The sequence below is a fragment of the Hyunsoonleella ulvae genome (genome assembly GCF_016827605.1).
In the GTDB taxonomy this organism is placed as follows: Bacteria; Bacteroidota; Bacteroidia; order Flavobacteriales; family Flavobacteriaceae; genus Jejuia; species Jejuia ulvae.
Map to the genome: position 1 here is coordinate 57,672 of NZ_JAEPJQ010000009.1, position 41,688 is coordinate 99,359.

At 33.7% G+C, this 41,688-nt stretch carries 37 protein-coding genes; 31 read left to right on the forward strand and 6 right to left on the reverse strand.

What is annotated here, in order from left to right; genetic code table 11:
- Positions 1-44: 44 nt before the first annotated feature.
- The 7 genes from lpdA to JS605_RS16870 all read left to right on the forward strand — a co-directional run bounded on the left by lpdA (position 45) and on the right by JS605_RS16870 (position 7,402).
- Positions 45-1,445 carry a dihydrolipoyl dehydrogenase gene (lpdA, locus tag JS605_RS16840; RefSeq protein ID WP_203258897.1) on the forward strand — a complete coding sequence of 467 codons (1,401 nt, stop codon included), beginning with the start codon at positions 45-47 and terminating at the stop codon, positions 1,443-1,445.
- 127 nt (positions 1,446-1,572) lie between these two features.
- Positions 1,573-3,951 carry a TonB-dependent receptor gene (locus tag JS605_RS16845; RefSeq protein WP_203258898.1) on the forward strand — a complete coding sequence of 793 codons (2,379 nt, stop codon included), beginning with the start codon at positions 1,573-1,575 and terminating at the stop codon, positions 3,949-3,951.
- A 3-nt stretch (positions 3,952-3,954) separates the two neighbouring features.
- Entirely contained in the window at positions 3,955-4,800 is an 846-nt protein-coding gene (locus JS605_RS16850; protein WP_203258899.1) for a DUF4249 domain-containing protein, read from the forward strand.
- A 173-nt stretch (positions 4,801-4,973) separates the two neighbouring features.
- The gene (locus JS605_RS16855; protein WP_203258900.1) at positions 4,974-5,543 is read left to right on the forward strand and encodes an RNA polymerase sigma factor; all 570 of its coding nucleotides are present in this window, start codon (positions 4,974-4,976) and stop codon (positions 5,541-5,543) included.
- 5 nt (positions 5,544-5,548) lie between these two features.
- Positions 5,549-5,731: a hypothetical protein gene (locus JS605_RS16860; protein WP_203258901.1), complete on the forward strand. Its 183-nt coding sequence runs from the start codon at positions 5,549-5,551 to the stop codon at positions 5,729-5,731.
- 20 nt (positions 5,732-5,751) lie between these two features.
- Entirely contained in the window at positions 5,752-6,567 is an 816-nt protein-coding gene (locus JS605_RS16865; RefSeq protein WP_203258902.1) for a mechanosensitive ion channel family protein, read from the forward strand.
- Between the two features lie 133 nt (positions 6,568-6,700).
- Entirely contained in the window at positions 6,701-7,402 is a 702-nt protein-coding gene (locus tag JS605_RS16870) for a hypothetical protein (protein ID WP_203258903.1), read from the forward strand.
- Here the strand turns inward: JS605_RS16870 and JS605_RS16875 are convergent.
- Positions 7,399-8,115 (reverse strand): LytR/AlgR family response regulator transcription factor, encoded by a 717-nt coding sequence (locus JS605_RS16875; RefSeq protein WP_203258904.1) that lies wholly within the window; start codon positions 8,113-8,115, stop codon positions 7,399-7,401. The genes JS605_RS16870 and JS605_RS16875 overlap by 4 nt on opposite strands.
- Positions 8,115-9,122 carry a sensor histidine kinase gene (locus tag JS605_RS16880; protein WP_239000392.1) on the reverse strand — a complete coding sequence of 336 codons (1,008 nt, stop codon included), beginning with the start codon at positions 9,120-9,122 and terminating at the stop codon, positions 8,115-8,117. Before JS605_RS16880 ends, JS605_RS16875 begins: the two co-directional genes overlap by 1 nt.
- A 222-nt stretch (positions 9,123-9,344) precedes the next feature.
- Between JS605_RS16880 and JS605_RS16885 the strand changes: the two genes are divergently transcribed.
- From JS605_RS16885 to JS605_RS16895, 3 genes are all read left to right on the forward strand, one after another.
- Positions 9,345-10,676 carry a serine hydrolase domain-containing protein gene (locus JS605_RS16885; protein ID WP_203258906.1) on the forward strand — a complete coding sequence of 444 codons (1,332 nt, stop codon included), beginning with the start codon at positions 9,345-9,347 and terminating at the stop codon, positions 10,674-10,676.
- Positions 10,677-10,842: 166 nt separating this feature from the next.
- Positions 10,843-11,091: a MotA/TolQ/ExbB proton channel family protein gene (locus JS605_RS17595; RefSeq protein WP_239000393.1), complete on the forward strand. Its 249-nt coding sequence runs from the start codon at positions 10,843-10,845 to the stop codon at positions 11,089-11,091.
- A gap of 234 nt (positions 11,092-11,325) precedes the next feature.
- Positions 11,326-13,128 (forward strand): AAA family ATPase, encoded by a 1,803-nt coding sequence (locus JS605_RS16895; protein WP_203258908.1) that lies wholly within the window; start codon positions 11,326-11,328, stop codon positions 13,126-13,128.
- A gap of 620 nt (positions 13,129-13,748) precedes the next feature.
- Here JS605_RS16895 and JS605_RS16900 read toward each other — a convergent pair.
- From JS605_RS16900 to JS605_RS16910, 3 genes are all read right to left on the reverse strand, one after another.
- Positions 13,749-14,060 (reverse strand): GIY-YIG nuclease family protein, encoded by a 312-nt coding sequence (locus JS605_RS16900; RefSeq protein ID WP_203258909.1) that lies wholly within the window; start codon positions 14,058-14,060, stop codon positions 13,749-13,751.
- Positions 14,061-14,440: 380 nt separating this feature from the next.
- On the reverse strand, positions 14,441-15,793 hold the full coding sequence (locus tag JS605_RS16905; RefSeq protein WP_203258910.1) for a DEAD/DEAH box helicase: 1,353 nt from the start codon (positions 15,791-15,793) through the stop codon (positions 14,441-14,443).
- A gap of 42 nt (positions 15,794-15,835) precedes the next feature.
- A complete protein-coding gene (locus tag JS605_RS16910) occupies positions 15,836-16,726 on the reverse strand; it encodes an aldose 1-epimerase family protein (protein ID WP_203258911.1) in 891 nt (296 codons plus the stop codon).
- Between the two features lie 72 nt (positions 16,727-16,798).
- On the opposite strand from JS605_RS16910, the gene pabB reads away from it, so the two are divergent.
- The 3 genes from pabB to tilS are packed head-to-tail and all read left to right on the forward strand — an operon-like array spanning position 16,799 to position 20,072.
- On the forward strand, positions 16,799-18,091 hold the full coding sequence (gene pabB, locus JS605_RS16915; RefSeq protein WP_203258912.1) for an aminodeoxychorismate synthase component I: 1,293 nt from the start codon (positions 16,799-16,801) through the stop codon (positions 18,089-18,091).
- 22 nt (positions 18,092-18,113) lie between these two features.
- Positions 18,114-18,752, forward strand: coding sequence for a hypothetical protein (locus JS605_RS16920; protein WP_203258913.1), 639 nt, complete (start codon positions 18,114-18,116; stop codon positions 18,750-18,752).
- Between the two features lie 3 nt (positions 18,753-18,755).
- Positions 18,756-20,072: a tRNA lysidine(34) synthetase TilS gene (gene tilS, locus JS605_RS16925; protein WP_203258938.1), complete on the forward strand. Its 1,317-nt coding sequence runs from the start codon at positions 18,756-18,758 to the stop codon at positions 20,070-20,072.
- 45 nt (positions 20,073-20,117) lie between these two features.
- Here the strand turns inward: tilS and JS605_RS16930 are convergent, their stop codons facing one another.
- Complete coding sequence (locus JS605_RS16930) at positions 20,118-20,456, reverse strand: winged helix-turn-helix transcriptional regulator (protein WP_203258914.1); 339 nt, start codon at positions 20,454-20,456, stop codon at positions 20,118-20,120.
- Positions 20,457-20,556: 100 nt separating this feature from the next.
- Here JS605_RS16930 and JS605_RS16935 point away from each other — a divergent pair, with 100 nt between their 5' ends.
- The 18 genes from JS605_RS16935 (at position 20,557) to JS605_RS17020 (ending at position 40,994) form a co-directional block, all read left to right on the forward strand.
- Positions 20,557-21,231, forward strand: a complete 675-nt coding sequence (locus JS605_RS16935; protein ID WP_203258915.1) for an NAD(P)H-dependent oxidoreductase — start codon at positions 20,557-20,559, stop codon at positions 21,229-21,231.
- 103 nt (positions 21,232-21,334) lie between these two features.
- Positions 21,335-22,957 carry an adenine deaminase gene (ade, locus tag JS605_RS16940; protein WP_203258916.1) on the forward strand — a complete coding sequence of 541 codons (1,623 nt, stop codon included), beginning with the start codon at positions 21,335-21,337 and terminating at the stop codon, positions 22,955-22,957.
- A gap of 3 nt (positions 22,958-22,960) precedes the next feature.
- Positions 22,961-23,920, forward strand: coding sequence for a YheT family hydrolase (locus tag JS605_RS16945; protein ID WP_203258917.1), 960 nt, complete (start codon positions 22,961-22,963; stop codon positions 23,918-23,920).
- Between the two features lie 88 nt (positions 23,921-24,008).
- A complete protein-coding gene (locus JS605_RS16950; protein WP_203258918.1) occupies positions 24,009-24,470 on the forward strand; it encodes a (2Fe-2S)-binding protein in 462 nt (153 codons plus the stop codon).
- A gap of 19 nt (positions 24,471-24,489) precedes the next feature.
- On the forward strand, positions 24,490-26,697 hold the full coding sequence (locus JS605_RS16955) for a xanthine dehydrogenase family protein molybdopterin-binding subunit (protein WP_203258919.1): 2,208 nt from the start codon (positions 24,490-24,492) through the stop codon (positions 26,695-26,697).
- A gap of 9 nt (positions 26,698-26,706) precedes the next feature.
- The gene (locus tag JS605_RS16960) at positions 26,707-27,096 is read left to right on the forward strand and encodes a hypothetical protein (protein WP_203258920.1); all 390 of its coding nucleotides are present in this window, start codon (positions 26,707-26,709) and stop codon (positions 27,094-27,096) included.
- A gap of 32 nt (positions 27,097-27,128) precedes the next feature.
- A complete protein-coding gene (locus JS605_RS16965; protein ID WP_203258921.1) occupies positions 27,129-28,145 on the forward strand; it encodes an XdhC family protein in 1,017 nt (338 codons plus the stop codon).
- A gap of 3 nt (positions 28,146-28,148) precedes the next feature.
- The gene (locus JS605_RS16970) at positions 28,149-28,754 is read left to right on the forward strand and encodes a nucleotidyltransferase family protein (protein ID WP_203258922.1); all 606 of its coding nucleotides are present in this window, start codon (positions 28,149-28,151) and stop codon (positions 28,752-28,754) included.
- A 31-nt stretch (positions 28,755-28,785) separates the two neighbouring features.
- Positions 28,786-31,083: an FdhF/YdeP family oxidoreductase gene (locus JS605_RS16975; RefSeq protein ID WP_203258923.1), complete on the forward strand. Its 2,298-nt coding sequence runs from the start codon at positions 28,786-28,788 to the stop codon at positions 31,081-31,083.
- Between the two features lie 167 nt (positions 31,084-31,250).
- The gene (locus JS605_RS16980; protein WP_203258924.1) at positions 31,251-31,661 is read left to right on the forward strand and encodes a response regulator; all 411 of its coding nucleotides are present in this window, start codon (positions 31,251-31,253) and stop codon (positions 31,659-31,661) included.
- Complete coding sequence (locus JS605_RS16985) at positions 31,662-32,201, forward strand: heme NO-binding domain-containing protein (RefSeq protein WP_203258925.1); 540 nt, start codon at positions 31,662-31,664, stop codon at positions 32,199-32,201. It abuts the gene before it with no gap.
- On the forward strand, positions 32,201-34,177 hold the full coding sequence (locus JS605_RS16990) for a PAS domain-containing sensor histidine kinase (RefSeq protein ID WP_203258926.1): 1,977 nt from the start codon (positions 32,201-32,203) through the stop codon (positions 34,175-34,177). The genes JS605_RS16985 and JS605_RS16990 overlap by 1 nt, the downstream gene beginning before the upstream one ends.
- A gap of 3 nt (positions 34,178-34,180) precedes the next feature.
- A complete protein-coding gene (locus tag JS605_RS16995; RefSeq protein WP_203258927.1) occupies positions 34,181-35,314 on the forward strand; it encodes an FIST signal transduction protein in 1,134 nt (377 codons plus the stop codon).
- The gene (locus JS605_RS17000) at positions 35,314-36,363 is read left to right on the forward strand and encodes a sensor histidine kinase (RefSeq protein WP_203258928.1); all 1,050 of its coding nucleotides are present in this window, start codon (positions 35,314-35,316) and stop codon (positions 36,361-36,363) included. The genes JS605_RS16995 and JS605_RS17000 overlap by 1 nt, the downstream gene beginning before the upstream one ends.
- 3 nt (positions 36,364-36,366) lie before the next feature.
- Positions 36,367-36,684 carry an Hpt domain-containing protein gene (locus tag JS605_RS17005; protein ID WP_203258929.1) on the forward strand — a complete coding sequence of 106 codons (318 nt, stop codon included), beginning with the start codon at positions 36,367-36,369 and terminating at the stop codon, positions 36,682-36,684.
- Positions 36,685-36,694: 10 nt separating this feature from the next.
- Positions 36,695-37,405 carry a LytR/AlgR family response regulator transcription factor gene (locus JS605_RS17010; protein ID WP_203258930.1) on the forward strand — a complete coding sequence of 237 codons (711 nt, stop codon included), beginning with the start codon at positions 36,695-36,697 and terminating at the stop codon, positions 37,403-37,405.
- 170 nt (positions 37,406-37,575) lie between these two features.
- The gene (locus JS605_RS17015; RefSeq protein WP_203258931.1) at positions 37,576-37,875 is read left to right on the forward strand and encodes a GIY-YIG nuclease family protein; all 300 of its coding nucleotides are present in this window, start codon (positions 37,576-37,578) and stop codon (positions 37,873-37,875) included.
- Between the two features lie 545 nt (positions 37,876-38,420).
- Positions 38,421-40,994, forward strand: coding sequence for a DUF6923 family protein (locus JS605_RS17020; RefSeq protein WP_203258932.1), 2,574 nt, complete (start codon positions 38,421-38,423; stop codon positions 40,992-40,994).
- Positions 40,995-41,688: the final 694 nt, after the last annotated feature.

Consider the following 41,688-nt stretch of genomic DNA (forward strand, 5'->3'; position numbering starts at 1 on the left):
CGTATTTTTGATATCCGTTTTAAATTAATATTCAAAAAATTTTTATGAATTCATATGATGTAGCCGTAATAGGTTCAGGACCAGGAGGGTATGTGGCAGCGATTCGTTGCGCACAATTAGGCATGAAAACTGCAATTATCGAAAAATACAGTACACTTGGTGGTACTTGTTTAAATGTAGGTTGTATACCTAGTAAGGCGCTTTTAGATTCTTCGCACCACTACGAAGACGCTATTAAACATTTTGAGGAACACGGTATTGAAATTCCTGGAGACGTAAAAGTGAATTTAGAAAAGATGATTGCACGAAAGCAGTCTGTAGTAGATCAAACTACTGGAGGTATTGATTTCTTAATGAAGAAGAATGAGATTGATGTGTATCACGGTTTAGGGAGTTTTAAAGATGCTACCCATATTAAGATAGAGGGCGAGGAAACCACTGAGATTGAAGCTAAAAAAACAATTATAGCTACAGGGAGTAAGCCGTCTACATTACCATTTATTGAAATTGATAAGGAGCGTATCATTACATCAACAGAAGCTTTAAAACTTAAAGAAATTCCAAAACATCTTATTATCATTGGTGGAGGTGTAATAGGATTAGAATTAGGGCAAGTATATAAAAGACTTGGTGCTGAAGTTACTGTAGTTGAGTATATGGATAGAATAATTCCAACTATGGATGCAGGACTTTCTAAGGAATTGAATAAAGTATTCAAGAAGGCAAAATTCAAAATGCAAGTGTCTCACAAGGTAAAATCTGTGGAGCGCAAGGGCGATGAGGTTATTGTAAAAGCAGATAATAAAAAAGGAGAAGAAGTAGAATTTAAAGGCGATTACTGTTTGGTTTCTGTTGGACGTCGTCCATACACAAGTGGATTAAATGCTGAAGCTGCAGGTGTGAAGTTGGATGATAGAGGTAGAGTAGAGGTAGATGCCCATTTACAAACATCCGCATCTAATATTTACGCCATTGGCGATGTAGTTAAAGGCGCCATGTTAGCACATAAGGCAGAAGAAGAAGGTGTGTTTGTAGCTGAAACCATTGCAGGACAAAAACCACATATAGATTATAATTTAATTCCTGGAGTAGTATATACATGGCCAGAAGTAGCAGCTGTTGGAAAAACAGAGGAGGAACTTAAAGAAGCAGGTATTGCTTATAAATCAGGTTCTTTCCCAATGCGAGCCTTAGGTAGAAGTCGTGCTAGTATGGATTTAGATGGGTTTGTAAAGATTTTAGCAGATAAAACTACTGATGAAATTTTAGGGGTACACATGATAGGTGCCAGAGCTGCAGATATGATAGCAGAAGCAGTAGTAGCTATGGAATATCGTGCTAGTGCTGAAGACATATCTCGTATGTCTCATGCGCATCCAACGTTTACTGAAGCCATTAAAGAAGCAGCTTTAGCAGCTACTGAAGATAGGGCGTTGCATATATAAAGTTGTTTACAATTTTGATTTATAAAGACGAACTAAATTTAGTTCGTCTTTTTTTGTTTAATAATTTAACATTTTATTCAAACAAAATAAATGTTATTGTGTAATTTTGTGACTTATAAATTGTTTTATGGTGTACCCAAAACTATTGTGTTTTCAAATCGTACTGTTATTTTCAGTATTACTCTCAGCTCAAAATAAGCATACCGTTAGTGGTACAATTACAGATGTTTCAAATGGGGAAACGCTTTTTGGTGCTTCGGTATTTTTAGAAGGTACAACAATAGGGACAATAACAAATGAGTATGGATTTTATTCTATAACGGCAGAAGCAGGCGAATATAATCTCATAGTATCTTATGTGGGGTATGCCACTTCTAATAAGAAAATCAATTTAAACAACAATCAAAGTATAGATTTTGAAATAGCAGAAGCTTCAACAGAATTAGAAGAAGTGCTTATTGTGGCTGAGGAATCAGAGCGTCTTGATATTAAGTCGCCGCAGATGAGTGTTTCTAAACTAAAAGTAAGTACTATTAAGCAGATGCCAGTGGTTTTGGGAGAGGTAGACATTATAAAATCTATACAATTGTTACCAGGAGTTACAAGTGGTGCTGAAGGTTCTGCAGGATTTAATGTACGAGGAGGAGCTGCCGATCAAAATTTGGTGCTTTTAGATGAAGCAATCATATACAACACCTCACATTTATTTGGATTCTTCTCGGTGTTTAACGCAGATGCTATAAAAGATGTAAAACTTTATAAGGGAGGTATTCCGGCACGTTTTGGTGGCCGTGTGTCCTCTGTCTTGGATGTGCGTCAAAAAGATGGCAATAGTAAGAATTTTGAGCTTAATGGAGGTATTGGTTTAATATCTAGTAGGCTTTCAGCCGAAGGCCCTGTATTTAATGACAAAGGCTCTTTTTTAGTAGCGGGCAGAGGATCTTATGCACATTTGTTTCTGCAAGCCTCTGGAGAAGATAATTCAGCCTATTTTTATGATTTAAATTTAAAAACAAATTACAATATCGATAAAAAAAATAAGTTGTTTTTATCAGGTTATTTCGGGAGGGATGAATTCAATTTTGGAGCTAATTTTAATAGTGGTTATGGTAATGCTTCAGGTAATTTAAGGTGGAACCATATTTTTAGTGACAAAGTGTTTTCCAACTTATCATTTGTATATAGTGACTACGATTATATACTAGATTTTAAATCTTTTGAGTTTGATTGGATTTCAGAAATTACCAATTATAATATCAAGTACGATATAAGTTACTATCAAAGTAATGATTTGCAACTAGATTTTGGTTTTAGTGCCATTTACTATGATTTTAACCCAGGAGAAATTAACCCTACTTCAGAGACCTCATCAATTAACCCTCTGCTACTAGACCAAAAACGAGCCTTTGAAAATGGAATATACGCAAGTGCGGAATACAAGTTTTCAGATAAATTAACAGTTACTGCAGGTTTACGCTATAGTTATTTTATAAGGCAAGGTGGACAACCTTTAACAGAATATGAAAATGGATTGCCAATTGTTTACAACCAAGCTCTTGGTGTATACGAAGAAGGGAATGCAATAGGAGAAACGAATTTTGCAAGGAATGAGACTATAAAAACCTTTGGAAACTTAGAGCCTCGTTTAGCTTTAGCGTATCAATTAAACGAAACATCGTCGGTTAAAGCTGGGTACAGCCATACAGCACAATACATACATTTATTATCTAACACGTTATCCGTTACCCCGCTGGATGTTTGGACACCAAGTGGACGTTTTATAAAACCACAACTGTCAGATCAATATGCCATTGGGTATTTTAAGAACTTTAACGATAAAGAATACTCATTAGAGGTGGAGGCCTATTATAAAACCGTGGATAACAGAATCGATTATGTTGATGGCTCAGATTTAATTGGACAAAATACGATAGAGACTGAAATTTTAAATGGAGAATTAAGGGCTTATGGTCTAGAGTTTCTTGTAAGAAAAACAAAAGGGGATTTTAAAGGATGGTTGGCTTACACGATCTCAAAAGCAGAACAACGAACTCCTGGAGGTGCTGCCGGCGGACCTGGAATTAATAATGGTAATTGGTATTATGCTGCTCAAGATAGAACACATGATGTATCTATAACAGGGAGCTATAAATTAAATGATAAATGGAATTTTGGTGCCAATTTAATTTATCAAACAGGACGTCCAGTAACCTATCCAGATGGTCAATATACTTATGAAGGTTTAAATATTGCAAATTTTTCAGATAGAAACGCAAGTAGGCTAACCGATTACCATCGTATTGATGTTTCGGCTACTTACAAACCAAATAGAAAACCAGATAAAAGATGGAAAGGCGAGTGGGTGTTTGGTATTTATAACATCTATAATCGCAGAAATGCAGCTTCAATTTCCTTTGGACAAAATAGAGAAACTGGTGCTAATGAGGCTACTAGAACCGCTATTTTTGGTGTAGTGCCTTCAGTATCATATAATTTTAAATTTTAAATCATGAAGCATTCAATATTTAAAATAGTAGTCTTTATTCTAATTTGTACATTTTCTTGTACTGATGTTGTTGATGTTGATGTGCCAGAGGCACCACCTAGATTAGTTGTAGAAGCTTCGATAGATTGGGAAAAAAATACGCAGGGTAATGAGCAATTTATCAAAATAAGCACGTCTACCCCTTTTTTTGATAACCTTAGCAATACAGCTGTAACAAATGCTTCAGTTAGTGTTACAAATACTACTACTAATGAAGAGTTTCAATTTACACACCAAGGTAATGGTATTTACGGAACATCAACTTTTGTACCTGTACTGAATCAAACTTATACTTTGGAGATCAATCACGAAGGAGAGACTTATGTCGCAGAAGAAACCATGACACCGGTTGTGGACATTGATGAGATAAGTCAAGCAAGAATAGGAGGTTTTAACGATGAAGCCTTGGAAGTTGATATTTATTTTAATGACCCACCAGGAGAGGAGAATTTTTATTTATTCAGGTTTGAAGAAGAAGGAGATTTATTGCCCGAATTATTAGCTATTCCAGATGAGTTTACAGATGGTAATAGAATGAAAGTCTTTTTTGAAAAAGAAGAGGATGAAGATTTGGGCTTTGAAGAGTTTGAGCAAGGGGATGTTGCTCATATTAAATTTCATGGCATTTCTAAACAATACTTTAACTACATAGACTTGTTGATAGATCAATACGAAAATGCAGAAAACCCATTTGGAACCGTTCCAGCAAGGCTAAAAGGTAATGTTCTTAACCCTTCCAATCCAGATAATTACGCTTTCGGATATTTTAGATTAGTGCAAGTAGTAGAGGAAACTTATATATTTCAGTAAAATTTATAGTATTTATATAACAGGTTTTACTTAATTTTTTAGTATGGAAAACGTATGTTTTAATGAGGTTTTTTTTACATGAAATTTTTTTTTCTTTTTTTTGCGGGGCGAGTGACTTTTTAAAAATACAGGGGTCATAAGAATGTCAACTATTATTTAGCTATAAAGCTATTTTGAAAACCCTAGAAGAAATTAGTAATAAATCAGACGAAGATCTGGTAAAAGCAATTGTAGAAACCAATAATACATTGCTTTTCGAGATTCTTTATGATAGATATGCCTCGCTGGTATATAATAAATGTTATGGGTTTGCTAGAGATGAAGATGAAGCAAAAGATTTAACCCAAGATGTATTTTTAAAACTGTTTGTAAAATTGGCTAGTTTTAAAGGGAAGTCTAAATTTTCCACTTGGTTATATGCTTTCACTTATAATCATTGCGTTAATTATGTAACCCGAAATACAGCCAAAAAAATAGAAAAACAATCTGTTGATTATCAAGATATAGAAAATGTGTCTGATCATGAGATTGATGACAAAGAATTTCTTAGCATGCGAGTAGACAAGTTGAAAAAATGTATGGAATTGATATCGCCTGACGAGAAAATGATACTATTGCTAAAGTACCAAGACCATTTAACCATAAAGGAAATTGAGTCGGCATTAGGAATAGGAGAGAGTGCAGTTAAAATGAGAATTAAAAGAGCAAAGGATAAACTTGTACAGGTTTATACCGATAACTAATAACAATGGAAAATCCGTTTAAACAAATAAATCAGCCGCTTAGGGAGGTTCCGCCAGAGTTAAAGTCTAAGGTAATGACAGATATTGCCATAGCGAAGCTTATCATGGATTTAGCGGCATTATTTTCCTATAATTTTAGTCATGTTATAGAAACTGTTATTAGCAAAAGAGATAAAAACAACCAGTAACCAATTATAACCCTTTAACAATGAATTTTATAGTACAACTTAAAGAGTCTTTGCAAAACGTATGGCTAGGTATTGCAGGTTCTGCCCCCAAAATACTTGGGGTTTTGGCACTTATTATCATTATTTTGATAGTGATAAAAGTTTTTACGAATATTTTACGTAAGATCCTTAAAAAAGCCAATGTAGATAAACTTGGAGATAAACTTAATGAGATTGAACTATCTGAAGGAAAAACACTAAATATCAAGTTAGTAGATATCATTGTAAAAATAGTAAAATGGATATCTTACATCATCCTAGTTTCTATAGTTGCAGATATTCTAGAGCTTACCATGGTTTCAGAAGGCCTTAACAGCCTTATAGGTTATTTGCCAAAATTATTTACAGCTTTAGCCATTGTTATCCTTGGATTGTTATTTGCGAATTTTGTAAAAAAGTCGTTGCAGTCCCTATTTGATTCTATGGAACTATCTGGCGGTAAATTTTTAAGTCAGTTGGTGTTTATGTTGCTAATGGTATTAATAACCATAACAGCACTTAATCAAGCAGAAATCAACACAGAAATCATTACGAGTAACATAAAAATGATACTCGCAGCATTCTTACTAGCTTTTGCAATAGCGTTTGGTTTAGGAGCAAGAAATGTAATAGAAAAGTTGTTAAATACCTTCTATACAAGAAAATTATTTGAAATAGGTCAAGTTATAGAATTCAACGATATACGAGGAGAGGTGGAAACAATAAATAGTATATCAGTTACATTAAAAACAAAAACAGGTAAAATAATAGTACCAATTAAAGATATTGTAGAGAGTCAAGTAAGTATTCAGGATTAACTTTAAGTTAGGGTTAAAATTTGGTTGGTTACTTTTCTGAGTAACGAAAACGGCTCTCTACATGACATAATCCCTTTCCATTATTTTGGAAAGGGATTTTTTTGTGATAAATTTGGCTCTACACATTTATTTTATGAGATTCATCTACTTTAGTATAATAACATTTGGGCTGAGTATACCTGTAAAAGCCCAAGCTACGATTCCAGATAATTATAAATTGGTTTACACTCATGATTTTGAGCAACCTCAAGCTATTAATACTCTAGAAACGACTGATAATGACGTTTGGCGTATTTCAAAAGGGAATAATGGTAATTGTATGGAGCTTTTTGGTAAAAGCGAGTATAAACCAGAAGTGAGATCGCCTTTTAATATAGCCGTAATAAAGGAGGTTTTAGTTGGAGATTTTATTTTTGAAATAAAACTAAATCAAAACGGAAGAGAATACCCTCATAGAGATTTATGTTTAGTATTTGGTATTAACAATGCTTCAAATTTTTATTATACACATATAGCGTCTAAAGCTGATGCGCATGCTAATTCTATCTTTATAGTGAACGATGAGCCCAGAAAAAGTATAGCTTCTGAAAGAACTGATGGTACCAATTGGGGGGCAGAAGATTCTTGGCATACCGTTAGAATAGTTAGAAAAACGCAAGAAGGACTTATTGAAATTTATTTTGATGATATGACCAAACCCATAATGACTGCTACAGATACTCATTTTAAATCAGGGTATCTAGGTTTTGGCTCTTTCGATGACACGGGTAAATTTGATGATATCAAGATTTGGGCGCCAAATACTTTAGAACCAAAGACAGGAATATTTAACTAATACTTTTCTAAAACCTCTAAAACGTCCTTTTTATAGGTTCTACTAATTGTTAAAGCTTTGTCATTAATAATAATCTCCTCATTGGTAAAAGAAGTAATATGCTTTAAAGCAATAATGTAAGAACGATGTATTCTTAAAAAACGGTCATTAGGTAATTTAGCTTCAATAGCGCTTATGGTTTCTCGAGTAACAATGGTTTTGTTGGCCAAATGAATTTTTATATAATCACTATAACTTTCAATGTAGATTATAGCTTCGAAATCTATTTTAATCATGCGTCTATCCGCACGCACAAACATAAAATCGTTCGTGTTTGAATGTTCTATTTCAGTGGATACATTATTAGAATAAATATTAAAATAGTTGTTAACTGCTTTAAGTAGTCTATCAAATGAAATAGGTTTCATCAAATAGTCTACCGCTTGCAGCTCAAAACCTTCAACAGCAAAATCCCGATAGGCTGTTGTGAAAATTATTTTTGTATCCTTGTTTATAGATTTGGCAAAAGATATACCTGAGATTTCGGGCATATTAATATCTAAGAATATCAAATCGATGGTATAGGTTCTTAGTACATTAAAAGCTTCAATGGCATTACTGCAGCTTGCAGTAATTTGTATGTTAGGTATTTTGGCCAAATGTGTTGCAATAACCTCTCTTGCAATGGTTTCATCATCTACTATAATACACGATATGTTTTTGCTTTGTGGCATTATTTGGTAATGAGTTTTAAATGTACTTTAAATAATCCATTTGTATTTTCAATATCCAGATGGTGTTTGTCTTTATATAATAAGTTTAATCGTTTCTTTATGTTTTCTAAACCAATACCATTTTCTGATGTAAGACTGGCGTTGGTCGAATTTTCAATTTCAAAAAAGATAGTATCGTTTTTACAAAATAGTTTAATATTAATTTGAAGTGCCCCTTGTTTTAAATTGCCATGTTTAAAACTGTTTTCAATAAATGGAATAAGTAACATAGGGGCGATTTTAGTATCTTCTAAAATATTTTCTGTGTTGAAGTTTACCTGAAGCGTGTCATTGAAGCGCATTTTTTCCAATTCAATATAATCATCAATATGATTAATTTCATCTATTAAAGCCACAAAAGGTTTATCTACCTGATACAACAAATAATCCAGTAAATTGGATAGCTTTAAAATCATCTCCGGTGTTTCATCTGCTTTTTTTAAAGCAAAACCATACATAGTATTTAGGGTGTTGAATAGGAAGTGCGGATGAATCTGCATTTTTAAGTAATTCAACTCTTGATCTTTAAGTTTTAATTGAGTTTCTAAAATCTTGGTTTCTAGTTTTTTCGTGTCCTCAGAGTGTTTTAGATTCAATTTAAGAAGTTTAAAAGCACTAACAACAATAACTACTAAATACACACTAACACCAACAAAAAGTAAACTTTTACTAATAGGAGCCATGTTTGTGTATTGGAAATTTGAGAGATATATCAAGCCATAAAATACAGATATAACGATTAGATATGCCGAAATTATAAAAGCATAAAGACTATAAAGTCCAAATAAAATATAACGTTTAGTAATTAAATAATCAGGTATTATTTTATAGATAAACACATAAGTTGTAGCAATGGTTATAGGCATTAAAAAGAATGAAAAATCCTTAACATAATTGTAGTCACTACTATCAACACCAAAAAAATAGGTGTAAAATAAGAGAATGCCATACCAAAATATGATATGCAAAAGTATCTGTCCTATTTTTTTTAATATGAAACGTTGCGAAAACACAAGTACAATAATAGTGGAAATTTGGTGTATCCAAGAATTTTAGAGACGGATAACCTATTTAGGGCGGAGTTTAACATTTGGTTATATCCACATCTAAAATGGTTGTCTATCTCTTTTCTAATTTTTCAAAGAGTAAGCTGGATAAATTTGCAACTATCAATTATAAAAAGAGTGAACATGAAACATGTACTATTTATTTTCCTTTTCATATTCAATTTATCAAATGCTCAACATAATAAGTTTGATGAATTAGATACTTACCTTGAAACTTTAGCAAGTAAAAATAAATTTATGGGAGCCGTTGCGGTTGCTGTGGATGGGGAGGTTATTTATGAAAAACAGGTGGGGTATGCCCATATTTTAGAAGGTAGCAAGACGCCAATTACAAATGCAACTAAGTTTAGAATAGCTTCTATTACTAAAACCTATACTGCTATTATGATATACCAATTATTTGAAGAAGGTAAATTAAGGTTAACAGATAAGTTGTCACGGTATTTTCCGCAAATACTGAATTCTGAGAATATTACTATTGAAAACATGTTGAACCACAGTAGTGGACTACATGAAGTTGCTAAACACAAAGATTTTAATATATGGATTAGGGAAGAGTCAACCAGAGCGGAGATGTTAGAAAGAATGCTTAAACAATCTAAAGTATTTGAGCCTGGAACTAAGAGCGAATATTCCAATACTAATTTTATTCTTTTGGGATACATTATTGAAGATATAGATAAGAGGAATTATGCAAAATCACTTGAAAAGAGGATAGTTGATAAACTAAACCTGAAAAACACTTATTATGGTGGTAAAATAGATATATCTAATAATGAATGTCATTCCTACAAATTAAATAATGGTATGTATGTACAACAGGAAGAAACTAATATGAGTAATCCAGGTGGAGCAGGAGCCATTGTAGCCACACCTTATGATTTGGTTACATTTTATGATGAAGTATTCTCAGGCAAATTAATATCAGAAAAAAGCCTTGATAATATGATTACAGCGAAATATATTCCTTATGGAAGTGGGATATTTGTTAATGAGCATTCCTTGGGTCATGGAGGAGGTATGGATGGATTTGCCTCTGAGATTTCATATAAACCAAATGAAAAAACAACGGTTTTAGTGCTTTCAAATATGTTGAACTATTCAATTACAGATATTGGAGCTAATGCTTTTTTTGCTAGTCAAAACAAAGACTTATTGAAACTCAAAACCCAAGCAAAGGCTATAGAGCTAACAGCAGAACAAGTATTGAAATGTACAGGGAATTATGGAGGTGTGCAAGGTAAGGAGAAAAAGCCATTTACATTTACTTTTATAGCAAATGGTAATGTACTAAAAGGAGGGCCAAACCCAGAAACGTTGTTCGATTTAAAAGCTATTGCGTACAATGAATTTGTACATGAAAATTTTGGGATTCATTTCAAGTTTGATTTGGAAAATAAAACTTTAATCTTTACTCAGGCAGGAGAATCCCATACTTTAACTAAAAAACAATAAATTTATAACTATGTATATTATTTTTTTATTAGTATTCACTGAGGCTTCTTCGCAATTAGTAAAACGTTTTATGGAGGGAGGCTCCTTTTTTATGTCACTTATTTTAATATGTCTTTTGCTGACACTAGCCTTTGTAATTATAGCATTTATAAACCTTAAAAGAGATTTGAGTAAATCCAAAAAAATGACAGGATTGGCTTCGGATGTTAGTATTCTAGGATTAGTAATAGGGTTTTTAGGCTCAATAATAGGCATGATTGCCGCTTTTGATGCCGTAAATGCTGTTGGGGATATAAGCTCGGGTACGATGGCGGCAGGACTAAAAGTATCATTTTTAACAACTGTGTTTGGTGCGGTTACTTTTATATTACCAAGAATTGGCATTATTATTTTAAAAGTATTACAGAAAAACTAATGGCGTTAATATAATTTCATCAATCAATTAACTTTAAAACCTCTTTTCTCCCGATAGTTATCGGGATTGAAAAGGGATTTTTTTGTTAATAACTGTTTACAATTAAGTATAAGTACTTATTGATTTTTAAGTGAGAAAATTCTAGCTTCGCTTACCTGTGCTGAGCTTGTTTCAGTATCGACTGATATAAGTCATTAAAACGACGTCGTATCATTAAAGTTAGGCGCAATACGAATGAAACTGCATAGATTTAAAATACAAGGATTTAAGCGACTAGAGGATATAGAAATTTATCTTGAAGATGCCACATTCTTAATTGGACAAAATAATTCTGGAAAGAGTTCAATACTGAAAGCCATTGGTGTTTTGCTTTCGGCAACCAAAACATTACCAAGTTCAGATTATTACTCGGTTGTTGACGAAGAAACTGGAGAAACAAAACCTCAAACAACCAAAGTTATTTTTGAAGCTGAATTTAGAAACTTACCCGAAGAATCAAAGACTTGGAGAGGATTTAAAGGAAGAATTTTTGAGTACGAAAGTGAAACAGAAACAGGTCTTTCAGTAACATACAAAAAAACCTATGAATTAGGTAAAGATGTGGTAATCGAGTTTAAATCAAAAATACGAAACCTAAAAGCCGAATTTGAAGACTGTAAAAAGCCACAAGATTATATAGATAAGGGAATTTTGGAGGAAGTTATTTCCGAGTTTTTTCCAGAATTGGATAAGAACGTTGGTAAGAGCAAAGGAGCGTTAGAAAAATTAGAGCAACTTGATGAAATATGGGATATAGTTGACGAAGATACTTGGTTTCAAAATCCAGGTGGAATACCTGGTAATGTTTTAAAAATGTTACCAAGATTTTTACTAATTCCTGTTGACACTTCTATGAATGAAATACAAGGGAATACGTCAGGTGTTTTAGGTAAAACATTAAACGAACTTTTTCAAGTAGTAAGAGAAAACTCTGATAATTTCAAAAACGCTCAAGAACATTTAGAAAAACTTGCAAAGGAATTAGACCCAGAAGATGACACGTCGGAATTTGGTAAAATGATGACTGATTTAAATTCAGTTTTGACAAAAGTATTTCCTGAATCTCAATTACACGCGACTACAGACTTAAGCGACCCAAATAAAGCGTTGAAACCAAGCTTTAATATTGAAATGTCGAGTAATATAAAAACATCAGTCGAAAATCAAGGAACAGGTATGGTTCGAGCTGCGGTTTTTGGAATGTTACGCTTTAGACAAAAATGGCTATCTGACAGAGAAGATGAACATAATCGCTCACTAATTATTTGTTTCGAAGAACCTGAAATTTATTTACATCCAAGTGCTGCAAATCAAATGAGAGATGCTATTTATGAATTAAGCAGTTCGAATTCTCAAATCGTGGCATCAACTCATTCACCATTTTTAATTGATATTTCAAGAAAACCAAAGCAAGTATTGAACAGACTTATACGAAATAAAAAGTCAGTTAAAAGCAGTACATTTTCAGTATCAAATGCGTTTTTAGAACTACAAGAAGATGATAAGTCATATGTCAAAATGCTTCTAAAGATTGATGATTATATTTCTAGAGCATTTTATACCAATAATGTCATTATAATTGAAGGAGACACAGAAGATATTTTAATAAGAGAGTCTTTAGCAAGATTGCCTAAAGAAAAGTATTTGAGAATTATTTCAAACTTTGAGGTATTAAAAGCCAGAGGAAAAGCAGCTATTATTGGTTTAGTAAAATATTTAACATCTATGGGCATTAAACCAATTGTAGTTCACGATAGAGATAATGGAATTAAAGGAGCAGTAAAGTTTAATCAACCCATTAAAGATGCTGTAGGCACAAATGGTAGAATAGTTGAGATGTACGAAAATGTCGAAGATGAAATCGGATATCAAGCGAATTACGAAAAGCCATTCAAAGCTTTTGAGCAGACTCAAATTTGGGGAGAAAATTGGGAAGATATTCCAGAAAATTGGCGGCATAAAATGATTGAGATTTTCGGTAGTTACATTTCAGAATAAGTACTGCCCCTCGCTACCGCTAGTTTCCAACCAATGGTATTTCGAGTAAGTAAAAAATTCGCAAAGACTCAACCTCAAATAATCTAAAACTGATTTTAGTATGCAGGTGTGTTAGTTAGAAAGACGTGTATTAAAAAACAGGCTAGCATTTGAATTGTGCAATAGATTCCTGCCTGCACAGGAATGACAACGTTGTGTTTATTTGCAATAGAGGAATTTATGGTAATAGGTAAACAAAATTAGAGTTTTGTTATATCTAAAAAGGAAAATTGTTATTATTTGTCATTCCTGCGCATGCAGGAATCCAAAATAAGATCATTCAATTAAATACGTCCAATCCGCAGATAAATCATTCCAATTGGAGTTGTCTTCTTCAATTAAATTAATTTTCCATTGACGTTCCCTTTTTTATATTTTTTTAGTGCTTCATAACGTCCTATTATACATTGAGTTTTTATGATAAAAAATAGATTCCTGCCTTCGCAGGAATGACAACGTTGTGTTTATTTGAAATAGAGGAATTTATAGTAATAGGTAAACAAAATTAGAGTTTTGTTATAACTAAAAAACCAAATTGTTATTGTCTGTCATTCCTACTCAGGCAGGAATCCACAATAAGATCATTCAATCAAATAGGTCCAATCCGCAGATAAATCATTCCAATTAGGATTCTCTTCTTCAATTAAGTTTATTTTCCATTGACGTTTCCATTTTTTCATATTTTTTTCACGCTTTATGGCATCATTCACATATTGGTAAGATTCAAAATACATGAGTTTATCTAATCCGTATTTTGAAGTAAAACCCTCAACGAGTTTGTTTTTGTGTTCAAACATTCTGCGTTCTAAGTCATTTGTAACACCAATGTATAAGGTTCCGTTCTTTTTGTTTGAAAGTATATATAGGTAGTATTGGTGTATGTTTTTGTGCATTTTGTTTAATAAAGATGGATTCCTGCCTTCGCAGGAATGACAGTATGGTACTTAGTTAAAGTAATAAATAAGTTTTAAGGTACATAAGTTAAAATTATGTTTTTATTTATTATCGAGTTTTTTAGTAAAGTGGATTCCTGCCTTACTGAAACGAGTTCAGCACATGTCGCAGGAATGACAGCGTTGTTCTGGGGTAATTAGCTTTAAGGTAATAGGTATGTTAGAATTAATGCTTTTTGTTACATCTCAAAAATTAAGTTGTTGTTGTATGTCATTCCTGCGGAGGCAGGAATCCATAGCCAAACTTAAATATCAAAGAAAACTAAAACGTTGAATGTTAAAAACGTAAACCACTGCAAACTGTAACTGAACACTGCGACTTACTTCCTCTTATTCCGTTTATTATAATTTTTATCCCCTCTCGTTTTAGGCTTTTTATATTTTTTAGCAATTTCCCTACGGTATTTTCCGCCTAAGTTCTCCTTTTGGTTTTTAGCTTTCTTTTCATGAAACGCTGGTCCAGGAGCGTCTTCATCCCTTCGCTTTGTTGGGTTGTTGCGTTCTCTTATTTGTGGGCGTTCCTCTTCAATCAATTCTGTAGAAATCTCGACAACATCAGGTAGTTCTATAACAGGGATTTTCATTCCCATTAACTGTTCAATATTGTTAATCGCTTCCTGTTCTTTTTCAGTAGAAAACACCAATGCTTTTCCTTCGCGTTCAGCACGACCTGTTCTACCGATACGGTGCATGTAATTCTCAGGATAATCGGGAGTATCAAAATTTATGACATGACTAACATTGTCAATATCCAAACCACGTGCCATCACATCGGTTGCAATCAAAATACGATTATGACCTTCTTTAAATTGCTCAATACTCCGTAAACGGTAATTTTGAGTTTTGTTGGAGTGGATCACACACAATTCTTCTTTAAAATAGTCGTCTAGTTTTTCAAATAAACGATCCGCTATGCGTTTAAAAGCTACAAAAACCAACACTTTATTAAACGTGTCTTCATTGTGTAACAAATGCACTAATAAGTTAAGTTTTGTGTAGAAGTTGGGCACATTATATCGGTGTTGCGCAATATTATCTAAAGGTGTACCGGAAACAGCAATAGAAACCCGCTCTGGGTTTCTAAAGAAATCTGTAATCAAGGCATCAACATCCTGTGTCATCGTTGCTGAAAACATGATGTTTTGTCGACGTTCAGGCAGAATATCAAAAATATTAATCAATTGATGTCTAAACCCTAAATCTAGCATCACATCTACTTCATCAATGACCAATTTTTGAATGGATTTTAATTGCAATACACGACTCACAGCCAAATCATACAAACGCCCTGGAGTTGCCACAATAATATCTAATCCCTGAGCTACAGCCTGTTTTTGGGTATTAATATTGGTGCCGCCATAAACCCCCAACACACGATTGTTAATGTATTTGGATAGTTTTTCAATCTCTTCAACCACTTGCACTACTAATTCGCGAGTAGGAACCAAAACCAATACACGCGGATTATCCTGCTTAGAAAATTTTAAGTTGCGTAAAATAGGCAACATGTAAGCAAAAGTTTTTCCCGTACCAGTTTGGGCTATCCCAACAACGTCTCTACCAGAGGCCACTACGCTAAAGGCTTCAGCCTGGATAGGCGTTGGGGTAGTAAAACCCAAATCATCTAAGGCGTTGTAAAGTGGTGTATTAAGGTTTAAGTCTTGAAACGTCACAGTGTTGCTATTTGTGGACAAAGTTAGCCTTAATTATTTAGTTTATACTAAATGCGTGTTATCTATTTCTATAGTGTATGAGGCTTTAAAGATTTCGTTTTTTGGAAGGGCTATGATACCTTCTTTGGTTTTAAAATCTTGATTGGTGTTTACAGCATCGGCAATACCAAGCCAAGGCTCAATACATACATAATTACCGGTAGGTTTTGCCCAAATACCTAAATAGTTAAAATCAGGATAACTTACCGATAAGATTGTACCACGAGTTTTGCTTTTTAGAGTAACTTTTCTAGATTTTAAATCCTTAAATATTAGAGCATCAGCTTCAAATAACTCATGTGTAAGCCTTAGTATATTGGAATTATTGAGCATTAACTTTGTGTCATCTGAAATCATACCATTAGACATATCAATCAAATGGATTTTAGAGGTTTCGGGTTGTTCAAATTCCAAATAATAATCTTCGTATGTTTCGCCTTCAAACACTGGGCATTTAAAAGCAGGATGTCCTCCAAGAGAAAAATAGATAGTTTTATCATCGCTATTTTTAATAGTATGCTGTACTTTAATGTTGTTATCAATCAATTTAAATGTGATTTGAAATTCAAATTTAAACGGATATATCTTTAAAGTATCTGTGTTATATATTAATGCAAAGGTTAGGCTATTTTCGGTATGCTCTATCAATGTAATAGCCTTATTATGTCTTATAAAACCATGTTTTGGTAAAGTATATGTATTACCCTCAAAATTGTAGATGTTGTTTTTTAAAGCACCAATAATAGGGAATAAGTTAGGGGCAAAACTACCCCAAACACTAGGGTTGGCATCCCACATAAATTGAGTATTATGTTTTAGGCTGCTAATTTCGCAAAGTTCAGCACCTATGTTTTTTACTGCTATTTTAAGCTTGTCGTTTTTAATTGAAACCATCATAAAGGTATTTTGTACAAAAGTCTTAATTTTTTAAGGATTCTAAGTAACTTTGCTTTTTAATACTTTTTATTGAGGACAAATTACATTCATAAATTAGAAAGCCCTAAAATATTTAAGCAACAATTATTGATTTGGGCACAGCAGTTTGACGATGTAGTTTGGTTAGATTCCAATAACTACGCACAAAAATATACAAGTTACGATGCGGTTTTAGCAGTAGATGCCTTTACCAGCATTCAAACCGATTATAAAGATAGTTTTGAAAAATTAAAAGAATACCAAACCACTACAAACGATTGGGTGTTTGGTTATCTCACTTATGATTTAAAAAACGATATAGAGGCTTTAAACTCTAAAAATTACGATGGCTTAGGGTTTCCTGATCTGTATTTTTTTCAACCTAAAAAGTTGTTTTTGATTAAAGGGAATCAGGTAACCATTCAGTATTTAAACTATGTAGATGATGAACTTCAAACAGATCTAAAGGTTATTGGCAAATGTGGGCAATCGCAACGCAGTAATCTATGTAGCGATGTTAAAATAAAACTACGAATTCATAAAGATGAGTATTTTAAAAAAGTCAATAAAATTCTAGAACATATCCATCGAGGCGATATTTATGAGGCTAATTTTTGTCAGGAGTTTTATGCTGAGAGGACATGCATTAATCCCCTGGAAACTTATCAGAATCTCAATGCTATTTCAAATCCGCCGTTCGCCTCATTTGTTAAACAATACGATAAATATGTGTTATGCGCTTCGCCAGAGCGTTATATAAAAAAGGAAGCACAAACCGTTATTTCTCAGCCTATAAAAGGCACATCAAAACGCGCTAAAAATCCTGAAGAAGATAAGCAACTAAAAGAAGCCCTAGCGAATGATGAAAAAGAGCGTAGCGAAAACATCATGATAGTAGATTTGGTGCGCAACGATCTCTCAAAAACTGCTTTAAAAGGTAGTGTTAAGGTTGAAGAGTTATGCAAAATTTATACTTTTGATCAAGTACATCAAATGATTTCTACAGTCACTTCAAAAGTAACACCAGAAACACATCCTGTAGATATTTTAAAAACCACATTTCCCATGGGAAGTATGACAGGAGCGCCCAAGATTTCAGCGATGCATATCATTGAGGATATAGAAGAAACTAAACGAGCTATATACTCTGGTGCGATAGGTTATTTTACGCCAAATGGTAATTTTGATTTTAATGTAGTGATTCGTAGTATATTATATAACAGCACGAAACAATATATTTCTTACTCTGTAGGAGGTGCTATTACAGCTAAAAGTAACCCCCTTAAAGAATACGAGGAATGTTTAGTAAAAGCCAAGGCCATGCGTGAGGTTTTGGAAAAATAAAAGAATAACTTTTAATTTAATTATGAGAAAAATAGTATACGTTGTAATAGTTTTTTTATTTGCTTTTGGATGTAAAAAGGAAGTAAATGTCCCAGAGTCTTTTGATTATGGTAAAATTGAAAATAACACATATAAAAACATGTTTTTTCAATTTAGTTTTCCTGTTAAATCAGATTGGTATGTTCTTGATAATGAGGAAAATGAAAGACTTCATAAGCTCGGTACAGAGATCGCTACGGGAGAAAATGAAAAATTAAGAAAAAGTTTGGAAGCTTCAGATATTAATCTGGCAAAACTATTTACTGCATTTAGAGAAGCACCAGGAACCAATGTAGCATTTAATCCTTCTATAATAGTAAATGCTGAAAATCTCAAAAATGCTTTTGGGGTAAAAACTAATGAAGATTATTTGGAGGTTTCTAAAAAGCTTTTATTACAAACAGCAATGCAAATAAATTTTATAGAAGAAAAGAAAAGTATAAAAATAGGCTCTCAGGATTTTGTTTATGTGCGTTTAGAAAATACCTTTAATGAGATAGTTGTTACGCAAGACTACTATATAACGACCAAGAATAATTTTGCACTTATATTTATATTGTCTTATGTTGATGATACAGGCAAAAATGAGGTTTACGAGATGTTTGATAAACTGAAAATCTAGACTATCAAAAATATATTTGTAAAACATATCAATACACGATTATCCTTTTTAACAGAAAGTAAACTACTCATAGCCTTTTCTGGAGGAATAGATAGTGTGGTGTTAACACACCTTTGTCATCACGCGGGGTTACGTATTTCTTTAGCGCACTGCAATTTCAATTTAAGAGGTGCCGAAAGTGATACTGATGAAGACTTTGTTGTAGAACTTGCTAAAAATTTAGAAGTAGAAGTATTTACCCAGCGGTTTGATACCGAAAAATATGCACAGCATAACAAACGCTCCATACAAATGGCAGCGCGGGAACTGCGTTACAATTGGTTTACAGAATTAGCAGACCAATTAAAATTCGACTATATTTTAACAGCGCACCACGCCGATGATAATTTAGAAACCTTTTTAATCAACTTTACGCGTGGTACAGGATTGGAAGGCTTAACAGGAATACCAGAAATTAATGGCAAATTTGTGCGTCCGCTATTGCCATTCTCAAGTGATGAAATTGCAAGCTACGCCAAGGCGCAAAACATCAATTGGCGAGACGATAGTAGTAACGCATCAGTTAAATACCTTCGTAATAAGCTAAGGCATCAAGTCGTACCAATTCTTAAAGAAATCAATCCAAGTTTATTGCAGAGTTTTCAAACCACTCTAGAAAATTTAAACGATACTGCAGATATTGTTGAAGAAAGCACTAATGCTGTATTAAAGCGTGCTATCGAAACCATGAACGAGCATTTTATAACCTTTAAAATTTCAGAATTTAAAAAGGTAAATAATCCCAAAGCTTATATGTTCGAGGTCTTTAAAAGCTTTGGTTTTACCCAATGGAATGATTTGGTAGATTTATTGGATGCCGAAACAGGAAAACAAGTATTCTCCAATACACATCGGCTTATAAAAAACAGAGATCAGTTATTATTAAGTCCGTTTAAAGGCGCAGAAACGCCAAATACTATTAGTGTCTTAGAAGATGAAACACAAAAGGAAACCCCATTTGGAATATTGTATTTTGATGTGGTAAATAAAATTTCAAAAACTCAGCAAAACGTAGTTTACGTAGATAAGGATACCTTAAAATACCCTTTACTGTTAAGGAAAAAGAAAGAAGGCGATATATTTTATCCCTTAGGGATGAAAGGTAAAAAGAAGGTAAGCAAGTATTTTAAAGACGAAAAATTGTCACTCCTAGATAAAGAAAACACATGGTTACTGTGTACCGATGATGATGCTATTGTTTGGGTAGTTGGTAGGCGAGCCGATGAGCGTTATAAAGTGACTAAAAATACAAAGCTGATACTTAAAATTCAATTAGATTAACTGTTACAATTAACGAATCAGGACGCTACACAAAAAATAATAATACTAGGTTTCCATCTGTGTTTCAATAACATATTCTCCCCAATCAATAATAGATTGAATTAACGGAATAACACTTTTACCAAAATCAGTTAATTTATATTCAACTTTTAAAGGTGGTTTAGAGGTGTAAACTTTACGCTTAATAAGGCCATCGTTTTCTAAAGTTTTTAATTGCAAACTCAACGTTCGTTCAGTAACCGATGGTATTGTTTTGCGAAGTTCGTTATATCGCAACGTTTTATCAATTAAATGATATAGAATTACCGTTTTCCACTTACCACCAATAATGCCCATGGTTAAGCTAGTACAGCATGGGTAGGTTTTACCTTTAAAAGTATACATAATTTAAGTTTTATAGCACTATCATTTATGACCGTTATTGCAAAGATAAAATACTATACTTAAGTTTGCAACTATAAAAAGTATAGTAAAAATATAAAACATGGAAAAACCAAATATTTCACAAGAAGTTATTTTAAACGCATTTAATTACAGGCATGCTACAAAAGAGTTTGATGCTACTAAAAAATTATCAAAAGCCGATATAGATTTTATCCTAAAAACGGCAAATTTATCGCCAAGTTCCTTTGGTTTCGAGCCTTGGCATTTTGTAGTAGTACAAGATAAAGACTTAAGAGAGTTATTGAAACCAGTAGCTTGGGGCGCTCCCGTAAAGTTAGATACCGCAAGTCACTTTATTTTAGGCTTAAGTATGAAAGCACCTATGACGAAATGGGACTCAGATTATATCATGCACATGATGAAAGATGTAAAGCAGTTTCCGCAAGATGTGATAGAGATGTACTCAGGGTTTTATAAAAATTTTCAGAAAGAAGATTTTAATTTAGATACCGATAAAAAATTATTTGATTGGGCTTCTAAGCAAACTTACATCGCATTAGCAAATATGATGACGGCCGCTGCACTAAATGGTATTGATAGTTGCCCGATTGAAGGATTTCATCAAGAAAAAACAGAAGCCTTATTGCAAGATAAATTTGGAATAGATACTAGTAAATATGGTATGTCTTATATGGTAGCTTTTGGGTATAGAAAAGCCGCACCACCTCATGCCAAATCCAGAAGATCAATTGACGATATTGTAACTTGGAAATAGAAGTTAATACACCAGACAAAAAAGAATTAAACGAAAGTTTAGTTCTTTTTTTTTATCCAAAAAATAACCTCGTAACTTCGTTAATATTTTATAGGTTATAACAATGAAACTACTAGGAAATATAGTAGACATCCCAAATAAACGCATTTACAAAGGCGAAATTACCATAGCCAATGGTAAAATAGCTGCTGTTGTGGAGAAAGCACATGATGTAGACCATTACATTATGCCAGGGTTTGTAGATGCACATATTCATATAGAAAGTTCTATGTTGGTGCCTTCAGAATTTGCGCGTGTTGCCGTAAAACATGGTACGGTGGCCACTGTTTCAGATCCGCATGAAATAGCCAATGTTTTAGGTGTGGCTGGTGTAGAATTTATGATTGAAAACGGAAAACAAGTACCATTTAAATTCAATTTTGGTGCACCATCTTGTGTACCAGCTACTAATTTTGAATCGGCGGGAGCAGTAATAGATTCAGTAGATATTAAAAGCTTATTGGAAAACCCAGACATAAAGTATCTCGCAGAAATGATGAATTACCCAGGCGTAATTTTTGATGATGCAGAGGTGCTAAAAAAAATAGCTTGGGCAAAATATTACAACAAACCTGTTGATGGGCACGCTCCTGGAGTGCGAGGAGACGATATTACAAAATACATTAACGCAGGTATCATAACCGACCACGAATGTTTTACCTATGAAGAAGCCTTAGAGAAACTCGAAAAAGGCATGAAAATTTTAATACGTGAGGGTAGTGCTGCTAAAAATTTTGAAGCTTTAATCGATTTGCTTCCTGAGCATTTTGAACATATGATGTTTTGTAGTGATGATAAACATCCAGATGATTTACTTCTTGGGCATATCAATCAATTATGCACAAGAGCAGTTTCAAAAGGAATTGATGTGTTTAAAGTCTTGCAAGCAGCGTGTATAAACCCAGTTAAACACTATAACTTAGAAGTTGGCTTGCTACAAGTTGGAGATGCAGCTGATTGTATTGTAGTAGAAGATTTAAATCATTTTAAAACACTTCAAACGTATATTGATGGTACATTAGTTTTTACAGAAAACACCTCAAAAATTGAAAGCGTTGTTTTTGAAAATCTAAACAATTTCAATTGTGAAACTAAAGATGTATCAGATTTTGAATTTACATCAACCTCAAAACAAATTCGAGTTATTGAAGCTTTAGAAGGACAATTGGTAACCAATGAGCTAATGGCTAAAGCTACCGTTGAAAATGGTAATTTAATATCGAATATTGATAATGATATTTTAAAAATAACTGTAGTAAATCGCTATCAAAATCAAAAACCAGCCATAGCCTTTATCAAAAACTTCGGATTAAAAGAAGGCGCCATTGCTTCTTCGGTTGGTCACGATTCCCATAACATTATTGCTGTAGGGGTTTCAGATGAGGCGATTTGTAAAGCAGTTAATTTAATTATTAAAAACAGAGGTGGTATTTGTGCCGTGTCTAATTCAAAAGAACATATTATTTCGCTGCCAGTTGCTGGTATTATGAGTGATAAAGATGGTGAAACTATTGGACAGCAATATGCCGAATTAGACCGTATGGCAAAATCTTTAGGATGTACCTTAAATGCGCCATACATGACATTGTCGTTTATGGCGTTATTAGTAATTCCATCTTTAAAACTAAGTGATAAAGGGTTGTTTAACGGATTGAAATTTGAATTTTCAAATGTAGAAGTTAGTTAGAAGATGCCTGTAGTAGAATCCAAGTACAAACCACCATTCTTTTTTAAAAACGGATTTATAGCCACTGTCTATTCCGGATTATTTAGAAAAATAAAGATAGACCAAGAACGCGAGAGAATTACACTTAATGATGGCGATTTTTTGGATTTAGATTGGAGTTACGCTAAATCTAAAACCAATAAACTCATTATTTTGCTGCATGGACTGGAAGGACATGCTCAACGTCCTTATGTTACTGGTGCTGCAAAATTATTTAATAACAATGACGTTGATGCGGTTTGTGTTAACTTTAGGGGGTGCAGTGGCGAAGACAATCGGTTTTATTACAGCTATCACTCTGGTGCAACGGGCGATTTAGTTGAGGTTATTGCCCATGCAATTTCAAATAAAAAATATACAGAGATATATTTAAAAGGTATTAGCCTTGGTGCAAACATCATTTTAAAATATTTGGGCGAGCGAGATGCTGTTCCTAAAGAGGTAATAGCAGCTATAGCAGTATCTGCACCTTGTAATTTATCTGGTGCTTCAAAAGAAATACACAAATTTAAAAACCGCTTGTATCACGATAGGTTCTTAAGGCATTTATTAAAACGTTTAAAACAAAAACAACAGCGTTTTCCTCAAAAATTAAGAAAAGAGGATCTAAATGCTGTTAAAACATTGTTGGATTTTGATAATGTATATACCTCAAAAGCACATGGTTTTAAAGATGCAGAGGATTATTATGCAAAATGTTCTAGCCTTCAATTTCTTCAACATATCAAAACTCCAACCTTGATTATTAATGCCTTAAACGACTCGTTTTTATCTCCAGAATGTTTCCCGGTTAAAGCAGCAAAGGTAAACCCTAATTTGCATTTGGAAATGCCAAATTATGGCGGTCATGTTGGATTCATTGCTAATAAGAACTTCTACTACAACGAAAAACGTGCTTTGGAATTCTGTACTGGATTTTCGTAATATCAAACTTAGTTAATCGATTGTTAAATATTTAAATATTGGTATAATGGCCTACAAATTTTTTATACCTTATTAAAAAATTAAAACTATGCCAACATACAACTTAAAAATTAATGGAAAAACACATGCTGTTGATACAGATGCAGATACACCGCTATTGTGGGTGTTACGAGATAAAATTAACTTGGTAGGTACAAAATTTGGTTGTGGTATTGGGCAATGTGGTGCTTGTACGGTTCATGTAGATGGTACTGCCATGCGTAGTTGTCTATTACAAGTATCTCAAGCTGAAAATGTTGAAATTACCACTATAGAAGGCTTATCAGAAGATGGTAGCCATCCCGTACAGGAAGCATGGAAAACTGTAGACGTACCACAATGTGGGTATTGTCAAGCGGGGCAAATCATGACGGCCTCTGCTTTTTTAAATGAAAACCCCAATCCTTCCCAACAAGAAATTCGAGATGCCATGAATGGTAATATTTGCCGATGTGCTTCCTACAATAGTATTGAAGAAGCCGTAAAGTTAGCCTCAGAAAAACTAAGTTAATCTATTAGATATCAGAAACATGAAAAATTCATTCAGTAGAAGATCGTTTTTAAAAACATCAGCATTAGCCAGTGGCGGTATGCTAATAGGTTTTAATCTCTTTAATGCCTGCAAGGAAGATGTAATAATGCCTGTAGATTTAAGCAAGCTAAACTATAAAGATTTCAATGCGTACATTAAAATATCTCCGGAAGGTAAAGTAACGATATATTCAGTAAATCCTGAAATTGGGCAAGGTGTAAAAACGTCCATGCCTATGATTATTGCAGAAGAGTTGGATGTGGCATGGGAAGACGTGTATGTAGTACAGGCACCATTAGATACTGAGAATTATAGTAATCAAACCGCAGGGGGAAGTCAATCTATTCGCAGAAGTTGGCAACCTTTGCGTGAAACAGGAGCTACAGCAAAACAGATGTTAATTAACGCAGCGGCGGCTCGCTGGGGAGTAGCAGCTAATACCTGTAGCGCAAAAAAAGGTGTTATTTCTAACGCAAATGGGGAAACTCTAGGTTATGGAGATGTCGTAGAAGCTGCAGCAGTGTTAGACGTTCCAGGAGATATTACACTAAAAGATCCTAAGGATTTTTCCATCATAGGCAAAGGAAAGAGCAATGTTGATATCCATAAAATTATAACAGGAAAACCACTCTTTGGATTAGATTATAAAGAAGAAGGTATGCTATATGCTTCTGTATTGAGACCTCCTGCATTTGGTCAAATACTAGAATCTTTTGATGCCACAAAAGCTAAAGCAATACCGGGTGTAATAGATGTGATAACCATAGGGGAAAAGGCAAGAACCATGTTAAGTAAGGGGAGACCCAACTGGAGTGTAAAATTGAGTAATACAGATAAGGTAGTGGTTATTGGCAAAACAACTTGGGATGCTATAAAAGGTAAAAAAGCAGTTACTGCTACATGGAAAACAGATTCTGATTTAGAAAGTACAGAAGACCATGACCAAAAGTTATTACGCCTTTTAGATGGTAAAAAATTGAGAACACGACGTAAAGATGGTAACGTTAAAACGGCTTTTGCCAATGCTGATAAGGTTATAGAACGTGTATATGAGTCTACATTTCTGCCGCACAATACTATGGAGCCCATGAATTTTTTCGCCAATGTTACACCAGAAAAGGTACATTTGGTAGGGCCAACACAAACACCAGAATCTGCAGCAAGTGCAGTGGCGAGTTTGTTGGATAGACCTATGGAAGATATTCATGTAGAACTTACTAGAATGGGAGGTGGCTTTGGAAGACGTTTATATAACGACTATGTTTTAGAAGCCGTAGAAATATCAAATGCAATTAAAGCTCCTGTAAAAATGGTGTCTACCAGGGAAGATGATATGACTACAGGCGTATACCGCCCTGCCAGTAAATACAAAATAGCGGCGTCTATAAAAGATGGCAAGCTTACAGGATATCATTTGAAAGAAGCATGCGTTAATGGTAATATGTATGGGTTAATACCTAATTTTTTTCCAGCTGGAGCCTTAGATAATTATCAAGTTGATAGTGCAAGGCTAAGAAGTAATATTACTGTGGGTGCATGGAGAGCGCCTTATACCAATTTCTTGGCCATAGCAGAGCAAAGTTTTTTTGATGAATTAGCGGAGGAAATGGGTGTAGATCGTGTAAAACTACACATGGATTTATTGGAAAACGTAAAAAATAATCCCAATCCAAATGTAGATTATAGTCCAGAACGATTACAGGGTGTTTTAAAAACAGTAGTTGAAAAGTCGAACTGGGGGGAAGTGGCTGATGGTATTTATCAAGGGCTATCAGTATACTATTGCCACAATACATACGTAGCCGAGGTAGCCGATGTAATAATAGAAAACGGTGCGCCAGTAGTAAAAAAAGTAACCTGTGCTATAGATTGTGGCATAGTTGTAAATCCTTTGGGAGCTATGAATCAGGCAAAGGGAGGGGTTTTAGATGGTATTGGGCATGCTATGTATGCTAATTTTAGTTTTAAAGATGGGAAGCCATCAGCAAATAATTTTAATACGTACCAATTGATACGAATGGCACAAACACCAAAAGTAGAGGTGCATTTTATAGAAAGTGATATAGCACCAACAGGATTGGGAGAACCAACATTGCCACCTGTAGGCGCAGCTGTAGCAAATGCCATTTATAAAGCCATGGGTAAACGAGTAACAAAAATCCCTTTTATTAAGAATTTAAACAATAAAGAAGAGGTTATTGGTTAACCACGTACTATGAATAGAATGCGATTAGTTGGTTTTGTGGTACTGCTTTTAATAGTGTCATGTTCAAAAATAACCAAACAAGAAAACTATGAAAAACAATTTGAAGCGTACTATAAGCAAACCATGTACAACCCCGATTCTTTTAAGTTGATAGGCTCAACGGTAAAAGAAGGATCAATATATCATGATGTGAATAAAGAGTTCCTTAAAGCGCTCACAGAAAAACAATATACTAAGGCAAAGAATGATAGTTTGATTCAGAAACGAATAGAGCATCAACATCAAGTATTTTTTAAAACAATAGCAACTAATGCAGTTGGGGTTCAAGTACAGAACATAGTATCTGGATATTTTATCGATGACAAGCTGGTATATGTAGATGATAAAATAGTAGAGTAGTACAAATCATTAAGAAGAAGTAGTACCTGTAAATGACACATGAATTTAAACATATTATAGAAGAAGCTATTAAAGCCAGAGTAAAAGGGTTAAAATCAGTTTTAGCATCTGTGGTAGATTTAGATGGTTCATCGTACAGGCGTCCGGGAGTGAGAATGCTCATTTTAGAAGACAATACCATGGTAGGTGCCGTAAGTGGTGGATGTGTAGAAAAAGAAGTGCTATTACAGGCAGCATCTGTATTTAAAACAGGGCAATCTAAAATGATGACCTATGATGGAAGGTATCGTTTGGGGTGTGAAGGAGTGTTGTATATTCTAATAGAAGCAGTTGTGTTTGAAGCTGATTTTGAAACATCATTTTTTAAGTGTTTAAGTGATAGACAACCCTTTGAAGTTATATCGCAATATCAAAAAACTGAGGGTGTCTTTGAAGGTATAGGCTCACATGTTAAAATAGGGGATATCAGTTTCCCAATTTCAAAAAATACTACCACAAACCTAAAGAATTTAACGTTTCAACAATATATGCCGCCTTGCTTTAAACTAATGATTATAGGAGCAGAACACGATGCGGTACAACTCTGCAAATATGCAGCATTAACGGGTTGGGAAGTTACCATAGTAGCAGGAGTTTCAGAAGCCAAAACAATAGACTATTTTGAAGGAGCACAACAGTTAATTACCACCATGCCAGAGCATTTTGATACAACTAGTATTGATGCGCAGACCGCAATAGTATTAATGACACACAATTTTGCTTACGATTTGCGTTACCTAGTGGCATTATATACTGCAGGTCCAAACTATATAGGACTTTTAGGACCAACAAAGCGAAGAGAGGATTTAATTGCACAGTGTATAGAATATTGTCCAGAAATAACAAACGACTTTTTAGAAACAATCCACGGGCCCGCAGGTTTAGATATAGGTTCTGAAACACCACAAGAGATTGCTATTTCAATTGTTTCAGAGATTCTAGCAGTAACCCGAAAACGAGAGCCTAAATCATTAAGCCTAAAAACAGGAAGTATCCATCAAAAACATTAGGTTTTGACTTTAACTTCAAATATAGCTATAGCAATTTTAGCTGCGGGTGCTTCTAAGCGCATGGGAAGTCCCAAGCAACTTTTAAAATGGGAAGATTCCACCATCATAAATCATGCTATAGAAACATGCAAAAATACAGTGGTTAACGATGTTATTGTGGTTTTAGGAGCTAATTATAAGGATATTATCCGAGATATTAATGATACTTCTGTTACTGTAATCCATAATAAAAAATGGACTTTAGGTTTAGGAAAATCCATAGCTTTTGCAGCGCAACACTGCCTAGGACCTAAAGCAAACAGGGATGGGCTTTTAGTTGTTTTGGCAGATCAACCCTATGTAACAACGTCTTTTCTAAATAAAATGATTGAAGCGTTCCACGTAGATGATGAAGTTATTTTAGCTACTGAATATGATGCACACAAAAAAGGTGTTCCAGTACTATTTCACAAAAAACATTTTGAAGCATTAGGAAAGTTGACAGGAGATGATGGAGCAAAATCAATTTTAAAACAACAAAAAGCATCCGTAAAAGTAATACAGCCAGATTTTAAAAATATAGATATAGATACGGCACAGGATTATCATAAGGCGTTAAAATCTTTATAACTAATATTGATATTTATCATATCTTCGACTCATGAGTAAATCTTCAATAGATAAAGCCTTAACACCAGAAAAGTTTGAACATTTAAAAATAAAACAACCACCTAAAAATTCTGCAGGCTTAGGAGGGATAAAAGCTGCGTTACATCATGCTAAAACTTATATGAATGTAAAAGATGCTGTAAAGGTATCTTTTAAAATGAATCAAAAAGGAGGCTTTGATTGTCCTGGTTGTGCATGGCCCGATCCAGATGACGAACGTTCGTCCTTGGGTGAGTATTGTGAAAATGGCTTAAAAGCCATGGCAGAGGAAATGCAGAATAAACTTATCAATCGTGAGTTTTTTGCATCGCACTCAGTGGGCGAATTAGCAGCCTTATCAGATTTTGAAATCGGCAAATCTGGGCGTTTAGCAGAACCTATGTATTTACCAAAAGGTGCTACACATTATCAACCCATTTCTTGGGAAAACGCTTTTGAGAAAGTTGGCAAACATTTAAATGCATTAGATCATCCAGATGAAGCCGTGTTTTATACATCGGGGAGAACCACAAATGAAGCCGCATTTTTATACCAACTATTTGTTAGGGAGTATGGTACATCTAATCTGCCAGATTGCTCCAATATGTGTCATGAAGCCAGCGGAAGTGCATTATCTGAAACTCTAGGAATAGGTAAAGGCTCAGTGAAATTGGATGATTTATATAAAGCTGATTTGGTAATGGTTGTAGGTCAAAACCCTGCAACAAATCATCCAAGGATGTTATCTGCATTAGAAAAGACAAAGCAAAACGGTGGTAAAATAATAGCAATAAACCCTTTGCCTGAAGCAGGATTAATGCGATTTACCAATCCGCAAAACCCGATTAAAATGCTTAAAGGCGGTACAAAACTTTCAGATGTATTTGTGCCTATTACTATAAACGGCGATGTGGCATTTTTTAAAGCCTTATTATTAAAGTTACTAGAAAAGGAAGAAGAAACAGGAGGTGTTTTTGATAAAACGTTTATTGAAGAATACACCAGTGGTTTAGATGACTTTATTTCAGATTTAAAGACTTATAATTTTGAAGATTGCTTAGAAGCATCAGGAGTGTCAAAAGCTATATTTGATGCTGTTTTTGAGTTAGTTTTAAATAAAAACAAGATTATCATCTGTTGGGCTATGGGTTTAACACAGCACGAAAATGCAGTGGATAATATTCGAGAGTTGGTAAACCTACTGTTATTAAAAGGGAGTATAGGAAAGGAAGGTGCAGGAACCTGTCCAGTACGTGGTCACTCAAATGTTCAAGGCGATAGGACTGTGGGGATTTGGGAATCAGCGCCACAAGCGTTTTTGGATAAAATTGAGGCGAAATATGGTTTTAAACCGTCATCAAAACATGGGTATAGTGTGATTGATTCGATTAAGGCCATGTATGAAAAGAAAGCTAAAGTGTTTTTTGGTTTAGGAGGTAACTTTATTTCAGCAGTGCCAGATACGGCGTATTCCGCTCAAGCTTTGGTAAATTGTAATCTAACTGTACATGTGAGTACCAAATTAAACCGTTCTCATTTAGTTACAGGGCAAGAAGCTTTAATTTTACCATGTTTGGGTAGGGCAGAGAAGGATTATCAAAAAACAGGTGTGCAAACCCAGAGTGTAGAAAATTCTATGGGTGTAGTATCCTCTACTAAAGGTATATTAGAGCCTTGTTCTGAGAGTTTAATGAGCGAAGTAGCTGTAGTTTGTGGTATAGCTAATGCTACTTTAAAACAAAAGTCCAAAATCGATTGGCTAGCTTACAAAGACGACTATAATTTAGTTAGAGATGATATTGCTGAGGTAGTTAGCGGTTTTGAAAACTATAATACCAAAATAAAGCAACCCTCTGGCTTTTACTTGCCCAATGGCGTAAGAAAGCGTCAATTTAATACAAAAACAGGAAAAGCCAATTTTACAATTAATAAGCTACCCCAGTGGAAGTTAAATAAAGGAGAGTTGGTTATGATGACCATAAGAAGTCACGACCAGTTCAATACAACAATCTATGGATTGGATGATCGGTACAGGGGCGTATTTAACGAAAGGCGCATCATTTTTATGAACAAGGATGATATGAAGGTGCGGGGGTTACAGGAGCAGGATATAGTTAACCTAAAATCAGAATACAATGGTAATGTTAGGGTAGCCAATAGTTTTAAAGTAGTAGCTTACAATATTCCAAAGTACTGTTGCGCAACCTATTTTCCAGAGACCAATGTGCTTGTACCGTTAGACAGCTTTGCACACACAGCTAAAACACCAGCGTCCAAGAGTGTTAGGATAACGGTAGAGCCAGCAAAGTAAAACAAGAATATAGAAGTGTTTTTTACCAGTAATCTTGTATTTTATTATTGTAAAACCATTCGTCGACACTTAATTTCCATTCGTCGACACTTAAATTTCAACTATCGATAAATGGATAACAACTAATCTATAATGATTTACCTTCGGTAGATAAAACTTGGAGAGACATGAATGCATTAAACATATTGCTTATTGAAGACGATATGATTGAAGTAATGAAATTGAATAGAACAATTTCTAAACTAGAATTACCTCATAAGATCGTAGAAGCCAATAACGGCGAAGAAGCACTTAAAATTTTACAAAAAAAAGACGAATTACCTGACATTATTTTGTTAGATTTGAATATGCCAAAGCTAAATGGTATAGAGTTTTTAAATATTTTGAAGAATGACAGTGTGTTAAAATACATCCCAACTATTATATTAACGACATCAAACAATCAAAAAGATTTATTAGAGTGTTATAAAATAGGAATTGCAGGTTATGTTTTAAAACCTTTAAAATATGAAGACTATATATCTAAAATAGAAAAGATATTAGCGTATTGGAGTATTAACGAATTAAAACAAATCTAAGTGAAAGGTATAGTATTTACGGAGTTTTTAGATTTAGTAGAAGATAAATTCGGACTTGAAATGGTTGACAAAATCATTCAAAGTTCAGATTTGGAGTCTGGAGGTATTTACACTTCTGTAGGTACTTACAAGTTTTCTGAAATGTTGCAATTATTGCAGCATTTAAGTGCAAGTACAGGGATGTCAATTGATGATTTATTACTGGTATATGCTGAACATTTTTTTGGCGTGCTAGAAGATAGTTATCCAGGGTTATTAGCTACGTATTCAGGTCCTATAGAAATGTTAGCTTCAATTGAAAACCATATTCATATTGAAGTGAGAAAAATTTATCCAGATGCAGAATTACCTACGTTTGAGGTCGTTGAAAAATCAAAAGATTCACTAGTTATGATTTATAAATCCAGTAGAGCTATGCATCATTTTGGTTTAGGATTAATGAATAAGACATTTGAGCACTTCAATTCAACAGCTGATATCGTTTTAGAAAAACTTAAAGAAGATGGTACTGAGGTAAAGTTTGTAATCAACAAAAATTAATGAGTCAAAATAAAATTGACATGTTAGAACGTGCACTTGCACGTGAAAAAGCAGCTCGAAAGCAGGCTGAAAAAATCCTAGAAAATAAGGCCGCAGAACTGTATGATGCTAAACAAAAATTAGAAAAGTCTTATTCTGAATTAGAGGCACTTCTCAACAAAACCGATTCTCAATTACAAGGTGTTTTCGAAAACATTGTAGATGCCTACGTAATTATGGATTTATTGGGCAATATTCTTAAAATGAATAATGCCGCAGTAGATTTACTAGGCTTTTCTAATACTAGTGAGAACGGTAATTTAATGGATATGGTACATCCTACCGATTTAGAATTAGTATCAGAAACCTTTAAAAATTTACTTTCCGAAGGCACAGTTACAGACTCAAACTTTAAAATAGTTACAAAGCAAAAGATAGAAAAACTTGTACATGTTAATGCTAGTATTATTTATGACGAAGGTAAACCTGTGGCAGCACAAGGTATTGTTCGTGATATTACTAAGGCCAAGGAAGCAGAAGATCAGCTTATTGAGTCGGAAAACAGGTTAACCAGTTTAATTACCAACTTAGATAGCGGGGTACTTCTTGAAGACCAATACAGAAAAATTGTTTTAACTAATACCAAATTCTGTGAATTATTTGGTATTTCAGCAACGCCAGAGCAGTTGAAAGGAGCTGACTGTAGTGATGCGGCTGAACAAAATAAAGTATTATTTAAAAATCCAAAGGCTTTTGTTACGCGAATAGATGAGATTCTAAAAAATAAAAAACAGGTTTTGAACGATGAACTTGAAACAACCAATGGCAAAATACTAGAACGCGATTATATTCCTATTTATGAACATGGAGATTATAAAGGGCATTTATGGACATATAAGGACGTAACCTTAAGACGGAAATATAGAAAAAGTCTCGAGGCGCAAAAACAGAAGTATAGTAGCATTATTGCAAACATGAACTTAGGATTAATGGAGGTTGACAATGAGGATAGAATACTTATGGTAAACCAAAGTTTCTTGAATATTACCGGTTATAATGAAGACGAATTAGTAGGTAAAATAGCTAGAAATGTATTTTTAGACAGAGATAGTTCAGAAATTTTAAGCAAAGAAAATGTTAAGCGTAAAAAAGGGCTTTCCAATTCGTATGAGGTTAAGGGATATACCAAAACTGGAGAAGAACGCTATTGGCTAATAAGTGGCGCACCTAATTATAATTTAAATGGTGAGGTTACTGGTTCTATCGGGATTCATCTTGATATTACCGATTTAAAAAGCCTACAAACACAAAAAGAGAAGCTACTTGAAAAGTTAGAAAAAAGTAATAACGAACTTCAAGAATATGCGCATATCGTTTCTCACGATCTAAAATCACCATTGCGTAGTATTAATGCTTTAGTAAGTTGGATTAAAGAAGATAACCAAGATAAACTTGATGAGGTAAGTCTTAAGAATTTTGGTCTTATTGAAACTACATTAGAAAAAATGGAACAGCTTATTTCTGATGTTTTAATGTATTCTAGTGTAGGTACAGAGGCTTTAGAAACAGTTACTGTTGATTTAGATGTATTAGTATCAGAATTAAAAACCATTTTATTTGTTCCAGATCATGTGTCAATCACAGTTTTAAATCCGCTTCCAAAAATAGAAGGGGAAAAAGTTAAATTACAGCAGTTATTTCAAAATTTAATAAGTAACGCCATTAAATTTATAGACAAGGAAGTTGGAATAGTGGAAATAGATGTAAAAGATGATGGTACACACTATCAATTTTCAGTTAAGGATAATGGTATCGGTATAGAAGAAAAGTTTCATGAGAAAATTTTTAAAATATTCCATGCACTCAACAAAAGTAAAGACTCAACAGGTATAGGGCTTTCTATCGTTAAAAAAATTGTGGATTTACATGAGGGTCGTATTTGGTTGGAAAGTAAGCCTAATGAAGGTACAAAATTCCTTTTTACATTAAAAAAATAGCGTATGAAAATAGTACAATTAAAAAAATATAAAGATAAAGCTTGGGAATATTTATCGCCAAAGCAAACCCTTTCAAAACCATTGGTTTTAGTATTAGGAAACAGATATATGTTAGAGAAAGATACTGCTTTTGAAGAAGTAAAAACACTATTTCCTGACGGTGCTATTGTTTTAGGTTCTACAAGTGGAGATATTACATCGAATAGGGTCGATGATGATAGTATCACAGTTACAGCTGTAGAATTTGAAAAAACTGAATTTTTAATTAAAACTAGTAATGTTTTAAGGTCAGATTTAGATAGTTATAAAACAGGACTAAGCTTATTAAAGCAATTCCCAGAAGAAGGATTAAAATATGTTTTTGTACTATCTGAAGGTAGTTTTATAAACGGAAGTGAGCTTACCAAAGGCATGAATGCATCTGTACAAGATAATATTTTAATTACAGGTGGTTTGTGTGGCGATGCTGCACGTTTTGAGAAAACTATAGCTGGTTACAACGAAAATCCCAAATCAGGAGAAATTATAGCGATTGGGTTTTACGGCGAAACGTTTGAAGCATCTTTTTCAATCCATGGAGGGTGGACACCATTTGGTCCAGAACGTGTGGTTACAAAATCAGAGTCTAATGTACTTTACGAGTTGGATAACCAACCTGCATTGGATTTATACAAAAAATATCTAGGCGAAAAATCTAAAGAATTGCCTGCAGCAGCACTATTGTACCCATTAAATGTGAAGTCTACAGAAGAGCAACAATCTTTTGTACGTACTATATTGAATATTAATGAAAAAGACAATACAATGATTCTCGCAGGCGATATCCCTAAAGACTCTAAAGTACAACTCATGATGACCAATGTAGATAACATTGCAAATGCATCAGAACGGGCTGCTATACAAGCTTTAGAGTTAAGAAATAATAAACCACAATTAGCACTTTTAGTAAGTTGTATTGGAAGGAAATTGGTTCTAGATCAGCGCGTTGAAGAAGAAATTGAGGAAGTTGTTGCAGTAGTAGGAGATAACACGACAATATGTGGATTTTATTCTTATGGAGAGATAGCACCTTTCCATGGCGAAAACAATTGCCAATTACATAATCAAACCATGACTATAACGCTAATAAGTGAATAATGAACTCGTTACTTAAGCGCCAAATTCGGAAATATTTATCAGAAGAAAACGCTTCATCTAAAGAGATGTCAGAATTTCTGGATGCAGTAAACCGATCTTACACTAACTTTGATGAACAGTATGTCATGCAGCAAAGAGCAATGTCTATTAGTTCAGAAGAATTATTTGTTGCCAATGAACAATTGAAGCAGGAGGCAAAAGCGCAAAAAGAGTTTATTGATAAACTAAAACATGTCATAGAAACACTTAAGTTTTATGAGTTACCGAGTAATTCAAGTGTAGATAATGTAGATTTGGATGGTTTAAAATTGGTTGAATTTATTGATAACCAGACTAAGGAAATCGTTAAAATGAATAAGCAACGCGAAAAGTTGCTTGAAGAATTAGGACATCAAAATCAAGAGTTAAGTGACTATGCTCACATGGTGTCTCATGATTTAAAATCGCCACTTCGAAGTATAGATGCATTAACAGCATGGATAAGTGAAGACTATAAAGATAAGCTAGACGATAATGGACGTGAAAGTTTATTGCTCATTAGAAATAATGTTGAAAAAATGGACACGCTAATTAGCGGTATTCTAGATTATTCTACCATTAACAAAAACCAAACTGAAGTTTACGATGTAGACATTGATAAACTAGTTGATAATATTACATCTACTATGTTGGTACCAAAGCATATTACCATAGTAAAAGGTAATAAACTACCCGTAGTAAAAGGCGATAAATTTAGATTACAACAACTCTTTCAAAACCTTATAGATAATGCTATAAAGTACAATAATAAACCTGAAGGGTACATAGAAATAGGTGTTAGTGATGATAATACTTTTTGGGAATTTTTTGTAAAAGATAACGGTAAAGGTATAGAAGAAACATACTTTGATAAAATATTTAAAACATTTCAAAAGTTAGAAAATAACCCCGAATCTTCAGGAATAGGCTTATCTATAGTTAAAAAAATAGTGGCGCTTTATGGCGGAAAAATTTGGGTAGAGTCTGAACTAGAAAACGGAACAACTTTTTATTTTACTTTAAAGAAATAAATAATGGAATTACCAAATCTATCTTATATAAACGAACTATCTGGAGGAGACGAAAGTTTTAAGGATAAGCTAATTGCGATTATAAAAAAGGAATTTCCCGAAGAAAAAGAGGTATATATCAAAAATTTTGAAGCCAAAGATTTTAAGGCCTCAGCGGAAAATGTACACAAACTTAAACATAAAATTAGTATTTTAGGGCTTGAAAAAAGTTATAAGATAGCTGAAAGTTACGAGGATAATTTAAAAGAAAACAACACTTCAGGAAATGAGGCGTTTAATGATATCCTTAAAACTATTACAGACTATTTAGAGACTTTGTAAAGCCACTTTAATGAACTGTATTATTATTGATGATGAAGCAACAGCTAGAGCTATTATTTCTCAGTTGTGTTCTAATATACCAAGTTTAAATATTTTAGAAGAGTTTCCTAATGCCCTACAGGCAATAAAGTATTTAAATCAAAATGAAGTGGATTTAATCTTTCTAGATATTCACATGCCAGACTTTACAGGTTTTGACTTTATTCAAACACTTAAAAATCCACCAAAAATAATTTTAACGACATCAGACCCCCAGTTTGCTATTGAAGCCTTTGAGTATGATTGTATTGTTGATTATTTAGTAAAACCTATTGCTTTACCACGCTTTGAAAAGGCGATTACAAAGGCTGAATCTTTTAAGTCTACAGCATCTGCTACTTCAGATAGTGGTAAAGTAGAAACAACTTCAGGTAACGATTTATATGTAAATATTGATAGACGCTTAATTAAAATAGATATTCCAAGTATCTATTTAGTAGAAGCTAAAGGCGATTATATTCATGTAAAGACTGAGGATAAAAATTATACTGTACATTCTACACTTAAGAAAATAGAGGAGAAGTTACCAAACGATTTGTTTTTAAAAGTACATCGTTCGTATATCATTAATGTTCAAAAAATTATTGATATAGAAGACAACAGCGTACTCATTAAAAAAGATGTTATCCCTGTAAGTCGCTCTAATCGCCCGGAACTAATGAAACGTTTAAATTTGCTTTAAATATATCTTGTCATTTCGACGAAAGGAGAAATCGCATTATCGAGTTTTGTGAAGTAGTCAATCTTAATGAGATGTCTCAATCGTACCTCATGTCGACATGACAAGCGTTTTATAATTAAATACTCGTAGTCATTTCGACGTTAGGAGAAATCACAAAATAAAAATCATTAATGCAACACAAATACTTTGTCTATATAACCACAAATAAGTACAGAACTACCTTGTACATAGGCTTTACAAATAATATCCAAAACAGACTTTCTCAACATTATTTTGACTCTCAAAATGCTAAAAAATCATTTGCAGGAAAGTACGGTTGTATTTACTTGGTGTATTATGAAACATTTGAATTTCCTAGACAAGGTATTGCAAGAGAGAAACAATTAAAAAAATGGAGGCGAGAAAAGAAGAATAAATTGATTTCAGATTTTAATCCTAAATGGCAAACACTAAACAATGAAATCTTTTAATTGAATACCTCTAGTCATTTCGACATTGGGAGAAATCACATCATATTTATTATAGCCTACTCAAGTGTGATGTCTCACATGTGTTCGACATGACTAACGCTTCTTAATTACACATCCCATGTCATTTCGACGTCAGGAGAAATCACATCACACATTTATAAGTATAGTATTATATGTCTCAAGTACTATTACCCCAACGTATCATATTCCCACCCAACGCATTCAACCCTTTTATTCTAGAAATAAGCACATATTTCCAACAGATTTGTAATTCTTTATCAATCGTAAAACACTAATAAAATGCATTTCATCGATCTTTTTGTAGTTTAAACTGTTAAAATATTGCGTTTTTCAACTAATTATATTGTAATTACAACAAATTAAATACTCTTTTTCGTACATTAATTAAATATTATGTATAATATCATACATTTTAATTTAAACTTAACAGATAAACCATTCGTCTACACTTAATTTTCATCGAACGAAAAACAAAGATACCCCCCATATAACCAACCTACATTTGTAGTATTAAATCCAAAACCATGAAAAAATTATTACTACTATTATTAATTTCTACTGCTCTTTACGGGCAAGACCAACCATTTAATTGTGATTATAACGCTTACCTATTTCAATATAATGATGTTTATGCCATTGATTTGGCTTCCGGAAATTCGTATGCGGTTGCTACTGATATTACGGAGGGTACAATCAATGCAGCCGCGTACAATCCGGCAGATGGTTATATTTGGGGATCTTTAAGTTCCCCTTCCAAGTCTATTGTGAGAATAGGAAAAGATTTTTCAACACTAGTGTTTTATGTTGAAGAGTTACCAACTAGTGGGCGCTACATAGGAGATGTAAGTGCTGATGGAGTATACTATTTAAAAGGAGGTGGAACTGCGTATTATGCTATAGATGTAGATCCAGAATCAGAAAGTTATGGGGAGCATATCGCAACTTCTAATCTACCTCTAAGTATAAGCATTCATGATTGGGCATTCAATGCCGTAGACGGAATGTTATATACCGTTGAAAAGAAAACCAATATTTTATACAGAATTGATATAGAAACCGAAACGATGACCAATCTTGGTGTAGTTCCAATTTTATCTGGATTAAATTATACATATGGTGCGGTGTATTTTGATGCCGATGGTCGCTTTTATGTATCAGCTAACCAAACAGGTACCATATATGTAATTCAAAATGTACAAGATTTAACAGGATCTAATGCTATGGAATCTAACCTGTTTGCATTTGGACCTTCAAGTTCACAAAACGACGGCGCACGTTGTCCTACAGCACCAGTACCACAGGAAGATTGTACAAACGGAATTGATGACGATGGCGACGGGTTAATTGATTGTGAAGACCCATCATGCTCTGGCTATGCAGATTGTCCAGTAATAGAAGCCTCAACCTCTTCTAGTGCTAACGAAGGAGGATTGGAAAGTAATAACAGACTATCGGAATTAATCAACAAACGTAATTTTAATCGTGTAAAACGCAGTTATAATTTTGATAAGACTACAGCAAAGCGATTCAAAAAAACATCAAAGTACGGTAAAAACCTATCAGGAAAAGGAAATTCATTTCAATTATCAGATCTTATACCATTAGATGTGGTAAACGAAGATGAAGCTATAGAATCCTCTCCATCAGATTTAATAGGAATTACCAATGCCACAGAAATATATTCGGTAGATTATATGAAAAACAGCGAAGCCATAGCATCTATCTTATTACTAAAAACAGAAGATGGTGTGTACGAGCATACAAAATATATCTGTGATAGATTATTAGGCGCAGAGTTAGTGTCAGTATCAACTATAGAAATAAAAGAACAACAATTTATAAAAGCATTAATAAGAAATATAGATGGTAGCTTAGAGTTTGTATTAAGTCTTTCAGCAAAAGCTACAGATAACGATACTAATTTTGGAATAGAAAGTCACTGGAATTTAGATAAGTACGAAGACAATATAGGGTTTTACAATTTCCAAATCTGGTCTAATTCTTTAGATGATTTAGTAAAACTAGGAGAAGAAGTCGTAACACTATTGGACGTACAAAAACCAGTAACAAGTTACAATAACTCGCCTGCACCAACCGTATTTGTAAAATCTGGAAAATACCGTAATGGTAAGTTAGATTTACAAATAGTGAATACAAACAAAACGGCTAGTGTGGTATTTGATGCTGGTGTAAGAACAACAGAGACACAAACAGTAGAAACAGTATCTACAACTATAAATCTAGACGAACATTATATTTCTAATGTAGAAGTAGATGCAGGAAGTTTATTTGATGTAGGATTTAGAATTGGAGATGGCGTAAATACTCCAGACGACCTATTTTTATCAGACGGACCTTGGGGATATGATGATGCACAAGCTAACGTAACACGTTTTGATGTAGCAACAAACAGCGAGAGTTTTCAAGAAAACGTATATCAAGTAGAGCGTAATATAGAGTTAGAAGCAACAACAGATGATTACGTAGCTGTATATCGCGCCTTAACACCAAAGTTTAACCCTATAGATGTATCACAATACAACAGCTTAAAATTACAAGCTAAAGGTACAGGCACATTAATAGTGCGTTTGGTAAAAGAAAGCATTAACGATTGGGAAGCGCAGTATAAAACAAGCATAGAGCTAACTGAAGATATGGAAGATTACACCCTATTTTTCTCAGACTTTACAGCACAAGGTGGAGCTTTCCAAGCCAACGACGTAACATCTATAGTGTACACTATGCTAGCCGAAAACGGTAGCACACAAACTAAAACCCTAAGCTTAGCACAAGTGCAATTTGCAACAAGTAGTGCACTATCAGTAGAAGATATAGAAAACACTGGTATAGAAACACTAGCAACACCAAACCCTATGCATTTAAGTACAAGTTTACAATTTAATGCTCCAGCAAGTGAGACCTTAGATGTAGAAGTATATAACCAATTAGGACGATTAGTAAAAACCTTAACTGTAAATGCAGTAAGGGGTAATAATGCAGTAACCTTAAAACGAGGTAACTTAAGTTCGGGAGTATACTTTTGTAAGTTAGAAAGTAAACTAACCCATTATAAAACCATTAAGCTTGTTTTGGATTAGGTAAAACTCCAACCCAAATTGAATTAACTGAGGATTGATAATAGCGACTAATTCAAAAGTGGAAAAGCGTAAGAAACGAAAGTTTTTTGCGCTTTTTTGTGTTGTATACTTTTCTGTAGATTAACAGTATAAATAACATGTGTAAACTCAGATTTACTGGGGTTTCATTATATTTTAAGTGTTTACATCCTATGTTTTTACCTAGATTATATATGCTACGCTCTATAAGGTAAACTTATAAAAACAACCATTCGTCTACACTAAATTTTCATCCACCGAAAAGCACAACCCTTTCCTTAATAACCAACTTACATTTGTAGTATAAAACCTATAAATCATAAAAATATCAGGTAGCCAAACCACCTATAATACCCTAAAACTACTCCTAGAATAATTAATAGCAAATTATCTAAAGTAGTGAGAGCGGAAGACATCAGTTTTTCGCTCTTTTTTTATGGATATATCTTTTTAATGCGTCATTGCGAGGAGCGAGCGACGTGGCAATCTTTTACATAACACTTCAAAAACTAATTTCTCTCCAACCAAGCATTAAAAAGGATGCCGCTGCAATCCCTAACCTTTAGATTAGCAAATACTATTAATTGTAGTTAAATTTAAAAAGGACAGAGTGAACTTATATCCCTAGCTAGCTACAAAAGAGCCATGCTGCGTATTAGTCTCCGTCCTTTTTTGA

What these genes read in the sequence shown, in the direction of transcription:
- lpdA (WP_203258897.1), top strand. Translation starts at nt 45, where the DNA reads ATGAATTCATATGATGTAGCCGTAATAGGTTCAGGACCAGGAGGGTAT.
- JS605_RS16845 (WP_203258898.1), top strand. Translation starts at nt 1,573, where the DNA reads ATGGTGTACCCAAAACTATTGTGTTTTCAAATCGTACTGTTATTTTCA.
- JS605_RS16850 (WP_203258899.1), top strand. Translation starts at nt 3,955, where the DNA reads ATGAAGCATTCAATATTTAAAATAGTAGTCTTTATTCTAATTTGTACA.
- JS605_RS16860 (WP_203258901.1), top strand. Translation starts at nt 5,549, where the DNA reads ATGGAAAATCCGTTTAAACAAATAAATCAGCCGCTTAGGGAGGTTCCG.
- JS605_RS16865 (WP_203258902.1), top strand. Translation starts at nt 5,752, where the DNA reads ATGAATTTTATAGTACAACTTAAAGAGTCTTTGCAAAACGTATGGCTA.
- JS605_RS16870 (WP_203258903.1), top strand. Translation starts at nt 6,701, where the DNA reads ATGAGATTCATCTACTTTAGTATAATAACATTTGGGCTGAGTATACCT.
- JS605_RS16875 (WP_203258904.1), bottom strand. Translation starts at nt 8,115, where the DNA reads ATGCCACAAAGCAAAAACATATCGTGTATTATAGTAGATGATGAAACC.
- JS605_RS16885 (WP_203258906.1), top strand. Translation starts at nt 9,345, where the DNA reads ATGAAACATGTACTATTTATTTTCCTTTTCATATTCAATTTATCAAAT.
- JS605_RS16895 (WP_203258908.1), top strand. Translation starts at nt 11,326, where the DNA reads ATGAAACTGCATAGATTTAAAATACAAGGATTTAAGCGACTAGAGGAT.
- JS605_RS16900 (WP_203258909.1), bottom strand. Translation starts at nt 14,060, where the DNA reads ATGCACAAAAACATACACCAATACTACCTATATATACTTTCAAACAAA.
- JS605_RS16910 (WP_203258911.1), bottom strand. Translation starts at nt 16,726, where the DNA reads ATGGTTTCAATTAAAAACGACAAGCTTAAAATAGCAGTAAAAAACATA.
- JS605_RS16920 (WP_203258913.1), top strand. Translation starts at nt 18,114, where the DNA reads ATGAGAAAAATAGTATACGTTGTAATAGTTTTTTTATTTGCTTTTGGA.
- JS605_RS16930 (WP_203258914.1), bottom strand. Translation starts at nt 20,456, where the DNA reads ATGTATACTTTTAAAGGTAAAACCTACCCATGCTGTACTAGCTTAACC.
- JS605_RS16935 (WP_203258915.1), top strand. Translation starts at nt 20,557, where the DNA reads ATGGAAAAACCAAATATTTCACAAGAAGTTATTTTAAACGCATTTAAT.
- ade (WP_203258916.1), top strand. Translation starts at nt 21,335, where the DNA reads ATGAAACTACTAGGAAATATAGTAGACATCCCAAATAAACGCATTTAC.
- JS605_RS16945 (WP_203258917.1), top strand. Translation starts at nt 22,961, where the DNA reads ATGCCTGTAGTAGAATCCAAGTACAAACCACCATTCTTTTTTAAAAAC.
- JS605_RS16950 (WP_203258918.1), top strand. Translation starts at nt 24,009, where the DNA reads ATGCCAACATACAACTTAAAAATTAATGGAAAAACACATGCTGTTGAT.
- JS605_RS16955 (WP_203258919.1), top strand. Translation starts at nt 24,490, where the DNA reads ATGAAAAATTCATTCAGTAGAAGATCGTTTTTAAAAACATCAGCATTA.
- JS605_RS16960 (WP_203258920.1), top strand. Translation starts at nt 26,707, where the DNA reads ATGAATAGAATGCGATTAGTTGGTTTTGTGGTACTGCTTTTAATAGTG.
- JS605_RS16965 (WP_203258921.1), top strand. Translation starts at nt 27,129, where the DNA reads ATGACACATGAATTTAAACATATTATAGAAGAAGCTATTAAAGCCAGA.
- JS605_RS16975 (WP_203258923.1), top strand. Translation starts at nt 28,786, where the DNA reads ATGAGTAAATCTTCAATAGATAAAGCCTTAACACCAGAAAAGTTTGAA.
- JS605_RS16980 (WP_203258924.1), top strand. Translation starts at nt 31,251, where the DNA reads ATGAATGCATTAAACATATTGCTTATTGAAGACGATATGATTGAAGTA.
- JS605_RS16990 (WP_203258926.1), top strand. Translation starts at nt 32,201, where the DNA reads ATGAGTCAAAATAAAATTGACATGTTAGAACGTGCACTTGCACGTGAA.
- JS605_RS16995 (WP_203258927.1), top strand. Translation starts at nt 34,181, where the DNA reads ATGAAAATAGTACAATTAAAAAAATATAAAGATAAAGCTTGGGAATAT.
- JS605_RS17000 (WP_203258928.1), top strand. Translation starts at nt 35,314, where the DNA reads ATGAACTCGTTACTTAAGCGCCAAATTCGGAAATATTTATCAGAAGAA.
- JS605_RS17005 (WP_203258929.1), top strand. Translation starts at nt 36,367, where the DNA reads ATGGAATTACCAAATCTATCTTATATAAACGAACTATCTGGAGGAGAC.
- JS605_RS17010 (WP_203258930.1), top strand. Translation starts at nt 36,695, where the DNA reads ATGAACTGTATTATTATTGATGATGAAGCAACAGCTAGAGCTATTATT.
- JS605_RS17015 (WP_203258931.1), top strand. Translation starts at nt 37,576, where the DNA reads ATGCAACACAAATACTTTGTCTATATAACCACAAATAAGTACAGAACT.
- JS605_RS17020 (WP_203258932.1), top strand. Translation starts at nt 38,421, where the DNA reads ATGAAAAAATTATTACTACTATTATTAATTTCTACTGCTCTTTACGGG.